Annotated in this window: 45 protein-coding genes and 2 pseudogenes (1 of these 47 only partly in view); 28 read left to right on the top strand and 19 right to left on the bottom strand. The window is 63.6% G+C overall.

What is annotated here, in order from left to right:
- Nucleotides 1-238: 238 nt before the first annotated feature.
- On the bottom strand, nt 239-2,542 hold the full coding sequence (locus tag EC845_RS00730; RefSeq protein ID WP_123295306.1) for a glycoside hydrolase family 3 N-terminal domain-containing protein: 2,304 nt from the start codon (nt 2,540-2,542) through the stop codon (nt 239-241).
- 245 nt (nt 2,543-2,787) lie between these two features.
- Between EC845_RS00730 and EC845_RS00725 the strand changes: the two genes are divergently transcribed.
- On the top strand, nt 2,788-3,654 hold the full coding sequence (locus tag EC845_RS00725; RefSeq protein WP_123295305.1) for a LysR family transcriptional regulator: 867 nt from the start codon (nt 2,788-2,790) through the stop codon (nt 3,652-3,654).
- A gap of 55 nt (nt 3,655-3,709) precedes the next feature.
- On the opposite strand, the gene EC845_RS00720 is transcribed toward EC845_RS00725, so the two are convergent.
- Complete coding sequence (locus EC845_RS00720) at nt 3,710-4,651, bottom strand: ornithine cyclodeaminase family protein (protein ID WP_123295304.1); 942 nt, start codon at nt 4,649-4,651, stop codon at nt 3,710-3,712.
- Between the two features lie 136 nt (nt 4,652-4,787).
- Between EC845_RS00720 and EC845_RS00715 the strand changes: the two genes are divergently transcribed.
- Complete coding sequence (locus EC845_RS00715; protein ID WP_123295323.1) at nt 4,788-5,450, top strand: GntR family transcriptional regulator; 663 nt, start codon at nt 4,788-4,790, stop codon at nt 5,448-5,450.
- Between the two features lie 59 nt (nt 5,451-5,509).
- Here EC845_RS00715 and pruA read toward each other — a convergent pair whose 3' ends face one another.
- Genes pruA through EC845_RS00700 form a run of 3 tightly spaced genes read right to left on the bottom strand, consistent with a single transcriptional unit; the run spans nt 5,510 to nt 11,993 of the window.
- The gene (gene pruA, locus EC845_RS00710) at nt 5,510-7,117 is read right to left on the bottom strand and encodes an L-glutamate gamma-semialdehyde dehydrogenase (protein WP_123295303.1); all 1,608 of its coding nucleotides are present in this window, start codon (nt 7,115-7,117) and stop codon (nt 5,510-5,512) included.
- A gap of 19 nt (nt 7,118-7,136) precedes the next feature.
- Nucleotides 7,137-8,591, bottom strand: a complete 1,455-nt coding sequence (locus EC845_RS00705; RefSeq protein WP_123295302.1) for a short-chain fatty acid transporter — start codon at nt 8,589-8,591, stop codon at nt 7,137-7,139.
- A 57-nt stretch (nt 8,592-8,648) separates the two neighbouring features.
- Nucleotides 8,649-11,993 carry a molybdopterin-dependent oxidoreductase gene (locus tag EC845_RS00700; RefSeq protein WP_123295301.1) on the bottom strand — a complete coding sequence of 1,115 codons (3,345 nt, stop codon included), beginning with the start codon at nt 11,991-11,993 and terminating at the stop codon, nt 8,649-8,651.
- A 531-nt stretch (nt 11,994-12,524) separates the two neighbouring features.
- Here EC845_RS00700 and EC845_RS00695 point away from each other — a divergent pair.
- Nucleotides 12,525-12,983, top strand: coding sequence for an MEKHLA domain-containing protein (locus EC845_RS00695; protein ID WP_123295300.1), 459 nt, complete (start codon nt 12,525-12,527; stop codon nt 12,981-12,983).
- A gap of 85 nt (nt 12,984-13,068) precedes the next feature.
- The gene (locus EC845_RS22240) at nt 13,069-13,242 is read left to right on the top strand and encodes a hypothetical protein (RefSeq protein ID WP_158615574.1); all 174 of its coding nucleotides are present in this window, start codon (nt 13,069-13,071) and stop codon (nt 13,240-13,242) included.
- Nucleotides 13,243-13,390: 148 nt separating this feature from the next.
- Here the strand turns inward: EC845_RS22240 and fic are convergent, their stop codons facing one another.
- On the bottom strand, nt 13,391-14,509 hold the full coding sequence (gene fic / locus EC845_RS00690) for a protein adenylyltransferase Fic (RefSeq protein WP_123295299.1): 1,119 nt from the start codon (nt 14,507-14,509) through the stop codon (nt 13,391-13,393).
- Nucleotides 14,510-14,700: 191 nt separating this feature from the next.
- Here fic and EC845_RS00685 point away from each other — a divergent pair.
- Nucleotides 14,701-15,525: pseudogene (locus tag EC845_RS00685) on the top strand (IS66 family transposase); the annotation flags it as partial.
- Here EC845_RS00685 and EC845_RS00680 read toward each other — a convergent pair.
- The gene (locus tag EC845_RS00680) at nt 15,482-15,991 is read right to left on the bottom strand and encodes an integrase core domain-containing protein (protein ID WP_233597885.1); all 510 of its coding nucleotides are present in this window, start codon (nt 15,989-15,991) and stop codon (nt 15,482-15,484) included. The pseudogene EC845_RS00685 and the gene EC845_RS00680 sit on opposite strands and share 44 nt — an antisense overlap.
- Before the next feature lie 101 nt (nt 15,992-16,092).
- Between EC845_RS00680 and EC845_RS00675 the strand changes: the two genes are divergently transcribed.
- From EC845_RS00675 to arsH, 6 genes are all read left to right on the top strand, one after another.
- Nucleotides 16,093-16,395 (top strand): hypothetical protein, encoded by a 303-nt coding sequence (locus EC845_RS00675; protein ID WP_123295298.1) that lies wholly within the window; start codon nt 16,093-16,095, stop codon nt 16,393-16,395.
- Between the two features lie 105 nt (nt 16,396-16,500).
- A complete protein-coding gene (locus EC845_RS00670; RefSeq protein ID WP_123295297.1) occupies nt 16,501-16,821 on the top strand; it encodes a helix-turn-helix transcriptional regulator in 321 nt (106 codons plus the stop codon).
- A 24-nt stretch (nt 16,822-16,845) separates the two neighbouring features.
- A complete protein-coding gene (locus EC845_RS00665) occupies nt 16,846-17,349 on the top strand; it encodes an arsenate reductase ArsC (protein ID WP_123295296.1) in 504 nt (167 codons plus the stop codon).
- Nucleotides 17,350-17,364: 15 nt separating this feature from the next.
- Nucleotides 17,365-18,651, top strand: a complete 1,287-nt coding sequence (locus EC845_RS00660; RefSeq protein ID WP_123295295.1) for an arsenic transporter — start codon at nt 17,365-17,367, stop codon at nt 18,649-18,651.
- 19 nt (nt 18,652-18,670) lie between these two features.
- Nucleotides 18,671-19,102 carry an arsenate reductase (glutaredoxin) gene (arsC, locus tag EC845_RS00655; protein ID WP_123295294.1) on the top strand — a complete coding sequence of 144 codons (432 nt, stop codon included), beginning with the start codon at nt 18,671-18,673 and terminating at the stop codon, nt 19,100-19,102.
- Nucleotides 19,071-19,805, top strand: coding sequence for an arsenical resistance protein ArsH (gene arsH / locus EC845_RS00650; RefSeq protein WP_123295293.1), 735 nt, complete (start codon nt 19,071-19,073; stop codon nt 19,803-19,805). Before arsC ends, arsH begins: the two co-directional genes overlap by 32 nt.
- Nucleotides 19,806-19,994: 189 nt before the next feature.
- On the opposite strand, the gene EC845_RS00645 is transcribed toward arsH, so the two are convergent.
- Nucleotides 19,995-20,528 carry a hypothetical protein gene (locus tag EC845_RS00645; protein ID WP_123295292.1) on the bottom strand — a complete coding sequence of 178 codons (534 nt, stop codon included), beginning with the start codon at nt 20,526-20,528 and terminating at the stop codon, nt 19,995-19,997.
- 39 nt (nt 20,529-20,567) lie between these two features.
- A pseudogene (locus EC845_RS22775) lies at nt 20,568-20,672 on the bottom strand (hypothetical protein); the annotation flags it as partial.
- Nucleotides 20,673-20,928: 256 nt separating this feature from the next.
- Between EC845_RS22775 and EC845_RS00635 the strand changes: the two are divergent.
- The 5 genes from EC845_RS00635 to EC845_RS22525 all read left to right on the top strand — a co-directional run bounded on the left by EC845_RS00635 (nt 20,929) and on the right by EC845_RS22525 (nt 23,334).
- The gene (locus EC845_RS00635) at nt 20,929-21,411 is read left to right on the top strand and encodes a phage virion morphogenesis protein (protein WP_255416883.1); all 483 of its coding nucleotides are present in this window, start codon (nt 20,929-20,931) and stop codon (nt 21,409-21,411) included.
- Between the two features lie 35 nt (nt 21,412-21,446).
- Nucleotides 21,447-22,277: a hypothetical protein gene (locus EC845_RS22000; RefSeq protein ID WP_148077203.1), complete on the top strand. Its 831-nt coding sequence runs from the start codon at nt 21,447-21,449 to the stop codon at nt 22,275-22,277.
- Between the two features lie 47 nt (nt 22,278-22,324).
- Nucleotides 22,325-22,891 (top strand): hypothetical protein, encoded by a 567-nt coding sequence (locus EC845_RS00625; RefSeq protein ID WP_148077202.1) that lies wholly within the window; start codon nt 22,325-22,327, stop codon nt 22,889-22,891.
- A gap of 3 nt (nt 22,892-22,894) precedes the next feature.
- Nucleotides 22,895-23,053 (top strand): hypothetical protein, encoded by a 159-nt coding sequence (locus EC845_RS22235; protein ID WP_158615573.1) that lies wholly within the window; start codon nt 22,895-22,897, stop codon nt 23,051-23,053.
- Between the two features lie 86 nt (nt 23,054-23,139).
- Nucleotides 23,140-23,334, top strand: a complete 195-nt coding sequence (locus EC845_RS22525; protein ID WP_233597884.1) for a hypothetical protein — start codon at nt 23,140-23,142, stop codon at nt 23,332-23,334.
- A gap of 301 nt (nt 23,335-23,635) precedes the next feature.
- Here EC845_RS22525 and EC845_RS00615 read toward each other — a convergent pair whose 3' ends face one another.
- Together EC845_RS00615 and EC845_RS00610 are read right to left on the bottom strand one after the other, a co-directional pair.
- Nucleotides 23,636-23,929 (bottom strand): helix-turn-helix domain-containing protein, encoded by a 294-nt coding sequence (locus tag EC845_RS00615; RefSeq protein ID WP_233597883.1) that lies wholly within the window; start codon nt 23,927-23,929, stop codon nt 23,636-23,638.
- 94 nt (nt 23,930-24,023) lie between these two features.
- Entirely contained in the window at nt 24,024-24,662 is a 639-nt protein-coding gene (locus EC845_RS00610) for a hypothetical protein (protein ID WP_148077201.1), read from the bottom strand.
- A gap of 129 nt (nt 24,663-24,791) precedes the next feature.
- On the opposite strand from EC845_RS00610, the gene EC845_RS00605 reads away from it, so the two are divergent.
- Entirely contained in the window at nt 24,792-25,307 is a 516-nt protein-coding gene (locus EC845_RS00605) for an Arc family DNA-binding protein (RefSeq protein WP_123295284.1), read from the top strand.
- 186 nt (nt 25,308-25,493) lie between these two features.
- On the opposite strand, the gene EC845_RS00600 is transcribed toward EC845_RS00605, so the two are convergent.
- Together EC845_RS00600 and EC845_RS00595 are read right to left on the bottom strand one after the other, a co-directional pair.
- Nucleotides 25,494-25,826: a DUF1640 domain-containing protein gene (locus tag EC845_RS00600; protein WP_123295283.1), complete on the bottom strand. Its 333-nt coding sequence runs from the start codon at nt 25,824-25,826 to the stop codon at nt 25,494-25,496.
- 82 nt (nt 25,827-25,908) lie between these two features.
- Nucleotides 25,909-26,091 (bottom strand): hypothetical protein, encoded by a 183-nt coding sequence (locus EC845_RS00595; protein ID WP_123295282.1) that lies wholly within the window; start codon nt 26,089-26,091, stop codon nt 25,909-25,911.
- 245 nt (nt 26,092-26,336) lie between these two features.
- On the opposite strand from EC845_RS00595, the gene EC845_RS00590 reads away from it, so the two are divergent.
- The 3 genes from EC845_RS00590 to EC845_RS00580 all read left to right on the top strand — a co-directional run bounded on the left by EC845_RS00590 (nt 26,337) and on the right by EC845_RS00580 (nt 30,815).
- Entirely contained in the window at nt 26,337-27,506 is a 1,170-nt protein-coding gene (locus EC845_RS00590; RefSeq protein ID WP_233597882.1) for an MFS transporter, read from the top strand.
- A 72-nt stretch (nt 27,507-27,578) separates the two neighbouring features.
- A complete protein-coding gene (locus EC845_RS00585) occupies nt 27,579-28,451 on the top strand; it encodes a plasmid replication/partition related protein (RefSeq protein ID WP_123295281.1) in 873 nt (290 codons plus the stop codon).
- A 198-nt stretch (nt 28,452-28,649) separates the two neighbouring features.
- Complete coding sequence (locus tag EC845_RS00580) at nt 28,650-30,815, top strand: bifunctional diguanylate cyclase/phosphodiesterase (RefSeq protein WP_233597881.1); 2,166 nt, start codon at nt 28,650-28,652, stop codon at nt 30,813-30,815.
- A gap of 23 nt (nt 30,816-30,838) precedes the next feature.
- On the opposite strand, the gene EC845_RS00575 is transcribed toward EC845_RS00580, so the two are convergent.
- Nucleotides 30,839-33,154: an ATP-dependent DNA helicase gene (locus tag EC845_RS00575; RefSeq protein WP_123295280.1), complete on the bottom strand. Its 2,316-nt coding sequence runs from the start codon at nt 33,152-33,154 to the stop codon at nt 30,839-30,841.
- 181 nt (nt 33,155-33,335) lie between these two features.
- Between EC845_RS00575 and imuA the strand changes: the two genes are divergently transcribed.
- The 7 genes from imuA (at nt 33,336) to EC845_RS00540 (ending at nt 41,902) form a co-directional block, all read left to right on the top strand.
- Complete coding sequence (gene imuA / locus EC845_RS00570; RefSeq protein WP_123295279.1) at nt 33,336-34,211, top strand: translesion DNA synthesis-associated protein ImuA; 876 nt, start codon at nt 33,336-33,338, stop codon at nt 34,209-34,211.
- Nucleotides 34,174-35,565, top strand: a complete 1,392-nt coding sequence (locus EC845_RS00565; RefSeq protein WP_233597880.1) for a DNA polymerase Y family protein — start codon at nt 34,174-34,176, stop codon at nt 35,563-35,565. The genes imuA and EC845_RS00565 overlap by 38 nt, the downstream gene beginning before the upstream one ends.
- A 36-nt stretch (nt 35,566-35,601) precedes the next feature.
- Nucleotides 35,602-38,871, top strand: a complete 3,270-nt coding sequence (locus EC845_RS00560) for an error-prone DNA polymerase (RefSeq protein ID WP_123295278.1) — start codon at nt 35,602-35,604, stop codon at nt 38,869-38,871.
- A gap of 38 nt (nt 38,872-38,909) precedes the next feature.
- The gene (locus EC845_RS00555) at nt 38,910-40,031 is read left to right on the top strand and encodes a hypothetical protein (RefSeq protein ID WP_123295277.1); all 1,122 of its coding nucleotides are present in this window, start codon (nt 38,910-38,912) and stop codon (nt 40,029-40,031) included.
- Between the two features lie 351 nt (nt 40,032-40,382).
- A complete protein-coding gene (locus EC845_RS00550; RefSeq protein WP_123295276.1) occupies nt 40,383-40,955 on the top strand; it encodes a manganese efflux pump MntP family protein in 573 nt (190 codons plus the stop codon).
- A 238-nt stretch (nt 40,956-41,193) separates the two neighbouring features.
- A complete protein-coding gene (locus tag EC845_RS00545) occupies nt 41,194-41,592 on the top strand; it encodes a hypothetical protein (RefSeq protein WP_123295275.1) in 399 nt (132 codons plus the stop codon).
- A gap of 97 nt (nt 41,593-41,689) precedes the next feature.
- A complete protein-coding gene (locus EC845_RS00540; protein WP_123295274.1) occupies nt 41,690-41,902 on the top strand; it encodes a CsbD family protein in 213 nt (70 codons plus the stop codon).
- A gap of 153 nt (nt 41,903-42,055) precedes the next feature.
- On the opposite strand, the gene nirB is transcribed toward EC845_RS00540, so the two are convergent.
- Nucleotides 42,056-44,641 carry a nitrite reductase large subunit NirB gene (nirB, locus tag EC845_RS00535; RefSeq protein ID WP_123295273.1) on the bottom strand — a complete coding sequence of 862 codons (2,586 nt, stop codon included), beginning with the start codon at nt 44,639-44,641 and terminating at the stop codon, nt 42,056-42,058.
- A 341-nt stretch (nt 44,642-44,982) separates the two neighbouring features.
- Between nirB and EC845_RS00530 the strand changes: the two genes are divergently transcribed.
- Nucleotides 44,983-46,704, top strand: a complete 1,722-nt coding sequence (locus EC845_RS00530; protein WP_123295319.1) for a bifunctional protein-serine/threonine kinase/phosphatase — start codon at nt 44,983-44,985, stop codon at nt 46,702-46,704.
- 46 nt (nt 46,705-46,750) lie between these two features.
- Here the strand turns inward: EC845_RS00530 and EC845_RS00525 are convergent, their stop codons facing one another.
- The 4 genes from EC845_RS00525 to EC845_RS00515 all read right to left on the bottom strand — a co-directional run.
- Nucleotides 46,751-47,971, bottom strand: coding sequence for a nitrate/nitrite transporter (locus EC845_RS00525; protein ID WP_123295272.1), 1,221 nt, complete (start codon nt 47,969-47,971; stop codon nt 46,751-46,753).
- A 178-nt stretch (nt 47,972-48,149) separates the two neighbouring features.
- Nucleotides 48,150-50,027: a bifunctional diguanylate cyclase/phosphodiesterase gene (locus tag EC845_RS00520; RefSeq protein WP_158615572.1), complete on the bottom strand. Its 1,878-nt coding sequence runs from the start codon at nt 50,025-50,027 to the stop codon at nt 48,150-48,152.
- A 20-nt stretch (nt 50,028-50,047) separates the two neighbouring features.
- Nucleotides 50,048-50,560 carry a hypothetical protein gene (locus tag EC845_RS22230; RefSeq protein ID WP_158615571.1) on the bottom strand — a complete coding sequence of 171 codons (513 nt, stop codon included), beginning with the start codon at nt 50,558-50,560 and terminating at the stop codon, nt 50,048-50,050.
- A gap of 165 nt (nt 50,561-50,725) precedes the next feature.
- Nucleotides 50,726-50,766, bottom strand: the 3' end of a protein-coding gene (locus EC845_RS00515; protein ID WP_123295270.1) for a C40 family peptidase. The gene runs 466 nt beyond the window's last position; the window shows 41 of its 507 coding nt (coding positions 467-507); its start codon lies beyond the right edge, outside the window — the gene reads right to left on this strand; the stop codon is at nt 50,726-50,728.

Genomic DNA, 50,766 nt, shown 5'->3' with positions numbered 1-50,766 from the left:
GTAGCCGGCCGGGTGAACGTCGGCGGCCTTGAGCACCATCTTCTGGGCTTGCGCGGTCAGGGGTTGCAGGGCCAGGATGCTGGCCAGTGCCGTGATGCTCAATAGCTGACCGATTTTGTTCTTTCTCACTAATGTCTCCGGGAAATTGAAAGGGTTGGGAAAATCAGAGGGTTATGTCTGCAGCCCTCGAGAAACGAAGCGAGACCCGCTCGCTTCGTTCTTTCGGGTTTACGGCTGCTCAGTAGCGAAGGCCGAATCCGTAGGGGAACAGCGTGTCCTTCTCGGGGTAGCCAGGAACATCGGGCTGATTGTCGACAATGGCTTTCGAGTTGTTGGCCAGTGCGAACGGCAGCTTGCCTTGGGGCGAGATCGTTTGCCCACCGGCCAGGATCTTTCCGCTCAGCACGTCAAGCAAAGCCGTATTGCTGACACCGAAACCCGCCACGATCGCGCCGGCCGCTTTCAAGCCGCTCGCATCGTCGAGCACATAGGGTTGACGGAAATACACCGAAAGCACCGTGCGATCGGCACCGACTTCAGCCATGACATCCTTGATCTGGTCCAGGCTGGGGCTGATCAGCCAGGAGTCGGAGTTCGCCATTTCGGAGAAAGACAGCATTCCACTTTCCCAGGGGAATGAGCCGCCGAAGCCGAGGCCATTGTCGAGACAGGCTTTTTGAGCATCTTCGGCCGAGTAATCGGATTTCGATACGCAGCGGTCGCTCGAGCCCCAGGTCTTGCCGGTCAGCGGATTGATTCGTCCACCGGTGGCCGCGTCATCGCTCTTGTAGGTGGTCGTGGCCCGCGTCGACGTGCCCGGCAACAGTTTGTTGGTCGAAACCTCGACACGAATCACCGCATAGTCGTGGCCCGCTGCGCTCGGTCTTGCGCCGGCCACCAAGGCTTCGCCATCGGTGACGGTGTATCCGTATTTTTCGACATCGGATTTTGCCAACCCCATGGTGTAGACCTTGGCGGCCTGCTTCAGAGGCAGCACCTTGCCGGAAGCGAGGGCGGAGTTTTGCAACAGAACGATGGATTTTCTCTGTATATCCAGTCCAGTCGCACGGTGTACATCGTTTCCGATCGCGTCGTTGGCCTTGGCCGTTTCTACGTAGGGGTTTTCAAACAATCCCAACTGAAACTGTTCCTTGAGAAGGCGCGAGGCCGCTTCGTTGACCCGTGCTTCCGAAACAAGACCCGAGGCCACCAGATCGGTAATGGTCTTGTTTTCACTGAACCCGGACAAAGTCTCGGTTCCGCCATTGATCGCGGCAGCCACGCGCTCGGCCACCGAGTTTCTTTCGAGACCCCAGGCGCGATCATTGATGATCCCGGTATCGGAGTTGACGTAACCGCCGAATCCCAGCTTTCCACGCAGCAGATCCGTGACGATCTGCTTGGAAAAAGCCATGCCGGTCTGATCGTATTTGACGCCTTCGTAGGTGACGTTGATCGGCACGCCGTAATACGGCATGACCGCCGAGACACCCGCGTCGATCGCGGCCCTGAAAGGCTTCACGTGATACCCGAAGTTGCCGCCGGGATAGATCTGGTTCTTGCCATGGGAGTAGTGCGGATCCAGCCCCATCTCTTGAGGGCCGCCGCCCGGGAAGTGCTTCAGCGTCAAGGCCACCGCCGAGTTGGGCGTGACGGACGTGCCGTCCTTCACCACCTCGCCTTGCAACCGCTGCACCAGCGTTCTCATGATGTCGGCATTGAGGTCCGCATTTTCGGTGAAGGTCTCGTGGACCCGGTACCACCGGGGTTCGGTCGACAGATCGGCCATGTAGCCATACATGCCGCGCAGTCCGATGGACTTCCATTCCGCACCCATCACATCGGCGAAGGTGGCGATCGAAGACATCGATCCCTCGCCCAGGGCTGCGGCAGCCAGGCCGGCTTCTTTCGGGAACTCGGTGAATGCGCCGGCGGCTTCGTTGATGCCGACGCGGGGATCTTTTTCGTAATGGTTTCTGGCGTTGGATTTGAAGACGATCGGGATGCCGAGACGCGTGCTTTCGCCCAGTTTCTGAACGGCATTGGTGAAAACAGCCGCTTGCTCCGGCGTCACTTGCGAACTGGTCGGATTGGCCGTGACCACACTTCTGAAGATGAACCGATTCATCTTCTGATTCACCACCATGTCGACCCCGTTGGCCGGTATTGCACCTGCGGCACCGGCATTCAGGGTGTTGATCAGCATCAAACCTGCTTTCTCTTCCAGGCTCATCAGCGAAACCAGGTTTGCAACACGCTCGGATACCGGCCTGCGCCAATCTTCATAGGCATCGAGTTGCCCATTGGCATTCAAATCCTTGAACTGATAGCCATCGAGGGTGATGATGGGTTTGGCCAGCGCCTTGATGGTGACCTGTTCAAGTTTGGGCGGCTCGGTGGGGGTTGTCGGCGTGTTGCCGTCGCCACTGCCGCCACCGCAGGCCGTGGCGAGAAAAACGGCCGAAAACGCGACTGTGCCGCAGTACGGCATTCTCGTCGCGGAAAGCGGTCGCCACTTGAATTGATCGAACTTATTAAACATCTTGTCTCCGTCTAATGGTCATTTTTGTCTATAGTGATGTGTTCTTTCGAACTCATGCCTCTACGCTGCCTTCACTGGGCCATAAAGCGATGTCGAACGCCCCAAGACTGTGCGATATAGGTATTAACCCGTAGTATCTGCAGTCCTTCCGGCGTGGTCTTCACGGCCTGATCCCATTTTCATTGACGGTCATCCGATGGTCGATTGCTTTTTTTGTATAGCCCCCTACGATTTTGGAAAGCCTTATGGAGAATAGAATCCTTGCGTCATTTGTAACGGTTGCCGAAGAAGGGCAGATCGCCAGGGCCGCCGCCAAACTACATATCAGCCAGCCCCCTTTGAGCCGGCATATTCAAATGCTGGAACGGGATTTAGGCGTCGTGCTGTTTCGTAGAACGACATCGGGCATGGAACTGACGGATGCGGGACGGTCCTTGTATAAGGATGCCAAGAACATTCAGACCTATGTTCAAGAGGCGACCAAAAGAGCCCGCTTGGTCGGGAGTGGCAAGACCGGTGAAATTTCGGTGGGGGTCTACGGCTCGTCCATTTTTGGACTGACCACCCGGATTCTTTTCGAATTCAAGGAAAAGCATCCCGATATCTATCTGAACCTCAACTATGGCCAAACCCACCATCAAATCAATGCATTGAGGCGAGGACAGATCGAAGTATGCTTCGAGCGAAACATTGCCAATACCGATGATTTCGAAGTCGTGAAAATAGGGGCCGAAAGTTTATTCATCGCGATGCACGAAGATCATCCTCTGTCGAAGATCGAGGATTTGTCGATTTCGCATCTGTCGCAAGAGGTCATCAATATCGGATCTGACTTCATGGCCATTTCCCAAACCATCGCCTGGTGCGAGTCGGCTGGATTCACGCCAAAACTCTCGGAACCCACCACCAGTGTGGTGACGGCGGCGATGTCGGCCGCGATCGGACAGGGGGTGAGCATCGTGCCCGAGTCCATGATCAATGTCTCATTTCCCAATGTGATCTATCGCAGGCTTTCCGACGCCAGCCATGTCATGAATCTCTATTGTTTTTATCGACAGGAGCAGCCGTCGCCCGTGCTGCAGAGCTTGCTGGATTTTCTGCCTCGCGCTTGAACGAAGAACGAGGAGGGCGGCCTTTGCTGAAAAGGCCTGCGCACTCAGGGCCAGGTCAACATTGCAAGGCCCGATAACACATCGCGGCAGCGGCGAGATCTTCCAGCGCCGTTCCGACAGCCTTGAACACGGTGATTTCCTCTTCGGAAATACGCCCCGGATTTTCAGCGCGGCAGAGGCTGGTCAGGTCGGCTCGAATCTGCTCGCGCCGCAGTACGCCCTTCTGTATCGGTGAAAGCAAATCACCCGATTTCATCGGTGCTTCGTCGGTATCGACGTACACCGAGGTGCCGTCGAAACAGCCATCGTCGGATTCGCGCATGGTGGGTGTGAAGCTTCCGATCAGGTCGACATGCGTGCCCGGCCGCAGGTACTTGCGCAGCACCAGCGGCTCCGTCGACAGCGTCGCCGCACTGACGATGTCCACACCGAAGGCGGCATGATCGAGCGTATCGACGACCCGGGCATCGAATCCGTCGCGCCGCAAGGTCTCGACCAATCGTGAACTGGCCGCCTCGTTGATGTCCCAGACGGACACGCTTTCGATGTTCCGAACGCTTCGGTAAGCATACGGAACCAGGCTCGCGACCCGGCCTGCTCCAATCAAGAGCATGCGCGATGCGTCCTTGCGGCACAGGTGGTCTGCAGCCAGGGCCGATGCTGCAGCCGTACGTCGCGATGTGATCTCGTTGCCGTCGATCAGCGCCAATGGCTCGCCGGTCTCCATACTGTGCAGCATGTACGTCGAGAAAAGACCGGGCAGGCCCTGCGCACTGTTCTTGGGAAAAATCGATACCGTCTTGATGCCGAAGTACCCCAAGTGCTCACTCCACGCAGGCATCAGCAGTACCGTGCCATGGTCTTGGCCTTCTTTCTGGATGGTGTGGTTATGTCGCAGCGGTACTTCGCAGCCGATGGCAAATAGGTTTCGCAGCGCTGGAATCAGGTGGTCGAAAGGCATGGCTGCCCGGGCAGCCTGGGCGTTGATATCGAGCATGGAAATGTCTCCGTAGAGGCTTTGAAATTGCTATGGTTTGGTGAGTGACCACACGCGATCGGGGTTGCTGCTGCGTCACGCACTACAACGGGAGTGTCGCGTAGAATCCGCCCATCCAAAAGCGATGAGGGGCAAGATGGATTTGATGCAGGAAGCACGCGGCGCGAATCTTCGTGAGCAGGTCGTGGAACGTGTGCGCTCAGAGATTGTTTCGGGACGGACTCCTGCGGGTACCGTGTACTCGGTACCCAGTCTGGCCGCAGCGCTCGGCATGTCCACCACGCCGGTGCGTGAGGCGCTCCTCGAACTGTGCCGAAATGGCCTGCTGACACCGATGCGCAATCGTGGGTTCCGTGTGCAGGCCATGACGCTCGAAGAACTCGACAACCTCTTCACGATGCGTGAATTGCTCGAGCGGTTCGCCATCGAGTCGCTGGCCCGGCAGGGATTGAAGGATCCAGGACCCGCAAGAGCGATGGCCGATGTCGTGGCGAAGGCGGTCGACGATGGCGACATCCAGGCATACATCGCCGGAGACCGCGCATTCCACGAGATCCTCGCAGCAGAGGTCGGCAACCCCTTGCAGACCAAGCTCATCTTGCAATTGAGAGATGACATGCGATTGTTCGGCGTCGACTCGGAGGAGGGTCTGCAACGTCAGCATGAATCGGTGAAAGAGCACTACCAGATCATCGACCTGGCAATCCGGCAGGACGTCGAAGCCATCGGCCCCCTCATCAGCCGTCATATCCTGAGCTGGAAGCCACTGTTTCGTTCGGCTCTTGCACAGACCGTGTAAGAAGGCCAAGGGCTCCCTCCTGCGACGGAGCCCGTTGGTTCATCGAACCCGTCTGCCGTTCAACTCATGTGGGCATAACGATAGTCCGTCGCCGGTACCCAGGTTTCTTTGACGGTACGCGGCGAGGTCCAGCGCTGCAAGTTGAGGACAGACCCCGCCTTGTCGTTCGTGCCGCTGCGGCGGCCGCCACCAAAGGGCTGTTGACCGACGACCGCCCCGGTCGGCTTGTCGTTGATGTAGAAGTTTCCGGCGCTGAAGCGCAGTTTCGCACTTGCCTGTTCCACGGCTTGGCGGTCTTGTGAGAACACCGCGCCCGTCAGTGCATACGGGCCGGTGCCATCCACCGTGGACAGCACGTCCTCCCACTCCGCATCGGCGTAGACGTAGACCGATAGCACCGGCCCAAAGATCTCTTCCCGCATCGTCAGGGCTTGCGGGTCGTTCACCTCGATCACTGTCGGTTCGACGAAGTAGCCTCGGCTGTCATCGCACCTGCCCCCTGTGACAACCGTGTGCCCGGCAGCCTGCGCGCCTGCGATGTAGCCCTTGATTCGGTCGAAGGCCTTGCGATCGATGACTGCACCCATGAAGTTGGACAGATCGGCGACATCGCCCATGCGGACGGTTGTCAGGTCGCCGACCAGGCGGTCCTTGACCTTGGGCCACAGCGACGCCGGAACATAGGCCCGTGATGCAGCGCTGCACTTTTGTCCCTGGTACTCGAAGGCACCTCGCAAGAGGGCAACGGCCACGGTCTCGGCATTTGCCGAAGGGTGGGCCAGCACGAAGTCCTTGCCGCCGGTTTCCCCGACCAGACGGGGGTAGCTTCTGTAATGCGGCAACCGATTGGCGACTTGCCTCCACAACGAATCGAACACCTCGGTCGAGCCGGTGAAGTGCAGGCCGGCAAAGTGAGGCGAGGCCATGACCGTTTCGGAGACGGTTGCCGGTGCACCCGGCACGAAGTTGATGACGCCCGGAGGCAGGCCCGCCTCTTCGAGCAGTTGCATGAACAGATAGTTGCTCAGCGATGCCGTGAACGCCGGTTTCCAGACGACCGTGTTGCCGAGCAGTGCCGGTGCGCAGGGCAGGTTGCCTGCGATTGCGGTGAAGTTGAATGGCGTCACCGCGTAGACGAAACCCTCCAGAGGGCGGTATTCGAGCGCGTTACGCATGCCCGCCGAGGAAACCGGCTGCTGGCTTTGCAGATCACGGGCAAAGGCGACGTTGAAGCGCAGAAAGTCGATGAGTTCGCACGCCGAGTCGATCTCGGCCTGATAGACGGTCTTCGACTGGCCCAGCATGGTGGCCGCGTTGAGCCTTTGACGCCAGGGGCCTGCCAGCAGGTCTGCCGCACGCAGGAAGACAGCCGCGCGGCTCTCGAAAGGCATGTTCGCCCAGGCGTTTTGCGATGCCACCGCCGCATCGACGGCCTGCTGCACATCCGAGACGCCGGCCTGATGCACGGTGGCAATGGCTCTTGCATGGTCATGCGGAGCCGTCAGTCGTTGGCTAGACATGCCCTTCATGCGCCGGCCTGCAACCACCACCGGGATGTCGAGCACTTGGCCTTCGTGTTGTTCCAGTGCATTCAAGATGCCGTGGCGTTCTGGGGAATTCGGTGCGTAGGCGAGCACCGGTTCGTTGATGGGAGCTTGTTGATTCATGTCGTTGTCCAGTTGGAATTCAGGGAGTCGGCATCACCGGAGGGGCGTAGGTGAAGGTCGCCATCAACAAGGCGGCCGCGATGATGACGATGGGGGTGTGGATCAGGAACTGCACGGCGGTGTAGCCGACCAGATCCTTGGACCTCAACTTCAGGATGCCGAGCAAGGGCAGCATCCAGAAGGGGTTGATGAAGTTGGGCAGGGTCTCGGAGATGTTGTAGACCATCACCGTCCAGCCGAGGTGGGCCTGCAACTGGTTCGCAGCGGTCATGATGTAGGGCGCCTCGATGATCCACTTTCCACCCGCGGACGGAATGAAGAAGCCGAGCACGGACGAGTACACGCCGACGAGGATCGAGAAGATTCCCGAGTCGTGGGCCAGCCCGACGAATAGATGGGCAATTTCGTCCGACAGCGTGACGCCGTGAACATCGACCACCTTGGTCAGCATGTAGCCGATCCCGCCGTAGAAGGGGAACTGCAGCAGCACGCCTCCCACGCTCGGCATGGCCTTCACGAAGCTTTCGAGAAAGCTCCGTGGACGCCAGTGAAGAATCAGGCCGAGCAGCAGGAACACGAAGTTGTACGTGTTGAGCTGAGACAGGGTGATGAGCGGGTTGCCGCTGCGAAATGCATTCCACAGCCAGCCGATCGCGAGCAGCGCCACGACGATGGTCAGGATAGGGCTGAACTCCAGATAGTCGCCGGGACGCTGACGTTTCGCTGCGGTGAGCTGGTCGGCCTCCAGGTCGACGCCGAGGTCTTCGGCGGTCCGCGTGGCTTCGCGTCCTGGCGCCGAGACATAGCAGATGATGGCGGAGACCACCGTGACCAGCACGATCACCACCAGGTTCTGCCAGGTGAGGATGGTCTGGTCGAAACCGATCACCCCGGTGATCGGCAACAGCGATGCCGGAATGCTGGCCGGTGTGGCCTGCAACTGCGCTGCCGACGAACTCATGCCCAGTGTGAAACCGCAACCCATGCCGAGGTATGCGGCTGCACCCGCAGCGCGGTAGTCGAGGTCAAGCGACTTGCGCCGGGCCATCTCGCGGACCAGCAGACCCGAGAAGATCAGGCTCAGCCCCCAGTTGACCAGGGACAGCAGGATGCTGAGAACACCGATGAACACGATGGCCCCCTTCGACGTTTTCGGGATCTGCGCCACCCGCCGCAGCAAGGCTGCAATAGGGGGCGACATGGCCAACACATAGCCGGTCACTGCCACCATGGCCATCTGCATGGTGAATGGGATCAGGCTCCAGAAGCCATCGCCGAAGGCCTTGCTGGTCGCAACCGCATTGCCGCTGTGCAAGAGCGCAGCCACGCCGACCACCGCGCAGGCGATGACGACAAAGACATAGGCGTCGGGGAACCACTTCTCTGCCCAGGCCACGATGGCCTGAGAGAAGCGCTCCATGAGAGGGGGTCGCACCGAGGGGGTGTGTTTTGACCGAGCTTGGGTAGAAGACATGGCTTTTCCTTGTCGAGAGCCGCTGATTGGGGGATTGGGGTAATGGGTATCCGGCAGTTACCTGCGCAAGACGACGGGGGTGAGGGGAACCGACATGCAGGTGAGGCACCGGTCGGAGGGGCCGTCCCAAGCGGTGAGGTGCACGACCTTTCCTTCGACCAGGGTCATCACGCAGCTCTCGCATTGGCCGACACGGCAACCGCTCGGCAGAGCGACGCCGGCGCGGTCGGCCGCATCAAGCAAGGTGCCCATGGCGGGTGACCAGTCGAACGACGTGTCGGCTTCTGCGATGCAGACCTTCTGGGGGCCGAGAGTCTGGGGTATCTCGACTTCGGCCGAGAACGTCTCGTCGAAGATGTCGAAGTTCGGGATGCCTGCCTGCCGCAGCACTTCGCGCATGGCATCGAGAAATCCCGGCGAACCACAGAGATAGGCCAACGGCTTCTTGGCCATCAGATCGGCCGTGAGAAAGTCGAAGCTCGGGGCATCGGGTCCGAATACGCAGTCGATGCTGACCGTTCCTATGGCGAGTGCCAGCCTCTGGAGCTCGGACTCGAAGGGGTGCGGGGCGCCGCGTCGACCCGAGAACACGAGCATCACGGTGGGGGTCCGTTGCCCCGCATCACGCAGTTGCATGAGTGCCCGCAGGTGTCCCAAGAACGGCGTGATGCCGATCCCTCCCGCCACGAAGACCAATGGGCGGTCGGTCTGGGTCGGTATCGAGAACACGCCCGATGGCTGTGTCAGTTGCACGGCTGCCCCGACTGGCAGGCCATGCAGGTGCGAGGACATGCGGCCATCGGGCTGGTTCGACGCTCTGGCAAGGCGAACCGCGACAGACAGCGATTGCGGATTCAAGTTGGGGCCGACCAGCGAATAGGCTCGGCGTACGTCCAAGGCCGGACTGGACACGACCACATGCTGTCCCGGCAGAAAGGAGGGCAGGGCCTGGCCATCCTCTGGCGTGAAGTCGAACTGCTCGATGTCCTCTGCCACGCGATGCTTGGCTGAAATGCGAAACGCACGTGTACCCGGCCAATGCCCTCGGTTCGCTTGCGGGTCGGCCTCGACACGGCAGATCGTGGCTCTCAGGGGCACCGAGCCGCTGATCGGATCTCGTCTTGCATCGCTCAGCACGCTGTTGATGTTGGAGCTGGATGGCCCCGAAATGCGGGTGGATGAGCGTCCCAGCGGTTCGCAGTTCTGCCACCAACCGAAGTCTGCAATCGCCACCTTCGCATTCAGGGTCGGGGAGACTTGCGCCTTCATCCGCACCGCTCCGTGAGGCGTGACGAGCTTTACCCATTCGCCGTCGTGCGCGCCGATCGCGTTCGCATGCTCGGCCGAGATCTGGACCTGCGGGGACGGGGCCTTGCGCCGCAGCGATGCCACGTGGCGATGCGACGAGTGCACGAACCACCCGCTCTTGGCCGTCGTGAGGACGATCGGGAAGTCGCTCGAAGTCTGGGGGTGCTCGGATGGTTCGATGAAAGTCGCCAGTGGCGACTGGCCGATGCCCAGCAGCGCTTCGGAATACAGCTCCACGCGCCGGCTCGGCGTCGCGAAGCCGGTGACAGTGCCATCCGCTTTCTGGCCGGCGTACTTGCGACGGGTGGTGGGTTGAGGAAAATTCATGCCTTCGGGTCTGCGCCGAAGATCGTTGACCGTCACGCCCAGCGGTTCCAACTGGTAGTTCCAGCCGGCCTCGATGTCGCCACCGAAGAAATCGTCGGCCATGCCCATGCGTTGAGCCAGCGCCATGACAATCTCGTAGTCGGCCCGAGCCTCTCCTGGGGGATGCACCATGCGCTGGCGCAGCTGAACATGCTCTACCGCAGCCTGAGAGATTTCAAAGCCGCATTTGAGTGCATCGCGCTCCCACGGCAAGTTGGCCGGCAGCACGATGTCCGCGCTCTCGGCAGTCGGGTTCATGAACACGTCGGCGTGGACATGGAAATCCAGCGCATGAAGCATCCGTCGATTGCGCTCCGTGTCGGCCTGGGTGACCAGCAGATTGGTGCCGAAGCTGATCAGCGTGCCGACCTTGTAGGGGTGGCCTTCCAAAACGGCCTTGCAAAGGTCGCGTGCCGTGATCCATCCCAGTCGTGGCGGGCCCAGCGGCAGTTCGGCCAAGCCCAGCGCCTTGTCGCGCTGTTCCTTCGGCAAGAGGCTTGTGTACTCGTTGACGAGCCGGTAGGGCGGGGCGCTGGTCCATAGATTGCCTCCCTCTTTGTCGCAAGCGCCAGTGAGCGCGTAAAGGGTCGCAATGGCGCGTTCGGTCTGGGTCGCGTTGGTGTGCTGGCCTACGCCTGTCCATGCGTGATAGGCCAGCTTTGGCGAGTGCATGAACAGGGCGTTGAACTGTTCGACGAGCCCGGGTTCGATCCAGGTCGTTGCCGCCACATGCCCGGGTGTGTATGCCTCCGCTTGCTGCCTGAGCAGCGTCAGCACACTGGCGTATCTTCTTTGCAGGCCCCGGGCATCGCGGCATTCGCCTTCCGCAAAGAGCTGAGCAGATTCGGCTTCACCCAGTTCTTCGCTTCCACGCGGCTCCGGATCTCCGGTTTCGCCGATCACGACATGCGCTGCCGGAGAACCCGTATGCCACAGCTCGTCGGCGCGCAACAGCTTGCCGGTTTCTGTATCTACCAGCAACGACGCGTTCGTCCACTGGCGAACAAAGTCTGCGTCGAAGCTCTCGGTGGCCAACAGGTGGCGGATAGCCCCCATGGCGAGTGCACCGTCGGCACCGGGGCGCACCGGCATCCACAGATCGGCCTGCTGGCCCGAGCCGTCTTGTTTGGGATCGACCACTACCACCTTGGCACCGCGTTGCCGTGCAGAGCCCACGCGCGACGCCTGGGCGAGCCAGGTTCTGGCGGGGTTGTGGCCCCACAGGATGACAACCTCGGCGGCCTCCAGATCAGGAACGCCGATTCCCCGTCCGAATGTCAACGCGTGGGCATAGTCCTTGTGCCAGCCGCAGATCTCGACGGCGTAAAGCAGATTCGGACTGCCGTACCCGCGAATGAACCGCTCGACCCATTCGAAGCTGTCCACCATGGGCGTGCCGCTGGGTGTGGTGACGGCAAAAGCCACCGACTCGGCACCGCCTTGTGCTTTCGCACCCAGAAGCCGTCCGGCGATCTCATCCAGCGCTTCGTCCCACGAGATCTCCTGCCACCGGGGATCTGCCGCATCGCGTGGCGCGGTGCGCCGCAGCGGACGCGTGATGCGCAACGGGCTCGCGACCAGCTCGGGCGCGGCCCGGCCTTTGGCGCAAAGCGCTCCGCCCGTGGGGTGTCCCTGCAGCGGCGACACCTTCACCAGACGACCATCCTGAATTTCATTGACGGACCCGCATCGGGACCGACACAACGTGCAATAGCCTGCTACCAACATTCCAATCTCTCTGTAATGCGTGACACATTACGCAAAATGTAGGCCAGGATAGTAGCGCGCTACTATGCAGCGTTATTCACGGGTAAACCATAAAAATGCACGTTTTCTGTGCGTATTGATGGGGTCTCGGTGCTTTTTTTGGCTGAGACTGCACCGAAATGTAGCGCGCTACCTTGATGTTCACTCGGCGCAAGTCGTGTTGGTAGAGCGACCGCACCTAATGCGTGGCGACTCCTACCGCGCAGCGCGATGCCACTACAAACTGACTTGCATGCCCCTCACGTCTGTTTGGATGAGGTGTTTATGGCCGACTCCTGCTGGAAGTAGTGAGCGACTGGCAAGCCTCAGCCGTACGGCCTGGGCGCTTTGGTTATTGAAGACAGTGCCGATGGACATGACCAAACTCTTGGAATGACGGGCATTGCTGGGTGCCCGAGCGAGCCGGATCCAGTTGGCCATCACTGGGATGTTTCGCGGTGGATCATCGGATGATCTGCCCGACTGTGGTGCCTTGATCAAGGAACTGGACACATGAGCAACCCACGCGATCCCGCTTTCTACGCGCTGTTGGCGGGCAGCTACGCCCGGTTGCTGGGTCGGCCCTTGGTGCCCCAGGCGATGCCCGTCGCCGAGGAGGCTGCCGAATGGCTCTATGAAAGCGCCCCGTTCGCGGTGCTCGCGCACAACACCGATCCCGACCCGCTCTTCATCTACGGCAACAAGGCCGCGCAGCGGCGCTTTGGATACAGCTGGGATGAAATCACACAACTGCCTTCCCGGCTCTCGGCCGAGGCCCCGAATCGCGAGGAACGCCAGCAGTTTCTAGCCCGTGTGCAGCGGCTCGGCTACGAGGCGGGCTACAAGGGCGTGCGCATCACCCAGTCAGGCCAGCGCTTCATGATCGAGGATGCCACGCTGTGGCAACTGCTCGACGCGGACGGCAGACTGCACGGGCAGGCGGTGGTCATCCCGTATACCCGAGACATCTGAATGCATACCGAGTGCACGCCCTCATGCCATTTGATGGAGGTGTTAGGATCGACGTCAGATTCGACGATACGTCGAGAAATAAAAAATGAAGCTGCCGACGCAGCGTCTCGAGGAAATGATGGATTGGGTTCCTGTAGTCTTTGGTGTGTTCAAGTTCATTGTCTTGTGCACGTGCATGTTCTTCGCCATCAAGTGGCATTACGATCAAGCGAAGAAAGAGAAAGAAAAGAAGAAGAAGGACGAAGCCACCGGGCCGTAAGCGCCAGCCGGGGCAACTTCAGGTGGATGTCCAGCCACTCTTTGCTCTCACGAGTGTATTGACCCAGCAGAATCTGCACAGGTCAGGCTGCTAGTGCGTTGGCGATAAGTTCGTTGAATTTGCTCATGTTCGTATTCGGGGTATTCGCTCAGGCGTAAAGGGAAAAGCTGTTGTTGTCGCGGCTGATCAGCTGCATCAGCTTTGGGTGTATGAAGAGCTTTTCTTTGCCAAACGGCATTTCGCGCAGCACGCCCAGAGTGGCCAGGTCGTGCAGGTAGCGCGAGGCGGCTTGGCGCTGGGCAATGCCTTTGTCCACAAGGTTGCCGATACGGCAATAGGGCTGCTCAAAGATCACGTCCACGAGTTCGCGGGTGTAGATCTTGGGCAGGCGCGTGCGCACATGTTCGGTGGTGTGCTCGGCCAGCGCGCGGATGGCGGCGATCTTGCCGGTGGTCCATTTGGACGTTTCGGCCACGGCCTGCAGCATGAAGATCAGCCAGGGCTCCCAGGCGCCGTCGCGGGTGACGCTGAGCAGCAGGCGGTAGTAGTCGGCCTTGTGGGCAATCACATGGCGGCTCAGGTACAGGATGGGCAGGTTCAGCAGCTCTTCTTGAATCAGATAGAGGATGTTGAGCACGCGCCCGGTGCGGCCATTGCCGTCGGTGAACGGGTGGATGGCTTCAAACTGGTAGTGGCCGACGGCCATGCGGATCAAAGGGTCCAGCTCGGCCTGGTTGTGCAGAAAGCGCTCCCAGTTGGCTAGCATGCCGCGCAAGCGGGCTTCGCCTTCGGGTGGGGTATAGACCACCTCCCCGGTGCGGTCGTTGGCGAGCTGGGTGCCCGGGGTGCGGCGAACGTCCATGTCCACGCCTTTGAGGGTCCGGCACACGTCCACGGCGGTGCCGGTGCACAGAGGCCGCGCCTTGAGCGACTCAAAGCCTTGGTGCAGCGCGGTGCGGTAGCGCAGGGCTTCTTTGGTGGCGGGGTCAGCATTGTCGTGCCCCTGTGCGTACTGGAACAGCTGGTCGGTTGTGGTGACGATGTTCTCGATTTCCGAGCTGTCTTTGGCTTCCAGCAGCGGGATGGTGTTGATCAACATCGCCTGGTTGGGAATGAGTTCGGCCGCTTGCTTGAGTTCGGCCAGTGCGGCGCGGGCCTCAATGCAAGCTTTGAGAACGGCCCGGCTTTCCAGCTCGTGCGCCGGGGGCAGCGCTGGCAAGTGGTTGTGGGGCTGCTCGGGCTGCCACGCGGGATCGGTGTCGGTCATGATGCAGAAATCTTGTTTTATCGACAGGTCGGCAGCTTATGTCGCCGACGACGACAGGTCAACGAAACATGTTCTCATTTCTTAGATATGGCGACACATATTGAGCTCAAGTCGTTTTCGACGACATGAAAGGGAAAATGTGTCGCTGAATTCTTATTTGAAGAACATTAAACCACGCTCCAGCGCACCGTAATTACCCGCCCGGCGTGTTCAGCGTCGAACGCCACATCCGCGGCAAATGGGCCTGCACGAAGTGCGAGATCCTCAAGCAAGCGGCCGTCGATCCGCACGTCATCGACAAGGGCATCCCCACGACCGGGCTCTTGGCCCAGGTGCTCGTGGCCAAGTATGCGGACCATCTGCCGCTGTACCGGCAGGAGCAGGTCTTTGGCCGGGCGGGCCTGGCCATTCCCCGCTCGACGCTGGGACAGTGGGTGGGCCGCTGCGAATCGCGTGCAGGAGCGCATGCCAGAAGCTTCCTCGAAGGCTGGCAGGGTGCGCTGGTCTGCGATGACTTTGCGGGCGACAAAAGCCTGTTCGGTGCGGACGTCGTCGAGGTTGGCTGCTGGGCTCATGCGCGACGCAAGTTCTTCGATCTGCACGTGGCCAACAAGAGCCAGGTGGCCGAGCAGGCACTGGCCCTGATCGGGCAGATCTACGACATCGAACGTGAAGTCAAGGCGCTGGATGCACAACAACGGCAGGCCATCCGCCAAGCCAAGGTATTACCGGTGCTCGACGCTCTGCACGAATGGATGGTGCTGACACGGCAAAAGGTGCCGGAGGGTTCAGCCACAGCAAAAGCCCTGGATTACAGCCTCAAACGCTGGGCTGCGCTCGTTCGCTTTGCGGATGACGGACAACTGCCGATCGACAACAACTGGATCGAGAACCAGATCCGGCCGGTTGCGCTTGGGCGCTCGAATTGGCTGTTTGCGGGCTCGTGTATTGACCCAGCAGAATCTGCACAGGTCAGGCCGCTAGTGCGTATGCCTCAGCGGGAGTCATCATCGCCAGCGCCTGGTGCGGCCGGCGAGTGTTGTAGAAACCAATCCAGTCGCCGATCACCCGGCTCGCGTGCTGGAGACTTTCGAATCGGTGCCGATGCGTGCACTGCTCCTTCAGTGTTCGGATCACCCGCTCGACCATTCCGTTTTGCTGAGGGCAATGGGGCGTGATGAATTCCTGCTGTAGGCCATAACTCTTGACCAACGCCGTGTAGTTCCGGCTGCAGAACACCAATCCATTGTCAGACCTCAGAAGGAACGGCCGCAGCACACGCCCGAGCATGCCGAACCGAGCAATCAAGGCTTGCTCCAATGCGCTCGATGCTGTTGTCGCCTTGCCGCTGCGCGAGAGGTGCCAGCCCAGTGACTCCCGGGTATGGCAGTCGATCACCAGCGCCAACGCGGCCCAGCCGTCGCGACCGGCCCAGATTCGACAAAGATCGGTCGACCCTCGCTCGTTGGGCGCTGTGGCCACTTAGGGCAGAGCCTGGATCCGCGGTTGCATGCCAATAGCCCGTTTGCGAACCTGCCAGCCCTTGATCTGGACTTCGTCCTTCAAGCCTTGCTGAACCCGAGTTGGATCTCTTCTTCATTCTTCATGCTCAGGTCTCTTTCTTCAAGTTTAAGACCTGTGCAGCTTTTCAGTGGGTCAATACACTTAAACGGCCGGGCACCACGCTTCGCATGGTGAGCGCGCTTTGCGCTGACTACGTCTTGCACAGGGTCGGCGTGATTGCACGTGCAGCCGCGCAGGACTTTGCAGACGCCAGTGCGGACCGGGTGGGCCACGTATCCCGCCTCGCCGTCGAAGCGTTCAAGGCAGGAATTTATGCGCGATTGCATAGCCCTGCGCTGGTCTACGACCTCGATTTTTCTTGAACGATAGGCAACGGCTGGGGGCTTTTGACGGCACTTTTTTTCTCCCGTTTTCGGCCCGTGCTGGTGACATTTCCATGTTTCTGGAAAGATGGTAATATCCGCCGCATGAATGAAGAAAAAGTCGTTGTCGCCCTTGGAGCGCTGGCCCACCCGATGCGCTTGCGCGTGTTCCGCGCCCTTGTCGTTGCGGGTCAAACGGGGCTGACGCCGGGGGCTATGTGCGAGTCGCTCGGCACGCCGAACGCGACGCTTTCCTTCCATCTCAAAGAACTCTCTCGCGCTGGCCTTGTTACGCAAGAGCGAGCGAGCAGGAACTTGGTTTATCGGGCGGCCTACGAGTCCATCAACGGGCTCATTGCTTTCTTGACCGAGAACTGCTGTGAAGGCATGGAGTGCGCCGTGGACGCCGCCTCGTGCATCTGCTGAATTACCAACCTCAACCCCTCACCCATGACAAACACAAAACCCCTCAATGTGCTGTTTCTGTGCACGCACAACTCTGCCCGCAGCATCATGGCCGAGGCCATGCTGAATCACCTCGGGAAAGGGCGATTCCGCGCCTATTCCGCAGGCAGTAGCCCACGCGACCAGCAGCAGCCGCACCCGTTGGCCCTGGCCGCCTTGGAGCGCGTCGGCGTACCGACCGAAGGGCTGCGGAGCAAGTCGTGGGACGAGTACGGTCAGGAGAGCGCGCCGCACATGGATTTGGTCATCACCGTTTGCGACAACGCGGCGGGCGAGGTCTGCCCGCTCTGGCCGGGCCATCCGGCGACGGCACATTGGGGCTACGCCGACCCGTCAGAGGTTGAGGGCACCGACGATGCGCGGCATCAAGCTTTCCGCAAGACGCTGATGGAAATCCGTCAGCGGTTGGAAGCGTTCATCAACTTGCCCGCCAGTGCCATCGAAAAGCTGGCCCTCCAACAGTCCGCCCGCGACCTCGCAAGCCGCTGACCAATGAACGCCTCGATGCTCCTGGCCGTGGCCATTTTTGTCGCCACCCTGATATTCGTGATTTGGCAGCCTCGCGGGCTGGGCATCGGTTGGAGTGCCACGGCGGGTGCGTTGGTGGCGCTTGCGACCGGTGTGGTGCACCTCGCAGACATACCCGTGGTTTGGGGCATTGTCTGGAATGCGACGGCGACCTTTGTGGCGGTGATCGTCATCAGCTTGGTCTTGGACGAAGCCGGGTTTTTTGAGTGGGCCGCGCTTCACGTTGCCCGCTGGGGCGGTGGAAGTGGGCCGCGCTTGTTTGCCTTCATCGTGCTGCTGGGGGCGTGCGTGTCGGCGCTGTTCGCCAACGACGGCGCAGCCCTGATTTTGACGCCCATCGTCTTGGCGATGCTGGTCGCCTTGGGTTTTTCGCCCGCAACGACCTTGGCGTTTGTCATGGCGGCGGGCTTCATTGCCGACACGGCGAGCCTGCCGTTGGTGGTGTCCAACCTCGTCAACATAGTGTCGGCGGATTTCTTCGATATCGGGTTCAACCGATACGCCTCCGTCATGGTGCCGGTCAACATCGTCGCGGTTGCTGCGAGTTTGGGCGTGCTGTACCTGTTCTTTCGCAAGGACGTGCCCGCAACCTACGACCCGCGCCAAATCAAACAACCGCAAGACGCCATTCGCGACCGCAAGACGTTTCTCGCGGGCTGGGCCGTGCTTGTGGTCCTGCTGGTGGGATTTTTTGGCCTTGAACCGCTGGGCGTGCCCGTGAGCGCGACCGCAGCAGTTTGCGCGGCTGCTTTGCTGGCTGTGGCAGCACGGGGCCATGTCATCAAACCGCAGACCGTACTGAGAAACGCACCATGGCAAATCGTGGTCTTTTCCCTCGGGATGTACTTGGTGGTCTATGGCCTGCGCAACGCCGGTTTAACGACTCATTTGGCCGCATTGCTAGACCACTTCGCGAAGGCCGGAGTCTGGGGGGCCACGTTCGGCACGGGCTTCGTTGCTGCGGGGCTTTCGTCCGTCATGAACAACATGCCGACCGTACTGGTGGGCGCGCTGTCCATCGAGCAGTCCTCGGCGACCGGCGTGGTCAAAGACGCCATGGTGTTCGCCAACATCATCGGTTGCGACCTCGGCCCAAAAATCACCCCCATCGGCAGCCTCGCCACGTTGCTTTGGCTCCATGTTCTTTCGCGTAAGGGCACGACCATCGCATGGGGCTACTACTTCCGTGTGGGCGTCGTGCTGACCGTGCCCGTCCTGGCCGCCACACTCGCCGCTCTGGCCTTGCGCCTGAGCTTCGCCTAACCTGTTTGCCCTCACTGCCATGACCTCCATCACCGTTTACCACAACCCGGCATGCGGGACCTCGCGCAACACCCTCGCGCTGATTCGCAACTCCGGGGAAGAGCCCACGGTCATCGAGTACCTGGTAACGCCCCCCGACCGCGATACGCTGAAATCTCTCATTGCGGGAACCGGGCTCACCACCAAAGAGGTCATGCGCCGCAAGGGGACGCCCTTCGACGAGCTGGGGCTGGACGATGCCAAGTGGACGGATGACCAACTCATCGACTTCATGCTGGCGCACCCCATCCTCATCAATCGGCCAATCGTGGTCACGCCTCTGGGCACCAAGCTGTGCCGACCCTCTGAGGTGGTGTTGGACATCCTGCCCGGACGCCAGCAAGGCGCATTTTCCAAAGAGGATGGGGAGCAGGTCATCGATGCAGGGGGCAACCGTGTCGCCCAGCAGTGAACTCCCAAACCTCGACCAAGAGGCATTTCAGGCGCTTGACGAGGCCAAGCTTGCCCCGCCTGTGCGCGCCACGCACCCGCCGCGCATCCTGCTGCTTTATGGCTCCCTGCGGGACCGCTCATACAGCAGGCTAGTGGCCGAAGAGGGTGCACGTTTGCTGCGTGCAATGGGTGCAGAAACGCGATTCTTCAACCCGGCAGGGCTACCCCTGCCGGATGGTGCGCCCGATGACCACCCCAAGGTGGCGGAGCTTCGCGAGCTTGCCCAATGGTCGGAGGGCATGGTGTGGTGTTCGCCAGAACGTCATGGGGCCATGTCGTCCATCTTGAAGGCGCAGATTGACTGGATTCCGCTCGAAATCGGAGGGGTCCGGCCAACACAGGGTAAGACGCTCGCCGTCATGCAGGTGTCGGGCGGCTCCCAATCCTTCAACGCGGTAAACCAAATGCGCGTTCTAGGGCGTTGGATGAGGATGATCACCATCCCCAATCAGTCGTCGGTCGCGAAGGCGTTTTTGGAGTTTGACGAGGCAGGGCGGATGAAACCCTCCGCATACTACGAGCGCGTGGTGGACGTCATGGAGGAGTTGATGAAATTCACATGGCTGACGCGGGACTGCTCGCCCTATTTAGTCGACCGATACAGCGAGCGACGGGAGAGCGCCGAAGCAGTGTCGAAGCGCGTGGCCCTCAAAAGAATTTGAGCCGGGCACATTGCGGAATTGAACCGCCGTCCGCAGAGGGTACGGCTCATGGAAACGCCGCAGGGGGCACACCACGGGGTACACTTTGGGGGCACACTTTTCAACGCCCTCGACCGTCTAAACGTAGTGGAGCTTTGTAGCAGTGCCCTAAGTCATTGAAAGACAACGAGTTTTTGGTGGGGAGACACTTTAAGTTCGGCTCCCCCCAGCTCCACCATTTTGTTTTTTGGCTTGAAATTGACCTAAGTTATTGATAGGACTGGATAGTTCCGGTTCAAAGAAGCCTTTTTCCCGGGTGTATGACGGGTGCTTCGAGAAGATCAACCCTATCACCAGCCTCTCGATATCCATGTTCGGAAGCTTGTACAGCGCGAGGGGATCGGCCAAGAATTTCAGCGCCGCTTGGCACGTACGCTCGAACGAGCGAACAGGTTCATTCCGGCGCGACAGCGTTTCATTCACGCTCACACGCTGCTCTTCCAGCAGCTTGATACGTCGCTCATAGGCATTGATAACTGATGGTACCTGAGCCTCTACGATGCGGTCCAGAAGCAATCCGACTTGCCGCTCGATGTTGATCAACTCGGACTTCAGAGACGCCATCTTTCCCTCTGCAAGGGCGCTCTGATGCGCCCACAGTTTCTCCCGCATCGCATACGCGGTTCTGAGAATCTCCGGTGCGGGGCTGGCCTGTGAGACCAGCGAAGCGAAGTCACTTGCCATCACGTCGCGCTTGATCGACTTGCCGTAGCCCTTCTTGCAGGCGCTATTGGCGCAGGAGTAGTAAGGGTATTTCGTGCTCCGGCCTTGACACCATCCAGAGGTGAACGGCGAGTTGCAATGCCCACACTGGACCGAACCCCGCAAGGGGAAGTCGGCGTTGATGTCCTTGCGAGTCGCAGCCCGCGTGCCTTCCTTGATCCGGTCCTTGATGCGCTCATGCGTGGCCCAACTGATAGCGGTTCATGAATGCCCTTGGTCAGACCGATGGTCCACGTTGGCACCGCGTAGTAACCGGCGTAGATCGTGTTTTTCAGGATGTCGGTAACTTGCTGCGAGCGGACTTTTCCTCGTCCGTCGCGAGGGAAGGACGCATGAAGTTCGAGGAAGCGGCCGACTTGCGCTGCGCCGCTGGCGAGATGCAGAACACCGCCCACTGATGCGCGATGTCGCCGGCATCATGCTGTCGGCCGTCGAGGACAACTTCGAGGCCCAGGGCCGGGCGAAGTGGAAAGACCTGCAGCAGAGCACCAAGGATTCCCGCGCCAAGCAAGGGACCTGGCCAGGCAAGATCCTGCAGCGCAGCGGCCACCTGGCCAGCAGCATCGTCACACGGCATTCAGCTTACGAAGCAGCCGTGGGCACCAACGTGGCCTACGCCGCCATCCACCAGTTCGGCGGCCGCACCAAGGCCCATGTCATCAGGCCCAAGGCCAAACGCGCGCTGTCATTCGGCGGCATCGTTGTTCGCCAAGTCTGCCATCCTGGTAGTGAGATCCCGGCCCGGCCGTTCCTGAAGATGACCAAGACGGACATACGGTACATGACGGAGGATGTGGTGCGTTGGTATTGGAGGACGTTAGCGCAGAACGGCCTTGCAAGATGAGACTATCATGACCTAACACCAGATACGGGGGAGTCATGTCAGAAGAACCATCAATCAGTAACATCGCCACAGGACTGAGAAATCGGGTCTCACTGATTTTAAGTTGGGCGCTAAAAATTGGAACACCAATATATTTAATTGGATTTGGTTTTTATATTAATAAAAAGTGGGGGAAAATTTCAGGACTTGACCCGAATGCTCTTGGTGATCTACTAGCTGGCGCTTTTGGTCCTCTAGCATTTGCTTGGCTTGTTTTGGGCTATTTTCAACAAGGCGAAGAACTTCGCAAGAGTAATGAAGCGTTTGAGGCGCAGACAAAGCAGCTGAAAGAAACGGTAGAGCAACAAAGGGCCTTGGTTGAGGCGTCGCAAAAGCAGCTTGAATACCATGAGGGAATCGCTAGAGAAACCCAGCGTCAAGTCAGAAATCAGGAATTTGAAACAAGACGCCGGCACTTGAAGGATGCGCAGGCAGAGAGAATTGCATATCAAGCCAAGCAGCCCATCTTCAAAATTGAAATTGAAACGTCAGGTCTAAATGAACATGCTTACTGGAAGCTGAATCTCTCAATAAGAAATGTTGGAGCACCTTGCGTATTGGAGTTCCTTGAATTTGAATCCCAAAGTTACAAATTAATTCACAATAAAATTAGCTATGAGAGACTCTCCCCGGGAGATTATTTTCCTTTGTATATCACAGCGCATCGTGAAAAGCTAAATGAAAATGTATCCTTGGTATTAAGATATTTTGATGCAGACGGAAGCTCTACTGTCGCATGTTACGAATTAAAGTTCACAGCAACAGGCTGTGAATCGCCAAGACTGGCATTCAAAAAAATAGAGAGGTCTGACATAGTGATCACGTAACGTGCGTCACTCATCTTCTAAGACGCTGTGCCCGCCACCATGGCGGCATGGCAACCCTCAATATCTCCAAGGTCGGCAAGGCCACTAGCGTAGAAGGCGCTGTGGTCGAATTCACGGAAGATATACTCCGTGAAGTCGTCGCGACCTACGACCCCAATCTGTGTGAAGCCCCCATCGTGGTGGGCCACCCGACGCTCACGTCACCGTCGTTCGGGTATATCGACAAGGTCAGCTTTGCCGATGGCAAGCTGATCGGCGTTGAGGGCCAGGTCGATCCTGATTTCAACGAGCTGCGCCGCAAGGGCAATTTCAAGCACCCCAGCGCCAGCTTCTTCACAACCAGCGCCCCCAACAACCCTACGCCCGGCAAGTGGTACTTGCGCCATGTGGGCTACCTCGGCGGCGCCACGCCCGCCCTCGAGGGTCTCAACGGCAAGGTGATCTCATTCGCTGGCGACACCACAGGCGTGGTGTCCGTCTCGTTCGGCGATGGTGACTTACCGGCCTACGGCGGCTCGGTCATTGCCCGCATGTTGCGCCGGCTGCGCGACCACTTCATATCTACCCAGGGCCTGGAACAGGCAGATCGGGTACTGCCCGATTGGGAAATCTAGTCCTTGGCTGAACTGAGCCAGCGTGCCGAATCTCAACCCGCCACTGCGCCGGGCCTGCGCAGTTTTGCCGACACGGCACCCCCTCAAAACGAGCGCTCCACCATGACCGATGCCGAAAAGGCAGAACTCGAGGCGCTTCGGCATCGCGCGGAAGCCGCCTAGGCTTTGAACAAAAGCCATCAGGCCGACCAGCCAAGGCAGCAGTCGCCGAGCTGCACGGCGACCACGTCAGCTTTGCCGATGCTTTGGTGGCACAACGCCGCTGGCCCTCCGGCTACCGTGACGTCCTGGTGGCCACGCTTGACCACTTGGCCACACCGCAAGGGCAAGTTGGCGTTGTGTCCTTCGGCGACGGAGAGGCAGCCAAGCCATTGCATCAGGCGCTGATGGATGAGTTGGGCAAGTTGCCAGAGATCGTTCAGGGCGGCGAGATCGCCACCTAGGACGCGGCAGGCGCCGGCAAGACCGCCAAGCCCGGTGAAGTCGTGAGCTTTGCGGACCAGGGCTACAGCGACGTCTCTATCAACAACGACGCGCCGCGCTGGATGTTCGCATCAAGCAGTACGCGGCCGAGAACAAGGTGAGCTACGCCGAGGCGGCAGCCATCGTTCGATAACCTCTTTTCAGGAGCTTTCAAATCATGGAAGGACTGCGGGCGATACTCCGCCTGTAGAGTTCGAACGACGCCATTTCCAACGGCTCAAGAGTGTCTAGAGAATCCGGGGCGATTCAACTCCACCTTCTTCAGAACCCTCGCTTCGGCAACGCCCGCATCCCCAACCCCAACTCTTCCACCCTCGGTATCACCCGCTCATCCGCAGCCAGTCGCCCGAGGTCGCCTTCCAATCCCAGCACCGCCAACACACGCAAGTACAGGCCCAAGACAGCTTCCGGGTCACCCGCTTCGACCTTGCAAACGGCCGCGAGCGAGACACCCGCGCCGCGCGCCACAAATGTGTGACTGAAGCCGCGTCGTTCGCGGGCCTGGCGCAACCGCTCTCCCAATTCGGAAAGCAGTCGCTGCTCGAGTGGAAACATGGTGAGCTGTGGGCTTGGCATGGCGGTTTCCTGTTCGGGTGAGTGCAAGCAAAGCGCGTTTCGACAACGACCGTGCCTTGACTTGGCTTCAAAGTCAGGCCGCTTTCGCTGTTTTTTTGGCTGGATGGGGCACTTGGCCTTCCGCCTCGCGGTGCTGTGACGACCGCCTCTCCCTGATGCTCTCTACTGCGTTGCCAGCATTGATCATTCTCAACGCTCGCTCCGCACACTTCGCCAACGCGTCGAGATAGCCGCTCATCAGCTCATCGTTGAATGCAATCTTCATGTCGAGCGCGAGGTTCGTTGTATCGATCAGAGTCAGCAGTGCGCTCATTTCCATGAGCTCGGTTGCCAAGTCACCGTAGGTCGAGGTACTTTCACTGACCGTGAGGTATGAACGTTCCGCGACATTGCTGGCCCATTGGATGACCAAGCACAGTTGAAGCTCCTCGGGTCGATCACTGGCGGAGCAGTCACCACCAAACGTGTGGCTCAAGATCGTCAGCACGGCTTTGAGGTGGTGGAGATCAGCAATGACGGCGTCGGCGACGTCAAGCTTTTCTACTCGCTTCATGGCTTGTTCACCAACCGCTATGAGCATGAGGAGGTGCTGATTCAAGCTTTGTTTCCCCGCAGCAGCTTGACGTTTTAAGTCGTCTTTTTGCCCGGTTCGATCAAAGTTCAGGACGTGGTGATCCACCGTCCCTGCCTTACGCTTGTCGTTCGTTGCCATCTGGATCCTCTCGTAGAATATCGAGTTGCCATATCGATCAATATAGCGACTCGACATCTTTAGGGCAATCGATTTATATCGATTCGATACATTTATTTTTTCCTATCAAAGACGAGGAGTCGGTGGCGTATGACAGAAGAGAAGTCTGGGTACCCGTCCGATGTGGCGGACAAGGTGTTGGTGCGGTTGCCGGATGGCATGCGCGACGGGATCAAAGATGCCGCAAAAGCCAACGGTCGCACGATGAACGCAGAGATCGTCGCCCGACTCGACACCAGCTTCACCGCGACAGAGACTTCCTCGGAAATCCTGAGCTTGATCGCTACGCTGCAGTTCGAGTTGAGCCAGGCCCGTTACCGGGAGCAGGTGCAGCTCACTGAAAGGGCGATGGTCGACGAGATCGTCCAGGGCTTGGTCCAGACGCTGGCCGAGCAGAAGTTCGACACTCGCCTGATCAAGCAATACAACCAGTTGGAGCGCATCGCGCACGAGCCTCGCCCCGCAGAGTCATCGCTTCAGGAACTGGCCCGCCGCCGTGAGTCGGAGCTGACCGTGGCCAAGCAACGCATGGACGACGCACTGGTTGCGCTCCAGCGTGCGGTGGCCGACAACTCGGGGTCGGGGTCTTCGGATTCGACGTCTTGAGACTCGATGCGGGCATGACCTGAGCATGCCGCTCAATCGCATCTGCCCGTACAGAAATCTGCTGAAAATCGCTCGCCAGAACTGTTTTCTGGGGCATGGAATGCAAAAAAAGTCACCTTGAGCCCTGGCTGATACGGATTTCTTCGTGATTTCGGCCGGATTCTGCGTCTCGGCCCTCAAGGCGGGTTACTGCATCAGCTTCGTTACACCTGCAAACAGACCGACGGCGGCGACCAGCATCGTGCCGAGCTTGATCGTCATGCGCAGTTCCAGCTTGTCGATTTTGCTGTCGAGGCGGGCTTCCGATTGATCGATTCTCGCGTCCAGACGCTGCTCAAGCCTTTCGAGATCAAAGCGCATGCCTGATTCGCAAGCTCTGAGGTCTGCCTTGGTGGCGAGGTCGGTGGCGTCGTGCGACTCGCGCACGGCGACCGACATCGCTTCGGCTTGCGCGATGGGCATGCCTGCGGCTTCGAGTGTCTTGATGAACTGGTGCGTGTCGAAGGTCACGTCGGCCATGTTATCTCCTGTTGGTCGCATCCTAAAACCAAACTTTTCTCGCCAGTGGTTCACCAGCGGCCGGTGCCCAGGCAGGCGGTTCTCAACCCGCCTTGAACAGCGTCGAAACCGACAACAAGGCCCCCACCAGCACCAGCATGGCCGCAATGGCGCCCATGGTGTGGGCGACGTGGGTCGCGATACCGCGCTGGATCAGCGAGCGGGCAATGCCGATCCAGACCAGGGCAGGGAAGGCCAGCAGCAGGGCGAGTTTGAGGAAGTCCATGGGCGGGGCAGCAGTGCAGGGCAGGGCGGGTAAAAGAACGAGCAGGCGAGCGGGGCAGGGCGCAGGCAGGGGCAGGGCCCGCGCGGCATGTTAACCGCCTGGCGGGGCGTGCGGTCGCTTTGGCCGTGGCTATGGCTGTGGGTGCCGTGCATGCCGTGGCTGCTCTGCGGGGCATCCGGTGGTGCGTCATGCGGCTTCGTTATGATCGGCGCCGCGATCGCCTGTCTGCGGTCGAGGTGTTGTCTGTGTCTCCCGATTCCCCAGTTTCGATTTCTTCGTCTTCGGTTCTTCCGGCGGCGGTTTTGCGCGCGCAGCAGTACGCCACGCGGCTGGCGTTCCTGGTGTCCGGCGTGGCGGTGGCGGTGTGGGCGCCGCTGGTGCCGTTTGCCAAGGCCCGTGCCGGGCTGGACGAAGGCGGTCTGGGCCTGCTGCTGCTGTGCCTGGGCACGGGCTCCATCCTGGCGATGCCGATGGCCGGAGCGCTGGCTGCGCGGCTGGGCTGCCGCAAGGTGCTGGTGGGGGCGGTGGCGCTGATCGCGCTGATGTTGCCGCTGCTGGCCTGGGCTTCGACCTGGTGGTTGCTGGCTGGGGCGCTGTTTGTGTTCGGTGCGGGGGCGGGGGCGCTCGATTGCGCGATGAATCTGCTGGCTGTGGCGGTCGAGCGCGACAGCGAGCGGCCGATGATGTCGGGATTCCACGGTCTCTACAGCGTGGGCGGCCTGCTGGGCGCCACGGCCATGAGCGGCTTATTGAGCCTGGGCCTGGTGCCGCTGGCGGCCTGTGGCGTGATGCTGTTGCTGATAGTGGGCTGCACGGTCTGGGCCGCGCCGCACTGGCGGCAAGAGCGGGCGGCCGGCGCGCATGGCCCGGCTTTCCAGTTGCCGCGCGGTGGCGTGTTGTTTATCGGGCTGCTGTGCCTGGCGTGTTTTCTGGTCGAAGGCGCGATGCTGGACTGGAGCGCGGTGTTCCTGGCCGATCTGCGCGGCATGCCGGCGGCGCAGGCGGGGCTGGGTTTTGCGCTTTTCTCTGCGACGATGGCGCTGGGCCGGCTCACGGGCGATGCGGTCATCCAGCGCCTGGGCCAGCGCCGCGCGGTGCTGGGGGGCGGCCTGGTGGCCGGCGCGGGGCTGTTGCTGATCGTGCTGGTGCCGCATGCGGGGCTGGCGCTGTTGGGGCATGCGCTGGTGGGCCTGGGCTGCGCCAATGTGGTGCCGGTGATGTTTTCTCTGGCGGGCCGCCACCCGGACATGCCGCCGAGCGTTTCGATTCCGGCCATCACCACGCTGGGTTATGCCGGCGTGCTGATGGGGCCGGCCCTGATCGGTTTTGTGGCCCATGCCAGCAGCCTGCAGGCGGCTTTCATGGGCCTGGCGGTGCTGATGCTGGGTGTGGCGGCAAGCGCCCGGCGCCTGTAAGCGCCGGTCGGCCTGCGGCCTCACTACAATCGCGCCCCTTGTCTCAACTTTATTTTTGAATCTGCTGCACCCATGGATATCGTCGTCAACGAAGAACTCAAGGCCTATATCGATCCGCTGACCCCCGAGGAGTACGAGTCGCTCGAGCGCAGCATCCTCGCAGAGGGTTGCCGCGACGCGCTGGTGCTATGGGGCGACGTGCTGGTCGACGGTCACAACCGCTATGGCATCTGCCAGAAGCACGGCCTGCCGTTCAATACGGTGCAGAACACGCATTTCAAGTCGATCGAGGACGTGCACCTGTGGATGATCGACCAGCATCTGGGCCGCCGCAGCGTGTCCGACTTCCAGCGCGGCGTGCTGGCGCTGCGCAAGCGCGAGATCCTGACCGAGCGCCGGGGCCGCCGTGGTGCCGCGCCGGTGACGCCCGTCGATCCGGACGATCTGCCCTGGGACGATTCCGTGCCCGGCGTGCCGCCTTCGGCCAATGCACCGGCCGCACCGGCTGCGGTGGTGGTCTCGGCCGAAAGCCAGTCGCTCAACACCCGTGAAGCGCTGGCCAAGGCCGCACGCCTGAGCAGCAGCCAGGTGGTGATGATCGAAAAGATCCAGAAGCATGCCGCGCCCGAGCTGGTCGCGGCCGTGCGGGCCGGCGAGATCACCTTGAGCGCTGCCGCCACCGTGGCCAGCCTGCCTGCCGAGGAACAGGCCGCCGCCGCCCTGGGTGGCCGCGACGAGCTCAAGCTGGCTGCCAAGCGCGTGCGCGACGCCAAGCGCAAGCCGCGCGAGGACAAGCCCGAGGGCGACGAAGAAGCCTCGGCCGAGGACGTGCAGGCCCTGCGCCAGCGCGTGGCCGAGCTCACCGAAGAAAACGAGAGCCTGCGCCTGCAGCTCGACCGTGCACGCCAGGCCCTGCAAGCCAGCGGCCAGTCGCTGCCGGAGTGACGAGAGGTTGACGAGAGATGCCCGGTCTTGGCGGGGCAGTGATCCGAAATAGAGACTGGACGACGTCTAAAGTACACACCCTGGAAACGCCCCTAACCGTGCCCAGGCGAAGTGTGCGAATATTCCTGCACGCTTCATGCACTGATACAACGCCCCAGCGCTCACTTTAAAGTCATGGTTCAACCGGAAACTACGCCTTTGTCCATCGATACGGTGGACAGCGGCATGCTGAGCCGCCTGGTTCGGGCCGATCAGCTTTCCTCCATCAGGCGCAGCGTGCTGACCGCCATTCCGGTCAATGTGGCACTGGGCGTGGCGGGCATGCTGGTGGCGATCAACTCGGGCCTGGTGCTCGAGGGCGTGTTGTGGTTCGTGCTCTCGAGCGCGGTCAACCTCGGCCGCATCGTGCTGTGCCGCTGGCCGTATCCCCGTAGCGAGACCGCATCCGCCGGGCAGAACGAGGCCGAGGGTGCCGACCATCACGGGGTGGAGCGCCATCTGCGGCTGGCCTGGGTCAGTGCCTTCGTGTCGGGCCTGGCCTGGGCCCTGGTGCCCATCCTGTGCGAGGGCTATACCTCGCCGCAGGCGGTGTTTTATCTCACCGTGGTGTGCGGCATCACGGCCGGTTCGGTCACGCATGCACCGGCCTATGCGGCAGTGCCCATGGCCTTCGTTGCGCCGCCGCTGCTGTCGGCCGTGGGGTGTCTCTGGGTTGCGGGCGGTTTCGACCATATCGCGCTGGCGGTCACGGTGATGCTGTACCTGGGGGCGCTGATCCGCATCAGCCGCCTCAGCGAGCTGGGTTTTCGTGCCAGCAGCCGCCTGCGCAACGAGGCGACGGCCATGGCGCGTTCCCTGCGCACTGCCCATGCCCGCGCCGAAGACGTGGCGCAAGAGATGCGCCGCCGCTCGATGCACGACGGCCTGACCGGGCTGCTCAACCGCGACGGTTTCATGCAGGCCGCCGAGCGGTTGCTGGCTGCACCGGGCAAGGGCCGCGATGCCGCACCGGTTCCCTGCATGCTGCTGCTCGATCTCGACGGCTTCAAGGCCATCAACGATGTGTTCGGCCATCAGGTGGGCGACGATGCGCTGGCCGGCGTGGGCCGATTGCTGCAGCACGAGCTGGCCGACGAGCAGGCGGTGGCCGGCCGGCTGGGCGGCGACGAGTTCGCCATTCTGTATGTGCCCCGGGTCGACGACTCGAGAACCGACGCGAGCGCAGGCGCGGACATGCCTGCCGGCTTGCCGGGCGCGCCGGATGCGGCGCATGCGCCGCATGCGCCGGCCCGGGCGCTGGCTGCGCGCATCATCGCGGCGGTGTCGTGCACGCAGGTGCGCAAGTACGGCCAGTTCGGCGTGAGCATCGGCATCTGCGTCGAGCGGCACGCCGGCGTGAGCGATCTGCTGGCCTTTGCCGACGCGGCGCTTTACGTGGCCAAGCGGGCAGGGCGCAACCAGTTCCATATCTTCGATGCCACCCTGCGCCGGCAGCTCGACCGCTGGCGCGATGCCGAACGCGACATGGCGCAGGCCATGCAGGGCGGCCAGGGCATCGAGGTCTGGTTCCAGCCCATTCTGGGCGATGGCGGCCGGCGGCTCGACAGCCTGGAAGCGCTGCTGCGCTGGAAACACCCCAAGCACGGCTGGATTCCCCCCGAAGACATGATCTCGGTGGCCGCCGGCACGGGCCAGTCCGAAGCGCTGCTGCGCGTGATTCTGGCGGGTGTGAGCGAATGCATCCGGCAACTGCAGGCCATGGGCTTGGCACATGTGCGGGTTGCCATGAACATCTCGCCGCGCGAGATGTCGCGCCTGCCGGTCGACGACATCGTGCTCGAATCCCTGCGTGAGCAGGGCATCGCCACCACGTCGCTCGAGATCGAGATCACCGAAGAAACCGCTCTCAACATCGAGATCGCCGAAAGCAAGCTGGCGGCCTTGGTGGCGGCCCATGTGCGCATCGCGATCGACGATTTCGGTGTGGGTTATTCGTCGCTGGCTTCGCTGCGCAGCGAGTTCATGAGCCGCCTCAAGATCGACCGCAGTTTTGTGCACGACCTGGCGGCATCACGCAACAACCGGGTGCTGGTCGATGCGGTGCTGCAGCTCGGCCGCTCGCTGGGCGTCGAGGTCGTGGCCGAAGGCGTCGAAACCGAAAGCGACATGCGCGCCTTGCTGACGCTGGGCTGCCATGTGATGCAGGGTTACCACCTGGCTCGGCCCATGCCGATGGCCGATGTGCTGGCCTGGGCGCGTGGCCACGCCGAGATGCAGGCCGCCACCGAGGCGCGTGCGCCGTCGCCGCAGCAGCCCGTGGCTGCGGAGCGGGCGGCGGGCGATCCGGTCGTTCCGGCGGCTTGAGTCCGGTCGCGTGACCGGCGCCGTCACGACGACGTGGCGGTGTGTCGTCCCGGCACGTCCCACCACACGGGCAGCAGCGCCTGTACATCGGGCCGGGCGTAGCGGTCGTCGATGAGGTGGATGCTGCCTTCGTCTTGCGTGGTGCGGATGACGCGGCCGGCGGCCTGAACCACTTTCTGCAGTCCGGGATACAGGTAGGTGTAATCGTAGCCGCGCCCGAAAAGCGATTCGAGGCGCTCGCGGAACTGTTCGTTGACGGGGTTGATCTGCGGCAGCCCCAGGGTGGCGACGAAGGCGCCGATGAGCCGGTTGCCGGGCAGGTCGATGCCCTCGGCGAATGCGCCGCCCAGCACGGCAAAGGCGATGCCCTGGCCGCCGGCCTCGAAGCGGGCCAGGAACTGCTCGCGCGCGGATTCGTCCATGCGGCGCGATTGCTGCCAGGTGGGGATGTCGGGCCAGGCCGTGGCAAAGGCGGTGGCGACCTGGTCGAGGTAGTCGAAGCTGCTGAAGAACGCCAGGTAGTTGCCGGGCCGCTGGGTGTACTGCCGGGCCATCAGCGCCACCATGGGGGCGATCGAGGCACTGCGGCGGTTGTAGCGGGTGGAGATGTGGCGGGCCACATGCACCTCGAGCTGCTGCGCATCGAAAGGCGATTCGACATCGATGTGCGCCCGGTCGTCGGGCAGGCCGAGCATGTCGGCATAGAACTCGGGCGGGCCGAAGGTGGCCGAAAACAGCGTGGCCGTGTGCGCCAGCGCCAGGCTGGGCCGCAGAAAAGGGGCCGGCACCACATTGCGGATGCACAGCATGCAGCGCGCCATGCGGTCGCGCGTGGGGGCCTGCAAATCTTGGTGCAGGTCGACGATGGAATGGGGGCCGAACTGATCGGCCAGGCGCACCACGTGCAGCATGTCGAAGAAGAACTGCTGCACCTCGCCCTCGAGCGCCTCGGGGTGGTGGACGAGGTGATCGGCGATGTCGGCGGCGCTCAGGCGCAGGGCTTCGACGAGGCTGTCGGGCAGGTCGTCGCTGGCCTGGTAGGCGAGGGTGGCGTCGCGGGTCTTGAGCCAGCCCTGCCAGGCGCGGGCGATGCGGTCCCAACTGCGCTTGAGGCGCGGCGTGGCGCGGCGCACCGAGCGCAGGCTGGCGCCGTGCAGTTCGGCGCTGAACATGCCGCGGGCCCGGTCGAGCAGGTTGTGGGCCTCGTCGACCAGCAGGGCGGTGCGCCAGTCTTCTTCGACGGCCAAGGCGCGCAGCACGGCGCTGCTGTCGAAGTAATGGTTGTAGTCGCCGACGACGACGTCGCTCCAGGGGATGAGCTCTTGTGCCAGGTAGTAGGGGCAGACCTGATGGGCCAGCGCCACGCCGCGCAGCGTGGTTTTGTCGAGACGCACGCGATGCACGGCCTGGAGCCGCGCGGCAGGCAGCCGGTCGTAGAAGCCCTGGGCCAGCGGGCATTCGTCGCCCCGGCAGGCGGCGCCGGGGTTTTCGCAGGCTTTTTCGCGTGCGGTGAGTTCGAGCACGCGGGGTGTGCCGGGGGGCAGCGGGGGCTCGGGCTTATCCAGCGCCGGCAGCAATTGGCCCAGCGCGTGCAGGGCCAGTTGCCGGCCGGGGGTTTTGGCGGTGAGGTAGAAGATCTTGTCGAGTTGCTGGCCGGGCATGGCCTTGAGCAGGGGAAACAGGGTGCCGACGGTCTTGCCGATGCCGGTGGGCGCCTGGACGCTGAGGCAGCGGCCCGATTTGGCTGCGCGGAACACGGCCTCCGCCAGCGGGCGCTGGCCCTGGCGGAACTGCGGATGCGGGAAGGTGAGGGCGGCCATGGCCGCATCGCGGGCCTGCCGGTGCGCGAGTTCTTGTTCTGCCCAGGCCAGGAACAGGGCGCAATGCCGGTCGAGGTGACTTTGCAGTTCGGCGGCGCTGTGGGTTTGCTCGATGACGGTTTCGCGCTGGCGGTCGATGTCGAAGTAGACCAGGGCCACCCGCAGCGATTCGAGCCCGCGGGCCTGGCACAGCATGGCGCCGTAGACCCGGGCCTGGGCCCAGTGCAGGGCACGGCGCTGGGCGGGCAGCCTGTCGAGATCGCCGCGGAAGGTCTTGACCTCTTCGAGCCGGCCGAGGCGGGGGTCGTAGCCGTCGGCCCGGCCGCGTACATGCAGGGCGCCGTGATCGGCCGACAGCGTGATTTCGGATTCGTAGTGCTCGCCGCGGCGGCTGGCGATCCACTGGTGGCCTTCGATGCCCTCTTGTGCGCTGGGGCCGAAGCCCAGGCCCTGGTCCAGGTCGCCTTCGCGCGCAGTGAACGCGCACAGGGTGCGGACAGCAACGGTGTAGGTGGACATGGACGGCGCCGGCGGATGGGACGAAGAAACGGCCCCCGTTGGCGGGAGGCTGAGGGGGAAGGCCATCAGCCTATCATAACTGTGTAAAAAAACAGTATCATCTGCGCACACCCGGGAATGTATTGCGCTTGACACTGTCAAGGAGTGTGTTGATATACTGTTCATAAATACAGTTATCGCAATGACCCCTCCGTTACCCACCTCTACACACTCGCCTGGGCCTGCCGCCGCGGCCCTGGCTTTGCCTGGCCGGCTGGCCCAGGCCGTGTGGCGTGGCAGCGACTGGGCGCATCTCTCGGCTCAGGCCGAAGAGGGCGTGGGCACGGGCTTTGCCGCGCTCGATGCCGAGCTGCCCGGCGGCGGCTGGCCTTTGCGGGGCTTGATCGAGATTCTGCTGCCCCCCGATGTGGCCTGCGAATGGCGATTGCTGGGCCCGGCGCTGGCGGCATTGGCGGCGCGGGGCGATTTGATGCTGGTGGCTCCGCCCCAGCCGCTGCAGGCGGCCGGACTGGCCCAGTTGGGCCTGCCGCCGCAGCGGCTGGTTCGCATCGCCGCCGCCAGCCAGGCCCAGCGGCTGTGGGCGGCCGAACAACTGGTCAAATCCGATGTTCGGGGTGCCGTGGTGGCCTGGCTGCCGCAGGCCCGGCCCGAGCACCTGCGCCGGCTGCAGGTGCATGCGCAGTCCGGGCTGGCGCCCACGTTCGTGATCCGTCCGCTGGCGTGCCGCCGCGAAGCGTCGCCGGCACCGCTTCGGTTGGCCGTGGCGCTCGATGGCTGCTGGCATCTGTCGGTGCACATCCTCAAGCGGCGCGGGGCAGGGCATACGCAGCCCCTGCGGCTGCTGGCCGTGCCGCCCGCCTTGCAGGCGGTGCTGCCGCCGCGTCTCCGCCGGGGGCAGGAAGAGACGCCGGCCCACGACGCGATCGCTGCCTCGGTCCTTGCCGAAGCGCAGTCCCCGACCCAGACCCAGGTGCTTCAAGGCCCCCTGGCCCCCGCACCGTTGCCACAGGAGTCCACCCATGACCGGGCATTGGGCCGCGTTGCTGCCCGCCACTGAGGCGCAGGCCGGGCTGCACCCGGTCGGCGCACACGAACTGGGCTTGGGCATGCTGGCCTTCAGCCCGCGTGTGGCGGTGTTCGAGGAGGCCGTGCTGATCGAGGCCCAGGCCAGCCTGCGGCTGTTTGGCGGCGCTGCGGCCCTGCACCGGCAGGTGGCCGATTTGGCCACGGCCCTGGGGGTGTGCGATCTGGGCTGGGCGCCCACCGGCCTGGCCGCGCTGGCCAAGGCGCGTGCGCGGGCGTTGCACCGGCAGGGCGCGCCGCGCATCCGGGGGCTTGCAGCGTCTGTGGATGCGGTGGGCCTGGATGGCGAGCAGCCGGATCTCGAGGGTGTGGCCATTCCCTGGCTCGACCGTCTGCCGTTGCAGGTGCTGAGCGCCGTGGCCCGGCATCGGCCCACCCTGGCCCGGCTGGGCTGCCAGACCCTGGGCGACGTGCGCCGCTTGCCGCGTGCTGGATTGGCGCGCCGCTTCGATGCCGAGCTGCTGGATGCGCTCGATCAGGCCTATGGCCTGCAGCCCGAAAGCCATGTCTGGCTGAGCTTGCCCGATGTGTTCGAAGCCCGGCTCGAATTGCTGGCCCGGGTGGAGCAGGCGGAGGCCCTCATGGCGGGGGCCGAGCGCCTGCTGCTGCAATTGCGCGGCTGGCTGACGGCACGCCAGGCCGGTGCCGACACGCTGACGCTGCGCTGGCTGCACGACAGCTTTCGGGCGCGCGATTGCGGTCCCGGCGGCGAACTGACGGTGCGTTCGGCCCAGCCCAGCCAGGACGTGCGCCATCTGGGCCGCCTGCTGGCCGAACGTCTGGCCCACGTCACGCTCGAGGCGCCGGTGAGCGATCTGGTGCTGCAGGTCGAGCGCACCCAGCCCCTGGTGCTCGACAACGCCAGTCTGCTGCCCGAACGCAGCGCACAGGCCGAATCCTGCGCTCAGACGCTCGAGCGCATTGCGGCACGCCTGGGCGCCGAGGCCATCGAACGGCCGGTGCTGGTGGCCGATCACCGCCTGGAGTGGATGCAGCAGTGGCAGCCGCCTGCCGACCCACGTGCGGCCCCCGGCACGCCCCCGCTGGCGTGGCCTTTGCCGTGCTGGCAACTGGCGCAGCCGCTGCGCCTGGCCATGCAGGGCGAGCTGCCGCTCTACCAGGGGCCGTTGCAGTTGCTGCTGGGGCCCGACCGCATCGAATCGGGCTGGTGGGGCTGCGGCGATGCGGCAGGCACCCCCGGGCAGCCCCAGGGCGTGGCGCGCGATTACTGGCTGGCGCACAGTGCATCGGCGGGTTTGCTGTGGGTGTTCCAGCAGCGCCTGGCGCGCGACGACACGGCCTGGTATCTCCACGGCCGTTTCGGCTGAAGACGCCCATCGCGCACACCCGACGGCCCTTGTTCCATGGCGTTTTCAATTCCCCCCCTGCCTCCATCCCCGGGTGCCGTGCTGCCGCCCGTGGAGGGCGTTGCGCACGACGGCTTGCCGGGTTATGCCGAGCTGTGCTGCCTGAGCAATTTTTCTTTTCTCAAGGGGGCCAGTCAGCCCGAGGAACTGGTGGACCGCGCCTGGCGGCTGGGCTATTCGGCCCTGGCCCTGACCGACGAGTGCTCGATGGCCGGGGTGGTGCGGGCGTATGCCGAATACGTCGAAGACCCGGCCGCCAAGACGCTGGACGATGCCGAGCCCGACACACCGCCCTGGCCGCGGCCGCGTCTGCTCATCGGTTCGCAGTTCGTGGTGCACGAGGACGATCAGGCCCCCGATCCTGACCAGCCCCACGAGCACGCGCCCCGCCTGGTGCTGCTGGCCTGCAACCGCGAGGGCTACGGCAACCTGTGTGCCTTCATCACGCAGTTGCGGCGTGCTTCGGTCAAGGGCAGCTACCGGCTCAACCGCAGCCAGGTCGACGGCGCGGCCTTGCGCGATTGCGTGGCCATTCTGGTGCCGCCGCGGTTGGCGCGGGACAGCCAGATGCAGGTCTGGGGCGAGTGGATGCTGAGCCATTTCATGGGCCGCTGCTGGCTGGGGGCCGCCTTGTACAGGCGCATCGACGACGAGGCCTGGCTGGCCCGCCTGCGTGCGCTGGGGGCGCTCACCGCGATTCCGCTGGTGGCCGTGGGCGATGTGTGGATGCATGTGCGCTCGCGCCAGCCGCTGCAGGACGTGATGACGGCCATCCGCCTGAACAAACCCGTCGCCGAATGCGGTTACGCCCTGCAGCGCAATGCCGCACGCCATTTGCGCCAGCGCAGCGCATTGGGCCTGCTGTATGGGGCCGATCTCATCGCCGAGACCTTGCGGGTGGCCGAGCGCTGCCATTTCTCGCTGAGCGAACTGCGCCATGTGTATCCGCACGAAGTCGTGCCCGAAGGCCATACGCCGGCGAGTTATCTGCGGCAGGCCACCTATGAAGGGGCCCGCCAGCGCTGGCCGGACGGCATCGATCCCGAGCATGTGGCGCTGATCGAGAAAGAGCTGGGGCTCATCTCCGAACTGGGCTACGAGCATTATTTCCTCACGGTCTACGACATCGTGCGTTTTGCCACCGAGCAGGGCATCCTCTGCCAGGGGCGGGGTTCGGCGGCCAACAGCATCGTCTGTTATTGCCTTCGCATCACCGCCGTCAACCCGAGCGAGACCCGCCTGTTGATCGAGCGTTTCATCAGCCGCGAGCGGCGCGAGCCGCCCGACATCGATGTCGATTTCGAACACGAGCGACGCGAAGAGGTCATTCAATACCTCTACAAAAAATACGGCCGCGACCGCGCCGCGCTGACGGCCACCGTCATCCGCTACCAGCCGCGCTCGGCGATCCGCGATGTGGGCAAGGCGCTGGGTTTCGAGACCGAGCTGGTCGAAGCGCTGGCCCGCAGCCACAAGTGGTGGGATGGTCAGGCGGTGCGCCCCGAACGCCTGGCCGAGCTCGGCTTGCAGACCGACGACGCCGCCGTGCGGCAGCTGCTCGAGCTCACGGGCAAGCTCATCGGTTTTCCTCGTCATCTGTCGCAGCACACGGGCGGTTTTGTGCTGACCAGCGAACCGCTGTCGCGTGTGGTGCCGATCGAGAACGCCAGCATGGCCCATCGCACCGTCATCGAATGGGACAAGGACGATCTCGACACGGTCGGGCTGCTCAAGGTCGATGTGCTGGCCCTGGGCATGCTGACGGCCTTGCGCAAATCCTTCGACCTGTATGCGCTGCGACATGGCCGCGAGCTGGGGCTGGCGACCGTGCCCCAGAAGGACGAGGCCACCTTCGACATGATCTGCAACGCCGACACCATCGGCGTTTTCCAGATCGAGAGCCGTGCGCAGCAAAGCATGCTGCCGCGCCTGAGGCCGCGCACCTACTACGACCTGGTGGTCGAGGTCGCCATCGTGCGGCCGGGGCCGATTCAAGGGGGCATGGTCCACCCTTATCTCGAGCAGCGCGCGCTTGATCGCAAGGGCAAGTCGATCCCCCCCGATCCGCTGCTTCATGCGGCGCTTTCGCGCACGCTGGGCATCCCCATCTTTCAGGAGCAGGTGATGCAGGTCGCGATCGACGGGGCCGATTTCTCGGCCGATGAAGCCGATGCGTTGCGCCGTTCGATGGCGGCCTGGCGGCGCAAAGGGGGTGTGCATCGCTTCCAGAAGAAGCTGACCGAGGGTTTGCTCGGCAACGGCTTCTCGCAGGACTTTGCCGATCGGCTGTTCAAGCAGATCCAGGGTTTCGGCGAGTACGGTTTTCCGGAAAGCCATGCAGCCAGCTTTGCGCTGCTGGTGTATGCGTCGTGCTGGATCAAGTGCCACGAACCGGCGATCTTTCTGGCCGCGTTGCTCAACTCCCAGCCGCTGGGTTTCTACACGCCCAGCCAACTGGTGCAGGACGCACGCCGCCACGCAGTGGAAGTGCGGGCGGTGGATGTCTGCCACAGCGACAGCGATTGCACGCTCGAGGAACTGCACCGCCGGCCGCAGCCTGCCATCCGGTTGGGGCTGCGGCTGGTGTCGGGGCTGGGGCATGCCAGTGCCATGCGCATCGTGGTGGCCCGTGCGCAAAGGCCTTTTACCGATGCGGGCGACCTGGCCCAACGCGCCGGCCTGCAACTGCACGAGATGAAACTGCTGGCTGCGGCCGATGCGCTGGCCTCGCTCAGCGGGCATCGCCGCCAGCAGGTGTGGGATGCCGCCGCGCAGCATGCGCCGCCGCCCGTGCTGCGCCAGGCCCGCATCGACGAACGGCAGCTCAGCCTGCCTGCCGCAGCGGAAGGCGAAGACATCGTCTGGGACTATGCGGCCCTGGGCCTGACGCTGCGCAGGCATCCGCTGGCCCTGCTGCGCGAGCGGCTGCGGCGCGGGCGCTGGATGTCGTCGGCAGAGCTCGCGCAGCAGGTGGGCGACGGCGATCGCGCCTGGACCGCCGGCATCGTGACGCTGCGCCAGCAGCCGGGCACGGCCAAAGGCACGGTGTTCGTCTCGCTCGAGGACGAACATGGCACGGTGCAGGTCATCGTCTGGAAAAGCCTGCGCGACCGCCAGCGCCAGATCCTGCTGGGTGCCCGCCTGCTGGCGGTACGAGGCCAGTGGCAGAAGCAGGACAGCGTCTGCAATCTGGTGGCCGATCGCCTGTGGGATCTGACCCCCCTGCTGGGACGGCTGAGCACCGACAAGAGCCGAGATTTCCGTTGACGGATGACGTGACGACAACCCCTTTGATACACGAAGCCATGAACACCCTGTCCTCCACTGCGACCCCCACCGCCACCCCCGCTGCGGCTTTCAATGCCGTCGCCGCCACTGCGACCGCAACCGCAACCGCCACTGCTGCGGCCGCGGCGAATGTGCCCTCCGGTTCGGATTTTGTCGTCAGGGGCGGCGCGCTGGCGGCGTGCACCTCGCTCACGCGCCGCCATGCCCAGCGCCTGCGCGAAGTCTTCCGCTCCGCGGGCTGGCCTTGCCACGACATCCTCGAAGCCGACCTTCTTGCGGCCGGTCTGCTGGAGCGCCGCTGCAGTTCGCAGGGCCACGAAACCGTGCGCCTGACCGATGCGGGGGTGCGCCATCTGGCGCAGGCCAGTCAGCAGAACCGGGCGGCACGCAGCGCCCATGAAACCCTGGTCGGTCTGGTGGCCGAACGCATGCAGCGCGATGGCCGCATCGTCTGGCAGGGGCTCTCGTTGCGTGCCGATGTGTCGGCCGCGGCCGGTCTGGTCATGCCCTCGGCCAGGCCGGAAGAAGGGGGCGAGGCCCATGCAGCGGATGAAGGCGCGGCGTCCTCGCTTGCCACGGTTGCCATGGCTTCATCGGCCTCGGTCGCAGGGTCTAGAGGGGCGAGGGCGTCGACAGGGCCTTCGGCGCAGCCGCGCAGCCTGCTCGACGGCGACGATGCGGCGCTGGGTCTGGGTCTGCCGGACGAGGCGCGTGCGCAATGGAAACTCTGCCGGCCCGACGTGTTCTCGATCCGCAATTCGAGCGTGCCGGCTTACCTCGACCCCATCGTGCACGAGATCAAGGTCAGCCGCGCCGATCTGCTGGGCGACCTGAAGAAAACCGACAAGCGTGCGGCCTACCTGGGGCTGGGCGGGCAGTGCTGGTATGTGCTCGGCCAGGATGCGCGGGGCCGGGCCATTGCCGATCCCAACGAGGTGCCGCTGGAGTGCGGTGTGATGGTGGCGGTGGGCGATCGGCTGGTGGTGGCGCGCATGGCCCCAAGGCGTGCAGCCACGGGTCTGCCGTTTCATGTGTGGATGGCGCTGGCGAGGGCCACACCCATGCCGCCGGGATCGGGCGGCGCCCTGGATGGGCAGGACAGCCTGTCCGAGCAGGGTAATGAAATCGATAGCATCTAGCCAGTGCCAGCTAACACTGATAGCCCAGGCTATACCGCCGAACCATGACTCTATTTTCGCCGGTTTTTTGCCTTTCGTGACCGATACCAATACGCACCCCGGGGCCGCCGGTCTGCTGGGCCGCGGGCGCCGCTATAGTCGCCACTCCCTTGGGGAGTAGCCTGTCGGCGGTGCAACGCGCACGGCCGGCGCCCGCGTCAACATGATTGGTTCGTGACGAACCATGGCGCGGGTAGATCCGCACACGCACGCCGTGCAGCGGATCCGGCGAGACCATGGGCATGTTTTCCGTTCCGGCTGGGCGATGGAGGCATGCCTGTGTGTGCCCCAGCCGCCCCGAACGATGTACCCATGACTGCTGTTTCCACCCTGTTGCTGGCGCTTGCCATGTCCACCGATGCATTTGCGGCGGCCATCGTCAAAGGCTCGGAACTGCGCCGGCCGCAGTGGCGCGATGCCTTGCGCACAGGTGCCATCTTTGGTGTCATCGAGGCCATCACGCCGGTCGTCGGCTGGGCGCTGGGCCTGGGCGCGGCCAGCTACATCCAGGCCTGGGACCACTGGATCGCGTTTGCACTGCTCGCCATTCTGGGCGGACGTACCATCTACGCCGGCCTGAGCGGCCAGCCCGACCACCTGCCGCGCAAGCCGGCACAGCATGGTTTCTGGACCTTGGCCGCCACCGGCTTTGCCACCAGCATCGATGCCATGGCCGTGGGCGTGAGCCTGGCTTTCCTGGATGTGCCCATCGTGCCCGTGGCGGTGTGCATCGGCCTGGCGACTTTTGTGATGGTCACGCTGGGCGTGATGCTGGGACGCGTCATGGGCCTGGTGGTCGGCCGCCGTGCCGAGATCGTGGGCGGGCTGGTGCTGCTGGGCATCGGCTGTGCCATCCTCTACGAACACCTGATGGTGCTGGACTGACCGATACAGGTGCACCAAGCCCCCTGAAAAGCACGAAGCGGCACTGTGACGCACCCCCCCGGTAGGAGAGGGGGCAGCGCCCTTGTGAGGGGGCTCCCAGCTTGCTGGAATGGGACGCGGAGCTGGCATTGCAGCCTACAAAATGCGGGTGCGGATGGCCTTACAACTGAGTCACCGGATCGATTTGCAGACCCATCGCAAGGCATCCGGACCTACCCCAAGCAAAGGAGCACTCGCAATGACCGCCATCAAGAAAATCATCAGCACCACCGCAGCCGCCATGCTGGTCACTGGCAGCATGTCAGTGCTGGCCCAGCAGACCCCCGCACCTCAGGCTACCGGCCAGTCCAACTCGGGCTACACCCAGCAGGCCACGACGCCTCCGGGCAGCGCTGCAACCAATGCAGCCGGCACCACCGGCGTCCGTCCCTCGAACAGCACGCCGGCCGGTGGCTCGGGTGCAGGCATGGCCGGTTCCGGCACCACGATGAACCAGCCCAACCAAGTGGCTCCGGTGCCCAGCGCCGGCACCACGCCCACACCCGCCACGGGCACCACGGGCATGACCCACACCCCGCGTGACAAGAACGACACGCGCGGCATGTCGAACTCGGGCCGCACCATGCAAAAGCCCTGAGGGCATTTGAACGCAGTGGCTCTGCCCGGGCTGCCGAGGTATCCCGGGCGTCTACACCGAATCAGAACAAGCAATCCGACATCCATAGGAGATCACCATGAACTGGGACCGCATCGAAGGCAATTGGAAACAACTCAAGGGCAACGTCAAGGAACAGTGGGGAAAGCTCACGGACGACGACTTTGACGTGATCGCCGGCAAGCGCGAACAACTGTCCGGCAAGATCCAGGAACGCTACGGCATCACCAAGGACGAAGCCGACAAGCAAGTCAACGACTGGCATGGCCGTTCGGGCACCTGGCTGCCCTGAGCGATCGTTCCCGGCCGCTCGGTGAGACGAGCGGCCACTGAACCCTCAAGGCCGAAGGCTCGCCTGTTTTAACGCCTGCCCACAGCCTGCAAAGACCCACCGGATCCCATCGGACCGGTGGGTCTTTGCGTTGGGCGTCGCCTGTCTTTCGACTCAGACCGTGGCTTCGGCGACCACCGGGATGCCTTTGAAGCGCGCGCGTTTCTCGACGGGCGTGGCCGGGCGGATCTGTCCGCGCTCTTGAACGAAAACCACGTTGTCGTCACCGGCGTCGCTGTTGACGAAGGTGCGCAGGCGTTTGACGACGGCGGGGTCGTCGACGGCTTTTTTCCATTCGCAGGCATAGGTGCCGACGACATGCGACATCTCGGCCTCGAGTTCGGCGGCGATGCCCAGGCTGTCGTCGAGCACCACGGACTTGAGGTACGCGAGGCCGCCCTCGAGGTTGTCGCGCCAGGTGCTGGTGCGTTGCAGGCGGTCCGCGGTGCGGATGTAGAACATCAGGAAACGGTCGACCATGCGGATCAGTGTGGCGTCGTCGAGGTCGACGGCCAGCAGTTCGGCGTGACGCGGTTTCATGCCGCCGTTGCCGCAGACGTATAGGTTCCAGCCGCGTTCGGTGGCGATGATGCCGACGTCCTTGCCTTGTGCCTCGGCACATTCGCGGGTGCAGCCCGACACGCCGAACTTGATCTTGTGCGGCGAGCGCAGGCCCTTGTAGCGGTTTTCCAGTTGCAGGGCCATGCCCACCGAGTCCTGCACGCCGTAGCGGCACCACGTCGAGCCGACGCAGCTTTTCACGGTACGCAGCGATTTGCCGTAGGCATGGCCGGATTCGAAGCCGGCGTCGACCAGCTCGCGCCAGATCAGCGGCAGCTCATGGACCTGGGCGCCGAACAGATCGATGCGCTGGCCGCCCGTGATCTTGGTGTAGAGGCTGTAGCGCTTGGCGACCTGACCGATGGTGATGAGCTGGTCGGGCGTGATTTCGCCGGCAGCCACGCGGGGCACGATGGAGTAGGTGCCGTCTTTCTGGATGTTGCCGAGGAAGTAGTCGTTGCTGTCTTGCAGCGGCGCCTGGTCGCGGTTGAGGACAAAGTCGTTCCAGCAGCTGGCCAGGATGTTGGCGGCTGTGGGCTTGCAGATGTCGCAGCCGTGGCCCTTGCCATGCTTGTGGAGCAGGTCGGCAAAGGTGCGGATCTTGCCCACGCGCACCAGGTGGTGAAGCTCCTGGCGCGAGTAGGGAAAGTGTTCGCACAGATGGTTGTTGACCGCCACCCCCTGGCGCTTGAGTTCGGCCTTGAGCACCTGCGTGACCAGCGGCACGCAGCCGCCGCACGAGGTGCCGGCCTTGCTGCAGGCCTTGAGGTCGCCGATGGTGTGCGCGCCGTCGGCGATGGCTGCGCACAACTGGCCCTTGCTGACGTTGTTGCACGAGCACATCTGGGCGCTGTCGGGCAGCGAATCGACGCCGAGGCCGGGCTTGGCCGCGCCGTCGCTGGCGGGCAGGATGAGGTGTTCGGGAGCCTCGGGCAGCGCGATGGCGTTGAGCATCATCTGCTGCAGCGTGCTGTATTCGGTGGCATCGCCCACCAGCACGGCGCCGAGCAGGAGTTTGCCGTCTTCGCTGACGACGATGCGTTTGTAGATCTGGCGCAGCTCGTCCGTGTAGCTGAAGCTGCGGCAGCCCGCGGTCTTGCCGTGGGCGTCGCCGATGCTGGCGACATCCACGCCCATGAGCTTGAGTTTGGTGCTGAGGTCGGCGCCGGTGAAGGCGGCATCGTGCTGTTCGCAGAGATGGCCGACGGCCACCCGTGCCATGTCGTAACCGGGCGCGACCAGGCCGAAGACCTGCTCTTTCCAGGCTGCGCATTCGCCGATGGCGTAGATGTCGGCATCGCTGGTGCGGCATTGGTCGTCGACGGCCACGCCACCGCGGGGGCCGACGGCCAGCAGGCTCTGGCGGGCGAGTTCGTCGCGGGCGCGGATGCCGGCCGAGAACACGATCATGTCGGTTTCCAGCCAGGTCCCGTCGGCAAACACCATGCGGTGCCGGGCGGTGGCGCCGTCGGTGATCTCGACGGTGTTGCGGCTGGTGTGGACGTGCACGCCCAGCGCTTCGATCTTGCTGCGCAGCACGCGGCCGCCGCCTTCGTCGACCTGCACCATCATCAGGCGGGGCGCGAACTCGACCACATGCGTTTCCAGACCGAGGTCGCGCAGGGCCTTGGCGCATTCCAGGCCCAGCAGGCCGCCGCCGACCACCACGCCGCTGCGCGACTTGGCACCCGAGGCCTGCATGGCCTCGAGGTCTTCGATGGTGCGGTAGACAAAGCAGTGCGGACGCTCGCGCCCCGGCACGCCGGGCACGAAGGGCGCCGAACCGGTGGCCAGCACCAGCTTGTCGTAATCCAGCACGTCGCCGTCGGCCAGCATCACCGTGTGGTTGCGGCGTTCGATGGATTGCACACGGGCGTTGAGGCGCAGGGTGAGGCCGGGCCGGTCGTAGAAGCCGGGCGGCACCAGCGAAAGATCGTCGGCGCTGCGGCCGCTGAAGAACTCCGAGAGATGGACGCGGTCGTAGGCCGGGCGGGGCTCTTCGCCCAGCACCGTCACCTCCAGGCCGGCGGCGGGCAGGTCGGGATGGCGCTTGACCAGTTCCTCGAGATAACGGTGGCCGACCATGCCGTTGCCGATGACCAGCAGTTTGCGGGGTGTCTTGTGCGTCGCGTGTGCCATGCGACTTCCTCGTGGGTATGGCGAACGGGCCGGGCGCGGAGCGCGGTGACCGGTTCGCGGGTTGCAAAAGCAAAAAGGCGCCCGCAACAAGCCCAGCTCTTGCAAGCCGGGTGTCGCGGACGCCTTTGTCCTGGACGGCATCCCGACGCCATTGCCGGGATGCTGTACCCGAGGTCATGCAATTTCGATGCCAGCCAAAACCCGTGCGGATGGGGCCTTGCTGCCCTGCAATGCTTCGATCCGGGTCGCATGTGGTGCATGCGCTGCGCCAAAGTGGTGCCCATGCAGACGGGCATGCCGTTGGCGGTGGCCTGCATGCAAATGCGGCCACAATGCCCGCCATGCCATTTGATCTCGACATCGGACACACCAGCCGGGCCGGCCGAGCCTCGGTCAACGAGGATTTCGTGGCGTTGCAATTGCCGACGGGCGACGGTGCGCACGGCATGCTGGCTGCCGTGGCCGATGGCGTGAGCGCGGGAGGCTGGGGCCGTGAAGCGGCGCAGACCACGGTGACCAGCCTGGTTCGCGACTACGGCTGCACGCCTGCCACCTGGGAACCCACGGTGGCCATCGACCGCATCCTGGGGGCGCAGAATGCCTGGCTGGCCGGGATCAACCGCCGCCGGCAACCGGCTTACGGCTTGACGACGCTCACTGCGCTGGTGCTGCGGGGGCAGAGCTACACGCTGGCCCATGTCGGCGATACACGGGCGTATCTGCTGCGCCAGGGGCGGCTGGAGCAATTGACCGAAGACCATGTGATGGGCGGGCGGGATTTCTCGCACCGGCTGTCGCGGGCAGTGGGGCTGGAGGACCGGCTGGCGGTGGATTACCGGCAGGGCGAGGTGCTGGCAGGGGATGTCTTCATCCTGCTGTCGGACGGTGTGCATGGCCGGCTGTCGGCACGCCGGCTGGCGCGGCTGGCGGCGCAGCAGCCCCCGGTGGCCGCGCAGGCACTGGCCGACGCACTCGCCGATGCGGCGTGGCGCGACGGCAGCCAGGACAACCTGACGGCGCTGGTGATCTGCGTGCGCCAGGTCGAGGCGGCGACGCTGGACGACGTGACGCGCCGCGCCTTGCAACTGCCGGCGTTGCCGCTGCTCAAGCCCGGTGCGGCGATCGACGGATTGAGCATCGAAGAACTGGTGGCGGACAGCGGCATCTACCGGGTCTACCGTGCGCGGGACGAAGCCAGCGGCCAGCTGTACGCCCTCAAGGCCCTGCATGCCCAGCGCGCACACGACCGCCACGAAAGGGCGGCGCTGGCGCACGAGGCGTGGGTGGCCGGCCACCTGCAGACCGGCCCGGCGGCGCCGCACCTGGTCAAGCTGCATGCGCCCCGGGTGGGCGAGCCCTCGGCTCATTACCTGCTGTATGAATGGGTGGAGGGGCATACGCTGGAACAGGCCCTGGCGCGGCGCGAAGTCGCCAGCGTGGAGCAGGTGCTGGCGATGGGGCGGCAGGCGGCACGGGTGCTCGGCTTTCTGCACCGGCAAGGTGTCGTGCACCGGGATGTCAAGCCGGCCAATCTGCACCAGGGCCGCGATGGCGTGCTGCGCCTGCTCGACCTGGGTGTGGCGCTGACGGGCCGCGAACCCGAAGCGGTGCGGGCCCTGCATGCCGGCACGGCCAGCTACGTCAATCCGGAACAGTGGGACGATCCGCCGGTACCGGCCGACGCCCGCAGCGACCTGTTTGCGCTGGGGGTGACGCTGTACCGGCTGTTGAGCGGCGGACGGCTGCCCTATGGCGAAGTGATCCCGTATCAACGGGGCCGCTATTGGCGCGATCCGATCGCCCCCAGCCGGCACAATCCGCAGGTGCCGATCTGGCTCGATGCCATCGTGCTCAAGGCGGTTTCACGGCGTGTGGACGACCGTTTCGAGACCGCCGAGGAGCTGCTGCTGGCGCTCGAGCGCGGTGCCGCACGGCCCTTGCCGCCACCCGGGCAGACGCCGCTGGCGGCGCGTGATCCGGCCCTGGGCTGGAAGGCGGCGCTGGCGGCCAGCGTGGTGCTCAATGTGTTGCTGGTCTACTGGATGCTGTTCCTGCCGCGCTGAGGCGAGGACCCGGACGCGATCGGTGCCGCGGCCCGCCGGCGCCGGCTCAGGCGGGTACGGTGCGTGCGCGGCCGCCTTTTTCGGCCCAGGTGCGTGTCCAGCGGATCTGCATGAAGCGCAGCATGGCCAGCATGGCGAGCGCACAGGCGGCAAAGATGGCAAAACCCGTGAAGTAGCTGCCGCTGTATTGCTGCGACAGGCCCATGGTGGCCGGAATGAGGCCGCCGCCGAGTGCGCCGAGTTCACCGATCATCGAGCCCGCCACGGCCGTGGTGGCCGGCCAGCGCAGCGGAACCAGCTGGAACACCGCGCCGTTGCCTGCGCCCAGGGCGGCGAAACACACCAGGAAACAGATCACCGTCAGTGCCAGCGACTGGCTGCTGAGACCGCACAGCAGCAGGCTGCCCGAGATGACGACCAGCACGACGGTCAGCGTGTTGACGCCGCCCCAATGGTCGGACAGCCAGCCGCCCAGGATGCGGGTGGCCGCCCCCATGAACGCCGCCAGCATGGTGAGCTGGCCTGCCTCGATCTTGCTCACGCCGAACTGATCGTAGAAGTAGCTGGGCAGAAAGGTGGCCAGCCCGATGAAGCCGCCGAAGGTGACGGCGTAGATGAGGCTGAAGGCCCAGCCGTCTTTCTCGAACAGGCAGGCGACGTGGTCGCGCAGGGAGGCGTGGGCATCGCGGTCTTCGGGTTCGCGTGCGAACAGGATCATCACGACCATGGGCAGCAGGATGCCGATCGCCGCCAGGCCGTACACGGTCTGCCAGCCCAGGGCTTGCGCCAGGGGCGGGGCCAGCAGCGCCGCCACGGCGGTGCCGATGTTGCCGGCGCCCACCAGGCCCATGGCCAGGCCCTTGTAGCGCGGCGGGAAAGAGCCCGAGCCCAGCGACAGGGCCACGCCGAAGCTGGCCCCTGCGATGCCCAGCAGCACGCCCATGGCCAGCAGGTCGTTGAAGGAGTCGACGGCGAAGTAGCCGTAGAGCATGGCCAGGGCGATGCCGACCATCTCGACCAGCGTGGCATTCTTGCGCCCGATGTACTGCGCCAGCAGCCCCAGCGGAAAACGCATGAGCGCGCCGGCAAAGATGGGGATGGACAGCATCAGGCCCTTCTGTGCCGGGGTGAGGTCGAAGGCCTCGCCGATGAACGGCGCCATGGCCCCGTTGATGACCCAGATGCCGCATGAGCAGGCGAAGTAGAAAAACGCGGCGCCCAGGGTTGGTGCATGCCCAGCGTTCAAAAAGGTGCGGAATCCCGCCATGGAACTCTCCAATGGATCGTGTCGTTGAGGCAAAAAAAAGCGTCCACACCCGTGCTGCCGCTGTACGCGGGCACGCGTGTGGACGCCTTTGTCCGGGGCGCATGCACCGGCTTCCTTGCCGATGCTGCACCCTGTGCAACAAATCAAGCAAGAAACGTGCGCGCCGGAGGGCGGGGTGTCAGGTGATGGCGCGGGCCGACCGCAGGGACGGCAGGCACTGGTCGGCCGGCTGGGGCCGGCCAAAGAGATAGCCCTGGGCGAATCGGCAGTTCAGCGATTTGACGAAAGCGACGTGTTCGGTCGTCTCGACGCCTTCGGCGATGACTTCGAGGTCGAGCTGGTGGGCGAGGTCGCAGATGGCGCGCACCACGAGCGTGTTGCGCGGGTCGTTGTCGTGGGTCTGGATGAAGGACTTGTCGATCTTGATCTTGTCGAGCTCGAAGCGCCTGAGGTAGCTCAGTGCCGCGTAGCCGGTTCCGAAGTCGTCGAGTGCGACCTGCACGCCGAGCCGGCGCAGGCGGGCGATGATGTCGGCGGCCTCGTTGTGGACCAGCACGCTTTCGGTGATCTCGAACACCACGCGCTGCGGCCGCACGTTGGAGGCTGCCAGCGTGCGCTCGACATAGTCGACCAGGGACACGTCGGTGAACTGGCGGGCCGAGAGGTTGATCGAAATGAAGAGGTCGTCCGGCCAGGTGGCGGCCACTCGCAGTCCCTGCGCAATCACCCAGCGGCCGATGGCGATGATCTGTGCGCTGCTTTCGGCCACCGGGATGAACTCGCCGGGCGGCACGTCGCCCAGCGTGGGGTGGGTCCAGCGCAGGAGGACTTCGAAACCCCGGGTGCCGCCGTCCTCGAGCTCGACGATGGGCTGGAAGCGCAGATGGAACTCGGAGCGCTCTTGTGCCACGAACAGGCCCTGGCGCAGTTCATGGCGGCGCAGCATCTGCTCGCGCATGACGGGGTCGAAGAAGCGGTAGCAGGCGCGTCCGGCTTCCTTGGCTGCATAGAGCGCGCCGTCGGCGTTCTTCATGAGCGTGATCGGGCTTTCGTGCTGGCCCGGCGTCTCGAGTGCCACGCCCATGCTGGCGCTGGCGTTGAAATGCGCCTCGCCCACATCGAACGGCTGACGCAGCAGGCTGGCCACGTCCTGGCACAGCTTCTCGGCGACGGCGCAGGGTGTCTTGTCGCAGAAGACGATGGCGAACTCGTCGCCGCCCAGCCGCGCCAGCACCATGCTGGGCTGCATCAGGGTCGAGACGCGCTGCGTGATCTGGACCAGGAAGGCATCGCCCGCACTGTGGCCGTAGCGGTCGTTGATGGCCTTGAAGTTGTCGACATCGAGCAGCACGATGGCGCAGGGCCCGTTGCCGCGCGGCAGCTCGGCCAGGGCGATGTTGAAGCCGTTGCGGTTGAGCACGCCGGTCAACGAGTCGTAGCGGGCATCGCGGTCCGAGCGTTGCTTGAGCCGCAGGATGGTGATGACCAGCGCCACGCCCGAGAGCACCAGCACGGCCACGATGATGGAGATGGTGAAGACCACCTTGCCCAGCACCTCCTGGCTTTCGGAAACACGGGTGGTGAGCACGTTCTGTGCACTCGAGGCCAGTCTCAGCAGGCGGCTGTTGAGGGGCAGCAGGGTGTCGAGCACCTCGCGGGCGGCAGCGGGATCGCCGAGCTGGGGGAGTCGGGCTTCGACGGCGTGTATGGCCGTCTTGATGTCGGCGTACTCGTCGGCTCCCTGCGGCACCTGCCGGTAGGCCTGGTAGGTTTCGCCGCCCTCGATCACGGTGAGGCGGTTGAGCAGGATCTGGTAGCGCAGTTCGATCTCGTCCTGCGTGGTCTGCGAACCGGGCAGGAAGCGGTTGGCGAGCGTCGCCTCGAATCGGAAAAGCTCGGCCGACAGCTGGCCGCTTTCGTAGGTGCTGTTGAAGCGTTTGCTCTGCGTGGCCCAGACCACGTAGTTGGCCAGGGTGATGGCAGCGCCGATGGCCAGGACTACGCTGGCCACTACCGTCAGGACGGTCGTCGAGCGCAGGCGGGTCAGTGAATTCAAGAGTCCGCCATGCCTCAACGTCAGACGATTTCGATGCGGGACAACTGCCATACGGCCTGCACGTAGATGCTGTCGGCGCGCAGCTTGGCATTGCTGGAGAACGGGAACATGACAAAAACCGGCCCCTTGTCGGCAATGGGCATGGGCTGTCCGTTGCGCAGGTGCGCCAGGATGGCGCCGTTGGCGACGAGCTGGTCGACGTCTGCCGTGACCGAGTAGTCGTTGAGTGCGATCAGCCGGATGCGGTTGCCGCGGGCCTCGATGGCCTGGGCGAAATCCTTGACCGAAACACCGGTGTAGGTCATCGGGTCGCGATGCCATGGCGAGGTGGTCGTGAACGAGGTCTGCGGCAGACGCTCGAACTGGACCCGCGTGTAACGTCGGCAGCCATCGGCATCGACGCCGCCGCCGCCGATGCGGCCGCAGGCGGTCAGCAGGGTGTCGGCCGCATGGGCCGGCGCGACAAGAGCGGCCGCCAGGGTGCAGCCTGTTGCGGCCATGAAGGCGCGTCGGTTCGGCAATCTAGTGAACATGGTCGCCGTGAGAACGGGGTAGGTGCGATGAATGGGTCATACGACCCCGACGTAGCGAATTCAGTTTACCGTACATTTGCGCCGGAATCGCCGAGTTTCTGCCGTTTGCGGAGGGGCTTGGAAGGCCCGTGAACCGGTGGCCGGGGTGCCTGCCCGCGCGGGTTCTCAAGGCCGTCTGTACTGCGTCGCCTGGCGTGCCCAGTAGG

It is taken from the genome of Comamonas sp. BIGb0124 (assembly GCF_003752175.1).
In the GTDB taxonomy this organism is placed as follows: domain Bacteria; phylum Pseudomonadota; class Gammaproteobacteria; order Burkholderiales; family Burkholderiaceae_C; genus Comamonas_F.
The sequence above is the reverse complement of the archived record's forward strand: the minus strand, read 5'-3'. Positions and strand labels throughout refer to the sequence as shown.

Bases quoted from the DNA above. Each gene is read 5' to 3' on its own strand.
- EC845_RS00730 (WP_123295306.1), bottom strand. From the start codon at position 2,542: ATGTTTAATAAGTTCGATCAATTCAAGTGGCGACCGCTTTCCGCGACG.
- EC845_RS00725 (WP_123295305.1), top strand. From the start codon at position 2,788: ATGGAGAATAGAATCCTTGCGTCATTTGTAACGGTTGCCGAAGAAGGG.
- EC845_RS00720 (WP_123295304.1), bottom strand. From the start codon at position 4,651: ATGCTCGATATCAACGCCCAGGCTGCCCGGGCAGCCATGCCTTTCGAC.
- EC845_RS00715 (WP_123295323.1), top strand. From the start codon at position 4,788: ATGGATTTGATGCAGGAAGCACGCGGCGCGAATCTTCGTGAGCAGGTC.
- pruA (WP_123295303.1), bottom strand. From the start codon at position 7,117: ATGAATCAACAAGCTCCCATCAACGAACCGGTGCTCGCCTACGCACCG.
- EC845_RS00705 (WP_123295302.1), bottom strand. From the start codon at position 8,591: ATGTCTTCTACCCAAGCTCGGTCAAAACACACCCCCTCGGTGCGACCC.
- EC845_RS00700 (WP_123295301.1), bottom strand. From the start codon at position 11,993: ATGTTGGTAGCAGGCTATTGCACGTTGTGTCGGTCCCGATGCGGGTCC.
- EC845_RS00695 (WP_123295300.1), top strand. From the start codon at position 12,525: ATGAGCAACCCACGCGATCCCGCTTTCTACGCGCTGTTGGCGGGCAGC.
- EC845_RS22240 (WP_158615574.1), top strand. From the start codon at position 13,069: ATGAAGCTGCCGACGCAGCGTCTCGAGGAAATGATGGATTGGGTTCCT.
- fic (WP_123295299.1), bottom strand. From the start codon at position 14,509: ATGACCGACACCGATCCCGCGTGGCAGCCCGAGCAGCCCCACAACCAC.
- EC845_RS00670 (WP_123295297.1), top strand. From the start codon at position 16,501: ATGAATGAAGAAAAAGTCGTTGTCGCCCTTGGAGCGCTGGCCCACCCG.
- EC845_RS00665 (WP_123295296.1), top strand. From the start codon at position 16,846: ATGACAAACACAAAACCCCTCAATGTGCTGTTTCTGTGCACGCACAAC.
- EC845_RS00660 (WP_123295295.1), top strand. From the start codon at position 17,365: ATGCTCCTGGCCGTGGCCATTTTTGTCGCCACCCTGATATTCGTGATT.
- arsC (WP_123295294.1), top strand. From the start codon at position 18,671: ATGACCTCCATCACCGTTTACCACAACCCGGCATGCGGGACCTCGCGC.
- arsH (WP_123295293.1), top strand. From the start codon at position 19,071: ATGCAGGGGGCAACCGTGTCGCCCAGCAGTGAACTCCCAAACCTCGAC.
- EC845_RS00645 (WP_123295292.1), bottom strand. From the start codon at position 20,528: ATGGCAAGTGACTTCGCTTCGCTGGTCTCACAGGCCAGCCCCGCACCG.
- EC845_RS22000 (WP_148077203.1), top strand. From the start codon at position 21,447: ATGTCAGAAGAACCATCAATCAGTAACATCGCCACAGGACTGAGAAAT.
- EC845_RS00625 (WP_148077202.1), top strand. From the start codon at position 22,325: ATGGCAACCCTCAATATCTCCAAGGTCGGCAAGGCCACTAGCGTAGAA.
- EC845_RS00615 (WP_233597883.1), bottom strand. From the start codon at position 23,929: ATGTTTCCACTCGAGCAGCGACTGCTTTCCGAATTGGGAGAGCGGTTG.
- EC845_RS00610 (WP_148077201.1), bottom strand. From the start codon at position 24,662: ATGGCAACGAACGACAAGCGTAAGGCAGGGACGGTGGATCACCACGTC.
- EC845_RS00605 (WP_123295284.1), top strand. From the start codon at position 24,792: ATGACAGAAGAGAAGTCTGGGTACCCGTCCGATGTGGCGGACAAGGTG.
- EC845_RS00600 (WP_123295283.1), bottom strand. From the start codon at position 25,826: ATGGCCGACGTGACCTTCGACACGCACCAGTTCATCAAGACACTCGAA.
- EC845_RS00595 (WP_123295282.1), bottom strand. From the start codon at position 26,091: ATGGACTTCCTCAAACTCGCCCTGCTGCTGGCCTTCCCTGCCCTGGTC.
- EC845_RS00585 (WP_123295281.1), top strand. From the start codon at position 27,579: ATGGATATCGTCGTCAACGAAGAACTCAAGGCCTATATCGATCCGCTG.
- EC845_RS00575 (WP_123295280.1), bottom strand. From the start codon at position 33,154: ATGTCCACCTACACCGTTGCTGTCCGCACCCTGTGCGCGTTCACTGCG.
- imuA (WP_123295279.1), top strand. From the start codon at position 33,336: ATGACCCCTCCGTTACCCACCTCTACACACTCGCCTGGGCCTGCCGCC.
- EC845_RS00565 (WP_233597880.1), top strand. From the start codon at position 34,174: ATGACCGGGCATTGGGCCGCGTTGCTGCCCGCCACTGAGGCGCAGGCC.
- EC845_RS00560 (WP_123295278.1), top strand. From the start codon at position 35,602: ATGGCGTTTTCAATTCCCCCCCTGCCTCCATCCCCGGGTGCCGTGCTG.
- EC845_RS00555 (WP_123295277.1), top strand. From the start codon at position 38,910: ATGAACACCCTGTCCTCCACTGCGACCCCCACCGCCACCCCCGCTGCG.
- EC845_RS00550 (WP_123295276.1), top strand. From the start codon at position 40,383: ATGACTGCTGTTTCCACCCTGTTGCTGGCGCTTGCCATGTCCACCGAT.
- EC845_RS00545 (WP_123295275.1), top strand. From the start codon at position 41,194: ATGACCGCCATCAAGAAAATCATCAGCACCACCGCAGCCGCCATGCTG.
- EC845_RS00540 (WP_123295274.1), top strand. From the start codon at position 41,690: ATGAACTGGGACCGCATCGAAGGCAATTGGAAACAACTCAAGGGCAAC.
- nirB (WP_123295273.1), bottom strand. From the start codon at position 44,641: ATGGCACACGCGACGCACAAGACACCCCGCAAACTGCTGGTCATCGGC.
- EC845_RS00530 (WP_123295319.1), top strand. From the start codon at position 44,983: ATGCCATTTGATCTCGACATCGGACACACCAGCCGGGCCGGCCGAGCC.
- EC845_RS00525 (WP_123295272.1), bottom strand. From the start codon at position 47,971: ATGGCGGGATTCCGCACCTTTTTGAACGCTGGGCATGCACCAACCCTG.
- EC845_RS22230 (WP_158615571.1), bottom strand. From the start codon at position 50,560: ATGTTCACTAGATTGCCGAACCGACGCGCCTTCATGGCCGCAACAGGC.